The organism is Pelomonas sp. Root1237 (assembly GCF_001425055.1).
GTDB lineage: Bacteria > Pseudomonadota > Gammaproteobacteria > Burkholderiales > Burkholderiaceae_C > Pelomonas.
In genome coordinates this window covers 682,121-738,750 of record NZ_LMDK01000016.1, presented here as the reverse complement: position 1 = coordinate 738,750, position 56,630 = coordinate 682,121, and the positions used below count along the sequence as shown (strand labels likewise).

49 protein-coding genes (2 of these 49 running past the window's edge) are annotated in these 56,630 nt (G+C 68.0%); 25 read left to right on the top strand and 24 right to left on the bottom strand.

The window, feature by feature from the left end; all coding sequences use genetic code 11:
* Together ASC91_RS16170 and dxs are read left to right on the top strand one after the other, a co-directional pair.
* Positions 1-96 carry the end of a polyprenyl synthetase family protein gene (locus ASC91_RS16170; protein WP_056198553.1) on the top strand. 792 nt of this gene lie to the left of the window's left edge, so 96 of the gene's 888 nt are visible here — the last part of the coding sequence; its start codon lies beyond the left edge, outside the window; it ends in the stop codon at positions 94-96.
* Positions 97-107: 11 nt separating this feature from the next.
* On the top strand, positions 108-2,000 hold the full coding sequence (dxs, locus tag ASC91_RS16165) for a 1-deoxy-D-xylulose-5-phosphate synthase (protein WP_056198550.1): 1,893 nt from the start codon (positions 108-110) through the stop codon (positions 1,998-2,000).
* Here dxs and ASC91_RS16160 read toward each other — a convergent pair.
* Positions 1,951-2,856 (bottom strand): LysR family transcriptional regulator, encoded by a 906-nt coding sequence (locus ASC91_RS16160; RefSeq protein ID WP_056198546.1) that lies wholly within the window; start codon positions 2,854-2,856, stop codon positions 1,951-1,953. The genes dxs and ASC91_RS16160 overlap by 50 nt on opposite strands.
* Before the next feature lie 70 nt (positions 2,857-2,926).
* Here ASC91_RS16160 and lysA point away from each other — a divergent pair, with 70 nt between their 5' ends.
* The 5 genes from lysA to ASC91_RS16135 all read left to right on the top strand — a co-directional run bounded on the left by lysA (position 2,927) and on the right by ASC91_RS16135 (position 9,005).
* Complete coding sequence (gene lysA, locus ASC91_RS16155) at positions 2,927-4,162, top strand: diaminopimelate decarboxylase (protein ID WP_056198543.1); 1,236 nt, start codon at positions 2,927-2,929, stop codon at positions 4,160-4,162.
* A 48-nt stretch (positions 4,163-4,210) separates the two neighbouring features.
* Positions 4,211-5,341 carry an HD domain-containing phosphohydrolase gene (locus tag ASC91_RS16150; RefSeq protein WP_056198541.1) on the top strand — a complete coding sequence of 377 codons (1,131 nt, stop codon included), beginning with the start codon at positions 4,211-4,213 and terminating at the stop codon, positions 5,339-5,341.
* A 272-nt stretch (positions 5,342-5,613) separates the two neighbouring features.
* On the top strand, positions 5,614-6,177 hold the full coding sequence (gene ahpC, locus ASC91_RS16145) for an alkyl hydroperoxide reductase subunit C (protein ID WP_056198538.1): 564 nt from the start codon (positions 5,614-5,616) through the stop codon (positions 6,175-6,177).
* A 140-nt stretch (positions 6,178-6,317) separates the two neighbouring features.
* Positions 6,318-7,874: an alkyl hydroperoxide reductase subunit F gene (gene ahpF / locus ASC91_RS16140; RefSeq protein ID WP_056198534.1), complete on the top strand. Its 1,557-nt coding sequence runs from the start codon at positions 6,318-6,320 to the stop codon at positions 7,872-7,874.
* Between the two features lie 57 nt (positions 7,875-7,931).
* Positions 7,932-9,005, top strand: a complete 1,074-nt coding sequence (locus ASC91_RS16135; protein WP_056198531.1) for a hypothetical protein — start codon at positions 7,932-7,934, stop codon at positions 9,003-9,005.
* On the opposite strand, the gene rarD is transcribed toward ASC91_RS16135, so the two are convergent.
* A complete protein-coding gene (gene rarD / locus ASC91_RS16130) occupies positions 8,920-9,801 on the bottom strand; it encodes an EamA family transporter RarD (RefSeq protein ID WP_056198529.1) in 882 nt (293 codons plus the stop codon). The genes ASC91_RS16135 and rarD overlap by 86 nt on opposite strands.
* 89 nt (positions 9,802-9,890) lie before the next feature.
* Between rarD and ASC91_RS16125 the strand changes: the two genes are divergently transcribed.
* A complete protein-coding gene (locus tag ASC91_RS16125) occupies positions 9,891-10,160 on the top strand; it encodes a MoaD/ThiS family protein (protein ID WP_056198526.1) in 270 nt (89 codons plus the stop codon).
* 3 nt (positions 10,161-10,163) lie between these two features.
* Positions 10,164-11,234, top strand: coding sequence for a hypothetical protein (locus ASC91_RS16120; RefSeq protein ID WP_056198523.1), 1,071 nt, complete (start codon positions 10,164-10,166; stop codon positions 11,232-11,234).
* Here ASC91_RS16120 and ASC91_RS16115 read toward each other — a convergent pair whose 3' ends face one another.
* Entirely contained in the window at positions 11,235-12,101 is an 867-nt protein-coding gene (locus tag ASC91_RS16115; protein ID WP_056198521.1) for an ADP-polyphosphate phosphotransferase, read from the bottom strand.
* Between the two features lie 98 nt (positions 12,102-12,199).
* Between ASC91_RS16115 and ASC91_RS16110 the strand changes: the two genes are divergently transcribed.
* Positions 12,200-14,131 (top strand): CocE/NonD family hydrolase, encoded by a 1,932-nt coding sequence (locus tag ASC91_RS16110; RefSeq protein ID WP_056198518.1) that lies wholly within the window; start codon positions 12,200-12,202, stop codon positions 14,129-14,131.
* A 53-nt stretch (positions 14,132-14,184) separates the two neighbouring features.
* The gene (locus tag ASC91_RS16105; protein ID WP_056198513.1) at positions 14,185-14,931 is read left to right on the top strand and encodes an ABC transporter substrate-binding protein; all 747 of its coding nucleotides are present in this window, start codon (positions 14,185-14,187) and stop codon (positions 14,929-14,931) included.
* Between the two features lie 31 nt (positions 14,932-14,962).
* On the opposite strand, the gene ASC91_RS16100 is transcribed toward ASC91_RS16105, so the two are convergent.
* The 5 genes from ASC91_RS16100 to ASC91_RS16080 form a co-directional block, all read right to left on the bottom strand.
* Positions 14,963-15,961 carry a zinc-dependent alcohol dehydrogenase family protein gene (locus ASC91_RS16100; protein WP_056198511.1) on the bottom strand — a complete coding sequence of 333 codons (999 nt, stop codon included), beginning with the start codon at positions 15,959-15,961 and terminating at the stop codon, positions 14,963-14,965.
* A gap of 80 nt (positions 15,962-16,041) precedes the next feature.
* Positions 16,042-16,746: a pseudouridine synthase gene (locus ASC91_RS16095; protein ID WP_056198508.1), complete on the bottom strand. Its 705-nt coding sequence runs from the start codon at positions 16,744-16,746 to the stop codon at positions 16,042-16,044.
* A complete protein-coding gene (locus ASC91_RS16090; RefSeq protein WP_235532004.1) occupies positions 16,743-17,144 on the bottom strand; it encodes a YchJ family protein in 402 nt (133 codons plus the stop codon). Before ASC91_RS16090 ends, ASC91_RS16095 begins: the two co-directional genes overlap by 4 nt.
* On the bottom strand, positions 17,060-19,429 hold the full coding sequence (locus tag ASC91_RS16085) for a bifunctional diguanylate cyclase/phosphodiesterase (RefSeq protein WP_056198505.1): 2,370 nt from the start codon (positions 19,427-19,429) through the stop codon (positions 17,060-17,062). The genes ASC91_RS16090 and ASC91_RS16085 overlap by 85 nt, the downstream gene beginning before the upstream one ends.
* A 156-nt stretch (positions 19,430-19,585) precedes the next feature.
* A complete protein-coding gene (locus tag ASC91_RS16080; protein ID WP_056198502.1) occupies positions 19,586-20,530 on the bottom strand; it encodes a bifunctional helix-turn-helix transcriptional regulator/GNAT family N-acetyltransferase in 945 nt (314 codons plus the stop codon).
* 93 nt (positions 20,531-20,623) lie between these two features.
* Between ASC91_RS16080 and ASC91_RS16075 the strand changes: the two genes are divergently transcribed.
* Positions 20,624-20,884: a hypothetical protein gene (locus ASC91_RS16075; RefSeq protein WP_394326334.1), complete on the top strand. Its 261-nt coding sequence runs from the start codon at positions 20,624-20,626 to the stop codon at positions 20,882-20,884.
* 2 nt (positions 20,885-20,886) lie between these two features.
* Here the strand turns inward: ASC91_RS16075 and ASC91_RS16070 are convergent, their stop codons facing one another.
* Entirely contained in the window at positions 20,887-21,624 is a 738-nt protein-coding gene (locus ASC91_RS16070) for a YdiY family protein (RefSeq protein WP_056198495.1), read from the bottom strand.
* 105 nt (positions 21,625-21,729) lie between these two features.
* Between ASC91_RS16070 and ASC91_RS16065 the strand changes: the two genes are divergently transcribed.
* Complete coding sequence (locus ASC91_RS16065; RefSeq protein WP_056198492.1) at positions 21,730-24,117, top strand: UvrD-helicase domain-containing protein; 2,388 nt, start codon at positions 21,730-21,732, stop codon at positions 24,115-24,117.
* 145 nt (positions 24,118-24,262) lie between these two features.
* Here the strand turns inward: ASC91_RS16065 and ASC91_RS16060 are convergent, their stop codons facing one another.
* Positions 24,263-25,075: a class I SAM-dependent methyltransferase gene (locus tag ASC91_RS16060; RefSeq protein ID WP_056198489.1), complete on the bottom strand. Its 813-nt coding sequence runs from the start codon at positions 25,073-25,075 to the stop codon at positions 24,263-24,265.
* Between the two features lie 65 nt (positions 25,076-25,140).
* Between ASC91_RS16060 and ASC91_RS16055 the strand changes: the two genes are divergently transcribed.
* On the top strand, positions 25,141-25,563 hold the full coding sequence (locus tag ASC91_RS16055; RefSeq protein WP_056198486.1) for a PaaI family thioesterase: 423 nt from the start codon (positions 25,141-25,143) through the stop codon (positions 25,561-25,563).
* Positions 25,564-25,758: 195 nt separating this feature from the next.
* Here ASC91_RS16055 and ASC91_RS16050 read toward each other — a convergent pair whose 3' ends face one another.
* Positions 25,759-26,247: a hypothetical protein gene (locus ASC91_RS16050; protein WP_056198483.1), complete on the bottom strand. Its 489-nt coding sequence runs from the start codon at positions 26,245-26,247 to the stop codon at positions 25,759-25,761.
* A 228-nt stretch (positions 26,248-26,475) separates the two neighbouring features.
* Here ASC91_RS16050 and ASC91_RS16045 point away from each other — a divergent pair, with 228 nt between their 5' ends.
* Positions 26,476-26,880 (top strand): HPF/RaiA family ribosome-associated protein, encoded by a 405-nt coding sequence (locus tag ASC91_RS16045; protein ID WP_056198479.1) that lies wholly within the window; start codon positions 26,476-26,478, stop codon positions 26,878-26,880.
* 67 nt (positions 26,881-26,947) lie between these two features.
* Here ASC91_RS16045 and ASC91_RS16040 read toward each other — a convergent pair whose 3' ends face one another.
* The 4 genes from ASC91_RS16040 to ASC91_RS16025 all read right to left on the bottom strand — a co-directional run bounded on the left by ASC91_RS16040 (position 26,948) and on the right by ASC91_RS16025 (position 31,190).
* Positions 26,948-28,912 (bottom strand): PhoX family phosphatase, encoded by a 1,965-nt coding sequence (locus ASC91_RS16040; RefSeq protein WP_056199678.1) that lies wholly within the window; start codon positions 28,910-28,912, stop codon positions 26,948-26,950.
* Between the two features lie 127 nt (positions 28,913-29,039).
* Positions 29,040-29,858, bottom strand: coding sequence for a BPSS1780 family membrane protein (locus tag ASC91_RS16035; RefSeq protein WP_056198476.1), 819 nt, complete (start codon positions 29,856-29,858; stop codon positions 29,040-29,042).
* Between the two features lie 2 nt (positions 29,859-29,860).
* Positions 29,861-30,862 (bottom strand): homoserine kinase, encoded by a 1,002-nt coding sequence (locus tag ASC91_RS16030; protein WP_056198472.1) that lies wholly within the window; start codon positions 30,860-30,862, stop codon positions 29,861-29,863.
* Positions 30,863-30,896: 34 nt separating this feature from the next.
* The gene (locus ASC91_RS16025) at positions 30,897-31,190 is read right to left on the bottom strand and encodes a hypothetical protein (RefSeq protein WP_056198468.1); all 294 of its coding nucleotides are present in this window, start codon (positions 31,188-31,190) and stop codon (positions 30,897-30,899) included.
* Between the two features lie 42 nt (positions 31,191-31,232).
* Here ASC91_RS16025 and polA point away from each other — a divergent pair, with 42 nt between their 5' ends.
* The 4 genes from polA to ASC91_RS16005 all read left to right on the top strand — a co-directional run bounded on the left by polA (position 31,233) and on the right by ASC91_RS16005 (position 35,891).
* Positions 31,233-33,995: a DNA polymerase I gene (gene polA / locus ASC91_RS16020; protein ID WP_056198465.1), complete on the top strand. Its 2,763-nt coding sequence runs from the start codon at positions 31,233-31,235 to the stop codon at positions 33,993-33,995.
* Positions 33,996-34,077: 82 nt separating this feature from the next.
* Entirely contained in the window at positions 34,078-34,431 is a 354-nt protein-coding gene (locus tag ASC91_RS16015) for a type II toxin-antitoxin system prevent-host-death family antitoxin (protein ID WP_162247800.1), read from the top strand.
* Positions 34,432-34,603: 172 nt separating this feature from the next.
* Positions 34,604-35,224 (top strand): AAA family ATPase, encoded by a 621-nt coding sequence (locus tag ASC91_RS16010; protein ID WP_200955293.1) that lies wholly within the window; start codon positions 34,604-34,606, stop codon positions 35,222-35,224.
* A gap of 34 nt (positions 35,225-35,258) precedes the next feature.
* Positions 35,259-35,891, top strand: a complete 633-nt coding sequence (locus ASC91_RS16005; RefSeq protein ID WP_056198459.1) for a response regulator transcription factor — start codon at positions 35,259-35,261, stop codon at positions 35,889-35,891.
* 15 nt (positions 35,892-35,906) lie between these two features.
* Here the strand turns inward: ASC91_RS16005 and ASC91_RS16000 are convergent, their stop codons facing one another.
* The 4 genes from ASC91_RS16000 to xdhA all read right to left on the bottom strand — a co-directional run bounded on the left by ASC91_RS16000 (position 35,907) and on the right by xdhA (position 40,996).
* Positions 35,907-36,482, bottom strand: coding sequence for a hypothetical protein (locus tag ASC91_RS16000; RefSeq protein ID WP_157281658.1), 576 nt, complete (start codon positions 36,480-36,482; stop codon positions 35,907-35,909).
* 160 nt (positions 36,483-36,642) lie between these two features.
* Positions 36,643-37,215: a peptidoglycan recognition family protein gene (locus ASC91_RS15995; RefSeq protein ID WP_056198452.1), complete on the bottom strand. Its 573-nt coding sequence runs from the start codon at positions 37,213-37,215 to the stop codon at positions 36,643-36,645.
* Positions 37,212-39,530, bottom strand: coding sequence for a xanthine dehydrogenase molybdopterin binding subunit (xdhB, locus tag ASC91_RS15990; protein ID WP_056198450.1), 2,319 nt, complete (start codon positions 39,528-39,530; stop codon positions 37,212-37,214). Before xdhB ends, ASC91_RS15995 begins: the two co-directional genes overlap by 4 nt.
* Complete coding sequence (gene xdhA, locus ASC91_RS15985) at positions 39,527-40,996, bottom strand: xanthine dehydrogenase small subunit (RefSeq protein ID WP_056199672.1); 1,470 nt, start codon at positions 40,994-40,996, stop codon at positions 39,527-39,529. The genes xdhB and xdhA overlap by 4 nt, the downstream gene beginning before the upstream one ends.
* A gap of 39 nt (positions 40,997-41,035) precedes the next feature.
* Here xdhA and guaD point away from each other — a divergent pair, with 39 nt between their 5' ends.
* The 5 genes from guaD (at position 41,036) to ASC91_RS15960 (ending at position 47,600) form a co-directional block, all read left to right on the top strand.
* The gene (gene guaD / locus ASC91_RS15980; protein ID WP_056198448.1) at positions 41,036-42,343 is read left to right on the top strand and encodes a guanine deaminase; all 1,308 of its coding nucleotides are present in this window, start codon (positions 41,036-41,038) and stop codon (positions 42,341-42,343) included.
* 179 nt (positions 42,344-42,522) lie between these two features.
* Complete coding sequence (locus tag ASC91_RS15975) at positions 42,523-44,457, top strand: S9 family peptidase (RefSeq protein ID WP_056198445.1); 1,935 nt, start codon at positions 42,523-42,525, stop codon at positions 44,455-44,457.
* Positions 44,458-44,470: 13 nt separating this feature from the next.
* Positions 44,471-44,662, top strand: coding sequence for a hypothetical protein (locus tag ASC91_RS15970; protein WP_056198443.1), 192 nt, complete (start codon positions 44,471-44,473; stop codon positions 44,660-44,662).
* A 107-nt stretch (positions 44,663-44,769) separates the two neighbouring features.
* Positions 44,770-45,537 carry a winged helix-turn-helix domain-containing protein gene (locus ASC91_RS15965; protein ID WP_056198440.1) on the top strand — a complete coding sequence of 256 codons (768 nt, stop codon included), beginning with the start codon at positions 44,770-44,772 and terminating at the stop codon, positions 45,535-45,537.
* The gene (locus ASC91_RS15960) at positions 45,537-47,600 is read left to right on the top strand and encodes a PAS domain S-box protein (protein ID WP_056198438.1); all 2,064 of its coding nucleotides are present in this window, start codon (positions 45,537-45,539) and stop codon (positions 47,598-47,600) included. Before ASC91_RS15965 ends, ASC91_RS15960 begins: the two co-directional genes overlap by 1 nt.
* 142 nt (positions 47,601-47,742) lie before the next feature.
* On the opposite strand, the gene ASC91_RS15955 is transcribed toward ASC91_RS15960, so the two are convergent.
* Positions 47,743-51,108, bottom strand: a complete 3,366-nt coding sequence (locus ASC91_RS15955; protein WP_056198435.1) for a bifunctional diguanylate cyclase/phosphodiesterase — start codon at positions 51,106-51,108, stop codon at positions 47,743-47,745.
* A 47-nt stretch (positions 51,109-51,155) separates the two neighbouring features.
* Positions 51,156-51,935 carry a Crp/Fnr family transcriptional regulator gene (locus tag ASC91_RS15950; protein WP_056199669.1) on the bottom strand — a complete coding sequence of 260 codons (780 nt, stop codon included), beginning with the start codon at positions 51,933-51,935 and terminating at the stop codon, positions 51,156-51,158.
* A gap of 152 nt (positions 51,936-52,087) precedes the next feature.
* Here ASC91_RS15950 and ASC91_RS15945 point away from each other — a divergent pair, with 152 nt between their 5' ends.
* The gene (locus tag ASC91_RS15945) at positions 52,088-52,630 is read left to right on the top strand and encodes an ornithine carbamoyltransferase (RefSeq protein WP_157281656.1); all 543 of its coding nucleotides are present in this window, start codon (positions 52,088-52,090) and stop codon (positions 52,628-52,630) included.
* 21 nt (positions 52,631-52,651) lie between these two features.
* Here ASC91_RS15945 and ASC91_RS15940 read toward each other — a convergent pair whose 3' ends face one another.
* From ASC91_RS15940 to adhP, 3 genes are all read right to left on the bottom strand, one after another.
* Entirely contained in the window at positions 52,652-55,324 is a 2,673-nt protein-coding gene (locus ASC91_RS15940; RefSeq protein WP_056199666.1) for a bifunctional acetate--CoA ligase family protein/GNAT family N-acetyltransferase, read from the bottom strand.
* A gap of 72 nt (positions 55,325-55,396) precedes the next feature.
* Entirely contained in the window at positions 55,397-56,230 is an 834-nt protein-coding gene (locus ASC91_RS15935) for a universal stress protein (RefSeq protein ID WP_056198429.1), read from the bottom strand.
* A gap of 28 nt (positions 56,231-56,258) precedes the next feature.
* Positions 56,259-56,630: the 3' end of an alcohol dehydrogenase AdhP gene (gene adhP / locus ASC91_RS15930; protein WP_056198426.1), read on the bottom strand. It continues 651 nt past the right edge of the window; only the last 372 of its 1,023 coding nucleotides appear in the window; its start codon lies beyond the right edge, outside the window — the gene reads right to left on this strand; the stop codon is at positions 56,259-56,261.

The window sequence follows — 56,630 nt, the reverse complement described above, 5'->3', positions numbered from 1 at the left end:
CGCGCCGAGGCTAAGGCGGCCCTGGCCGCCAGCGGCCTGGCCGATGTGAGCCACCTCAGCCTGCTGGCCGACTCCGTTGTAGAGCGGGACAACTAAAGAGGACCGCCATGGAATACACGCTGCTCAAAGGCATCGACAGCCCGGCCGACCTGCGCCGCCTGCCGCGCACCGAACTGCGCAAGCTGGCCGACGAGGTGCGCGCCTTCGTGCTGGAGAGCGTCTCCAAGACTGGCGGCCACCTCGGCTCCAACCTTGGCACGGTCGAGCTGACCGTGGCCCTGCATTACGTGTTCAACACACCGGACGACCGGCTGGTGTGGGACGTGGGCCACCAGACCTATCCGCACAAGGTGCTGACCGGCCGGCGTGACCGCATGCCGGGCCTGCGCCAGATCGGTGGCATCAGCGGCTTCCCGCGCCGTGACGAGAGCGAGTACGACACCTTTGGCACCGGCCATTCGTCGACCAGCATCTCGGCGGCCCACGGCATGGCCATGGCCTTCAAGCTCAAGGGCGAAGACCGCCGCGCCGTGGCCATCATCGGCGATGGCTCGATGACGGCCGGCATGGCCTTCGAGGCGCTGAACAACGCCGGCGTGGCCCATGGCGGCCTGATGGGCGACCTGCTCGTCATCCTGAACGACAACGACATGTCCATCAGCCCGCCGGTCGGCGCGCTGAACAAATACCTCGCGCGCCTGATGAGCGGCAGCTTCTACGCCGCCGCCCGCGAAAGCGCCAAGAGCGTGCTGAAGAACACGCCGCTCTACGAGTTCGCGCGCAAGTTCGAGGAGCACACCAAGGGCATGGTCGTGCCAGGCACCATCTTCGAGGAATTCGGCTTCAACTACGTCGGCCCCATCGACGGCCACGACCTGGACTCGCTGATCCCGACACTCGAGAACCTGCGCGAGAAGAAGGGCCCGCAGTTCCTGCACATCGTCACCAAGAAGGGCGCCGGCTACAAGCTGGCCGAGAACGACCCGGTCAAGTACCACGCGGCCTCCGGCAAGTTCGACCCGGCGGTGGGCTTCGTCAAGCCGGCCACGCCGCCCAAGACGACCTTCACGCAGGTCTTTGGCGACTGGCTGTGCGACATGGCCGAAGCCGACCCGCGTCTGGTGGCCATCACGCCCGCGATGCGCGAGGGCTCGGGCATGGTCGAGTTCCACAAGCGCTTCCCGCAGCGCTATCACGACGTCGGCATCGCCGAGCAGCACTCGGTCACCTTCGCCGCGGGCCTGGCCTGCGAAGGCATCAAGCCGGTCGTCGCAATCTATTCGACCTTCCTGCAGCGCGCCTATGACCAACTGATCCATGACGTCGCCATCCAGAACCTGCCCGTGCTGTTCGCGCTGGACCGCGCCGGCCTGGTGGGCGCTGACGGCGCCACGCATGCCGGCAACTACGACATCGCCTACACGCGCTGCATCCCCAACATGGCCGTGCTGACGCCGGCCGATGAAGACGAATGCCGCCAGGCGCTGTATACCGGCTTCATGCACAACGGGCCGGTGACGGTGCGCTACCCGCGCGGCGCGGGCGTTGGCATCGTGCCTGTCAAGGCAATGACGGCCCAGGCCTGGGGCAAGGGTGAAGTGCGTCGGCAGGGCCAGCGCATCGCGATCCTGGCCTTTGGCACGCTGCTCTATCCCGCGTTGGAAGTGGCCGAGCGCCTGGACGCGACGGTCGCCAACATGCGCTTCGTCAAGCCGCTGGATGCTGAGCTTGTTGCCGAACTGGCGCGCACGCATGACGTCATCGTCACCGTCGAGGATGGCTGCATCATGGGCGGCGCCGGAAGCGCCATCGTCGAGGCGTTGAACGCCGCCGGCCTCGGCGTGCCGGTGCTGCAGCTCGGCCTGCCCGACGAGTTCGTCGAGCACGGCGACCCGGCCAAGCTGATGAGCCTGTGTGGCCTGGACGCCGCCGGCATCGAGGCCAGCATCGTCAAGCGCTTCGGGACGAAGCCGACGGTCGTGCGCGCCGTAGGGCGCTGAGCAAGGCATCGACCAGCGGTTGTGCTGGGCGGTGCAATGGGATCAGTGCGCTGACCCGGTAGGGAATCGACACCGACAGTGGCCGCACGACCAGGTCGGATCCCGCACAGGCCGCTGCCGTCAGCGGGTTCACGATGGCCACGCCCAGCCCGGTCCGCACCAGTTCGCAAACGGCCACGGCGCTGTGCGTCTGCACGCGCAAACGGCGCTGGATGCCCGCGGCATCGAAGCGCGCATCGATCTCGCGCCGATAGGGGTCGTCCTCGGCGAGGCTGATGAAGTGCTGGCCTGCGAAATCCTTCAACGCCAGCCGCTTGCGCGACGCTAGCGCGTGGTCGGCCGGCAGCACAGCCACTTCGTCCGCCTCCAGCACCGGCTCGACACGCACGCCGGGCAGGGGTGTCGCCTGCTCGGCCAAGCCGAGATCGAAGCGCTGCTCGCTGATCCAGGCGTCCAGAAGCGGTGGTTCGGCCGGCGTGATGGACACGCGTGCCGACGGGTTGGCAGCGAGCAGTTGCTGGAGCGCGGCCGGCAGCAGCGCGTGGCTCAGCGCTGGAAGACTCAGCAGACTCAATTCCGCATCCTCCGAGCGCCCCAGCGCCTCGGCCCGCTCGATGACGCGCGCCAGGCCCTGGAAGCTGCGCTCCACCTCGTCGAACAGCGCACGTGCCCTCGCCGTCGCCTTGAGCCGGCCGCGCTCGCGCTCGAACAGGGCATAGCCCAGGAGATGCTCGAGCCGGGCGAGGTCGCGGCTCAGGGTCGGTTGCGAGGTGTGCAGCAGCGCCGCGGCGCCGGTGACGCTGCCAGCGGTCATGACAGCGCGGAAGACTTCGATGTGGCGGTGCTGGATATCCATATCAGGACTGAATTGTCGCTGCACAAATTTCAATTTGATTGAATGGGTCGCCGCGGGCATGCTTCGATCCATGACAAAGCCCCTGCCTGCCGCCCTGAACCCCGCCCGCCTGCAAGCTCTCGCCGCCGGGCACGGCACGCCGCTGTGGGTCTATGACGCCGCCACCATCCGCGAGCGCGCCGCGTCGCTGAAGAGCTTCGACGTCGTGCGCTTTGCGCAGAAGGCCTGCTCCAACATCCACATCCTGAAGCTGCTGCGCGAGGCTGGCGTCAAGGTCGACTCGGTGTCGCGCGGCGAGATCCTGCGCGCGCTGGCGGCAGGCTACGAAGCTGGTGGTGACGAGATCGTCTTCACCGCCGACCTGTTGGACCACGCCACGCTGGCAACGGTTGTCGAGCACCGCATCCCTGTGAACGCCGGCTCCATCGACATGCTCGATCAGCTCGGCGCCGCTTCGCCCGGCCATGCTGTCTGGCTGCGCATCAACCCGGGCTTCGGCCATGGCCACAGCCACAAGACCAACACCGGCGGCGAGCACAGCAAGCACGGCATCTGGCATGCCGATCTGGGCGCCGCGCTGGCGGCCATCCGCCGCCATGGGCTCAAGCTGGTCGGCCTGCACATGCACATTGGTTCGGGCGTGGACTACGAGCATCTGGCCCAGGTCGGCCAGGCCATGGTCGGCCTGGTGCGCGAAACGGTCGCGGCCGGGCATGACCTGCACGCGATCTCGGCCGGCGGTGGCCTGTCGATTCCCTACCGCGATGGCGATGCGCGCATCGACGTGGCTCACTACTTCGGCCTGTGGGACGCCGCACGCCGCGAGGCCGAGGCGCTGGTGGGTCACGCGCTGAAGCTGGAGATCGAGCCTGGCCGCTACCTCGTCGCCGAAAGCGCCGTGCTTCTGGCCGAGGTGAGGGCAGTCAAGAACTCGGGCGCCAACCGCTTCGTCCTTGTCGACGCGGGCTTCAACGAGCTGATGCGCCCGGCCATGTACGGCGCCTTCCATGCCATGAGCCTGCTCGGCGCCAGCGGCCCCGAGCAGCCCACCGTCGTGGCCGGCCCGCTGTGCGAGTCCGGCGATGTGTTCACGCAAGGCCCCGGCGGCGAGGTGCTGACGCGCGACCTGCCTCTCGCCGTCGTCGGTGACCTGCTCGTCATCCACGACGCGGGTGCCTATGGCGCCTCCATGTCCAGCAACTACAACAGTCGGCCGCTGGCAGCCGAGGTGCTGGTCGACGGCGACAGCAGCCGCCTGATCCGCCGTCGCCAGACTGTCGAGGAGCTGCTGGCGCTGGAAACCTGAGCGTTTCTCCGCTGCGGCGGCGCGTGCAAGTCCGGAGATCATCCGGCCATGAAACTCGTCCCCATCCAGCAGGTTGCCGGTCACATCAAGGCCGGGGCGCCCCTGCCTTTCGGGGTGCGTGATGCCGAGGGCAAGCTGCTGCTGGCCAAGGGCCAGCCGGTGCCCAACGAGCAGATGCGCGAGGCGCTGCTGAACCGCGGCGTGTTCGTCGACATGGAGGAAGTGCGCGACGCCTCGGCGCGTAGCAGCGATGGCGGTGCGGGCAGCGAGGACTTCTTCGGCCGCTGGGAGGCGATGCAGACGCGGTTGTCCGTACTGCTGCGCACGCCGCAGGAAACCCTCTTCCTGCCGCGTGTCAAGGAATGCGCCGGCCAGCTGATCGCCTGGACCGAGCGTTTCCCTGACCAACTGCTCTTCGTCGTCATCCAGCACGACCACAGCCGCCACGAGGTCTACGGCCTGGCCCATTTGCTGCACACGGCCGCTGTCGCCGCGCTACTGGCGCGCCGCCTCTCATGGACGCCGGAGCGCCAGAAGAGCCTCGTTGGCGCCGCGCTGACGATGAATCTCTCCATCATCGACCTGCAGGGGCGCCTGGCCTCGCGCGGCGGCAAGCTGCTGCCGCCCCAGCGCGCTGCCATCGACCGCCATCCTGACGAAGCCGTGGCCTGGCTGCGCAACGCCGGCCTGGACGATGCGCAATGGCTGGCTGCGGTGGCCCAGCACCATGAGCAGCCGGGCGGCGGTGGCTATCCGCAAGGCTTGGCCGAGCCCGACGAGGCGGCCCAGCTGCTGCGCCTCGTCGACATCTTCCTGGCCAAGCTTGCCAGCCGCGGCGGCCGCGCAGGCATGCCGGCACCGCAGGCGGCCAAGTCGCTCTACACCGGCAGCAATGGCCATCCCTTTGCAGCGCTGCTGGTCAAGGAGGTCGGCATGTTCCCGCCCGGCACCCTGGTCAAGCTCGCCAGCGGCGAGATCGCGGTGGCGGTGCGCCGCGGTACATCAGGCAACACTCCCATCGTCAGCGCCGTTATGAATCGTCATGGGGATGCCTTAGGCTCTCCCGTCAGGCGTGACACGGCGGTGGCCGAGCATGCGATCACGGGTCTGGTGGCCGCGCAGGTACTGCGCGTGAAGCTCAGCCCGCACCAGCTCTACGACCGCCGCTACGAAGCCTGAAACGCTGCCCCTCGTCCAGACCAGTCCGGCTGGACGCGGGCTGGTCTGGTCGGTCCCCCGAGGGGACGGCGATGCTTGGCGGGTTGGCCGCCAAGCACATCGCCGGACCGGGCCGGCTTGGGAGCGGCCCGGCGCTCGGCCCGCCAGGCCGGGTGGGGCGGTGATCAATAGCCTGACTCAATAGCGCCGATTTGATAAATGTTTTCTACTGAAAACTCATCTTCGATATAGTTCTACCTATCCCATCAACCAGCGTCCTACGGAGCTTTCGAATGTCCCTGATCAACACCCAAGTCCAGCCTTTCAAGACCGAAGCCTTCCACAACGGCAAGTTCATCACCGTTAGCGACGAAACCCTGAAGGGCAAGTGGTCCGTGCTGATCTTCATGCCGGCCGCTTTCACGTTCAACTGCCCGACCGAAGTCGAAGACGCGGCCGACAGCTACGCCGAGTTCCAGAAGATGGGCGCCGAGGTCTACATCGTCACGACCGACACCCACTTCTCGCACAAGGTGTGGCACGAGACCTCGCCGGCCGTCGGCAAGGCCAAGTTCCCGCTGGTGGGCGACCCGACCCACACGCTGACCAATGCCTTCGGCGTGCACATCCCCGAAGAAGGCCTGGCACTGCGCGGCACCTTCGTCATCAACCCGGACGGCGTCATCAAGACCGCCGAGATCCACTCCAACGAGATCGCCCGTGACGTGTCGGAAACGCTGCGCAAGCTGAAGGCTGCCCAGTACACCGCCGCCCACCCCGGCCAGGTCTGCCCGGCCAAGTGGAAGGAAGGCGCTGCCACGATCGCCCCGAGCCTGGATCTCGTCGGCAAGATCTAAACAGCCATGCTGTTCGTCAGGAACCCGGGAGGGTTCCTGCCTTCTGCAGAACCAGACAGGTTCTGCTGAAAGGGCCTCCGGCATCGGGGACCCTTTCAGCAGTGGCCCGCCCCGCCACGCCTCACTGAAAGGACACCACCATGTTGGACGCCGCACTGAAGACCCAGCTCCAGGGCTACCTGGACCACGTCAAGATTCCCTTCGAGATCATTGCCTCGCTGGACAACTCCAAGTCCAGCGACGAGATGCGCGAGCTGCTCGAAGAGATCGCCGGCATGCACGACAAGATCACGCTGCGTACCGACGGTGTCGACACCCGCACGCCGTCATTCCTGCTGCGCCGCACCGGCACAGAGCAATCGCTGCGCTTTGCCGCCATCCCGCTGGGCCATGAGTTCACGTCGTTGGTGCTCGCGCTGCTCTGGACCGGCGGTCATCCCCCGAAGGTCGAGCAGGCGCAGATCGACGCCGTCAAGGCGCTGGACCTGGATCTCGACTTCGAGATCTACATGAGCCTGACCTGCCACAACTGCCCGGACGTCGTGCAGGCGCTGTCGCTGATGGCCATCGTCAACCCGCGCATCCGCACCACCGTCATCGACGGCGGCCTGTTCCAGAGCGAGGTCGAGGCGCGCGACATCATGGCCGTGCCGGCCGTGTGGCTGAACGGCCAGCCTTTTGCCTCGGGCCGCATGTCGCTCGAGGAGATCGTCGCCAAGCTCGATACCGGCGCCGCCGTGCGTGACGCCAAGAAGCTGGACGCCGAGGAGCCCTACGACATGCTCATCATCGGCGGCGGCCCGGCCGGCGCCGCAGCGGCCGTGTACGCGGCGCGCAAGGGCATCCGCACCGGCGTCGCAGCCGAGCGCTTCGGCGGCCAGGTCAACGACACGCTGGGCATCGAGAACTACATCTCCGTGTCGGTGACCGACGGCCCCAAGTTCGCCGCGGCGCTGGAAGGCCACGTCAAGGACTACCAGGTCGACATCCACAACCTGCAGCGCGCCGAGAAGCTGACGCCGGCTGCGCAACCCGGTGGCTTCGTCGAGGTCGAGCTGGCCAACGGCGCCAAGCTCAAGGGCAAGACGGTCATCCTGTCCACCGGCGCGCGCTGGCGCAACGTCGGCGTGCCCGGCGAGGCCGAGTACAAGAACAAGGGCGTGGCCTATTGCCCGCACTGCGACGGCCCGCTGTTCAAGGGCAAGCCGGTCGCGGTCATCGGCGGCGGCAACTCCGGCGTCGAGGCGGCCATCGACCTGGCCGGCATCGTCAAGCATGTGACGCTGGTCGAGTTCGGCGCCGAACTGCGCGCCGATGCGGTGTTGGTCAAGAAGCTCCAGAGCCTGCCCAACGTCACCATCATCGTGAACGCGCAGACAACCGAGTTCACGGGTGGCAGCAACGGCAAGCTCGACGGCCTGAACTACACCGACCGCATCAGCGGCGAGAGCAAGCGTGTCGAAGTGGAAGGCTGCTTCGTGCAGATCGGCCTGGTGCCCAACACCGAGTGGCTGCGCGGCACGCTGGAGCTCAGCAAGCACGGCGAGATCATCGTGGACGCCAAGGGCGCCACCTCGCTGCCCGGCGTGTTCGCCGCCGGTGATGTGACGACCGTGCCCTTCAAGCAGATCATCATCGCGGCCGGTGATGGTGCGAAGGCGGCGTTGGGTGCCTTCGACTTCCTGATGCGGAGCTGACGCCGGTCCGCCTAGACTGCCTCCCAGCGCCCGCCAAGCGGCGCACAGGGAGAGCAGATGAATCAGGCTTTGCTGATTGCGCAGTTGGCGCTGTGTTGTGTCGTGTTGCTGATGCTGGGCTGGCTGTTGCTGCACCAGCGGCGCACGAAGAAGCTGCAGGACGACCTGTTGGCCGAATGGCTGCCGCGCATGGCGCCTCAGCAGCGCTGGTTCCGCATCAATCTGGCGAGCCCCGATTTCTTCGCCCGGCGAATGCGGGTGCTCGGCTTCGAGGCCAAGGGCCTGTTGATCGATCAGGGCGAACAGCTTCGCGTCGTGGCCGTGCGATCCGACGGCGAGCGCCTGGAACGATGGGTGCCCAAGTCGCCCGGCACCGTCCGCTGGAGGGGCAATGTCGGCCTGCGTTCGGCCAACCTGCACTGGATAGAACTCGGCCAGGCGCCCGACTTTGTCATGGTCAGCGCGGATACGGGCATGAATGCGATGGCCTCGCGGGAGGCAACGGCCGACATCCTGCGCGCACTGTTGTCGCAGCAGCCGCTCGATGCGTCGGCGCTCACCGAATTCGCGCTGGAAAAGCATCCAGTGGCGCGCATTGCCGTCGTGGCCTTCTTGGTGCTGCTGCTGACGACGCTAGGTGACTACGCCTTCAGCGAACACCAGGTGTTGCGGTCGGAGCGCCTGATCGTGCTCAGCCTTGTGGCTGGCTTCGCAGGCTTGTTGATCTACCCGGTGTTCAAACAGCACAAGGTGCCCGGTCGGGAGACTCTCGTGCTGACCATGCTGCTGGTCGGCATGCTGGGTGCTGCCATGCCGCGTGCCGCCTTGCGGTTGGATCAATGGCTCTCGGGCGGCGCCGTCGCCACCTCGTACCGGCTCGTCCACGGCGGGTTGTTGCAGCCCGTGGAAGAAGGCCCGCCGCCGGTACGGCTGCGCGACATCCGCGCCTACTGGGACCAGTTCGAGCCTGGCTCCATCCACGAACTCGACATCGTGCACGGCCCGCTGGGCATCTGGCAGCTGGACCGCAGCCGCCTCAACGCCCTCACGCGGGAGTGGTATCGGCGCGAGGACGACGCCACGCCAGCCGCAAGCCATCCAGCGAGTACAGAGCCAACGCCGCCCAGATGAAGCCGAAGGCGATGAGGCGGCTCGCGTCCATGGGCTCGTGGAACAGGAACACCCCCAGCAGGAACTGCAGCGACGGCGACACGTACTGGACGACGCCCAGCGTGGCCAGCGGGAGGCGCCGTGCACCTGCCGCGAACAGCAGCAGGCTGCCGGCCGTCACGGGTCCGGTGCCGATCAGCCAGGCCCAGTCCACCGCCGTCTGTCCGGCCATGCTGCCGTCCTGCGACCACCAGATCAGCCCGGCCGCGGCCAGCGGCGCGAGGATCAGCGTCTCCAGCGTCAGGCCTTCGATGGCACCGAGGGCGGCCGTCTTGCGCATCAGGCCATAAAGGCCAAAGCTCACCGCCAGCACCAGGGCCACCCAGGGCAGCTTGCCGCCGGCCACCGTCAACCACACCACACCGAAGGCCGCCAGCCCCACCGCCAGCCATTGCACCGGGCGCGGGCGCTCGTGCAGCACGGCGAATCCCAGCGCCACATTGACCAGCGGGTTGATGAAGTAGCCCAGGCTGGCGTCGATGACATGGCCATGGCCGACGGCCCAGACATAGGTCAGCCAGTTGATGGCGATCAGTGTGGCTGACAGCGCAAAGCGCCGCCAGGTCGCCGCGCTGACGTCCTTCAGCCAGGACAGATTGCGCGTCACCAGCAGCACGACGGCCACGAAGGCCAGCGACCACAACGTGCGGTGGGCCACGATCTGCAGCGCGGGGATGGAAGCGATCTGGCGGAAGTAGAGCGGGAACAACCCCCAGCTCAGATAGGCGCCGAGGGCGAAGAGGACACCGGAATTCATCGGCCGCATTCTGTCCGTGCGGGTAAGCCCGGGGATATTTGAGGGATACGAGGTCGTCGAATTCGATGGCCGTCGTTCGTCGTGCATCCATGGCCCTTGTCGAATTCACCCCCCAACTGCGCCGCTTCGTGGACGCGCCTTCCTGCCAATGCGAGGCGTCCACGCTGGGCGAAGCCCTGCATGCCGCCTTTGCCGAGCAGCCGCGGCTGCGGGGCTACATCCTCGACGAGCAGGGCCATCTGCGCGTCAACGTGGTCGTCTTCATCGACGGCAAACGGGCGCGCGACCTGCGCGGCCTGAGCGACCCGCTGCGGTCGGACAGTCGCATCCATGTCCTGCAAGCACTCTCTGGAGGTTGAACCATGACTGACCGCGCCTGGGCCGCGACCCGCAAAGGCCTTTTCGAGCTGCGCCGCCGTGCCGGCACCTGGCATATCGAGAACCTCAGCTTCGTGGCCGACCCGATCACCATGCTGCTGCCGCCCGACGCCTCGGGCTTCATGCTGGCCGGCCTCAACCTGGGTCACTTCGGCGCCAAGCTGCAGGCCAGCGACGACGCCGGCAAGACATGGCGCGAGGTGTCGGCGCCGAGCTTCCCGGCGCAACCCGAAGGCGCCGAAGGGCCGGCCTGGAAACTGGAGCAGGTGTTTGCGCTGGAGCGCTCGGGCGACGCCATCTGGTGCGGCAGCATTCCCGGCGGCCTCTTCGTCAGCCGCGACCGCGGCGAGAGCTGGCAGCTCAGCGAGTCGCTGTGGCAGGACCCGCGCCGCCTGCAGTGGATGGGCGGCGGCAACCCGGCGCCGGCCCTGCATTCCATCTGCCCCCATCCGGCCAAGCCGGAGGAGTTGCTGGTGGGCGTGTCCTGCGGCGGCGCCTGGCGCACCACCGATGGCGGCAGCAGCTGGGGCCTGCGCGCCAAGGGCATGCGCGCCGACTTCATGCCGCCCGAGCTGGCCGGCGACGAGAACTCACAGGACCCGCACCTGATCACGCGCTGCCGCGATGTGCCCGACGTGCTCTGGTGCCAGCACCACTGCGGCATCTTTCGCAGCAGCGACAACGGCGCGACGTGGCAAGAGCTGCAGGCGCAGCCATCGAGCTTCGGCTTTGCGGTCGCCGCCCATCCGACCGACGGGCAGACGGCCTGGTTCGTGCCCGCCGTCAAGGACGAACGCCGCATCCCTGTCGATGGCGCCCTGTGCGTGACCCGCACGCGCGACGGCGGCAAGAGCTTTGACGTGTTGCGTGCCGGCCTGCCGCAGCAGCACTGCTACGACCTGATCTACCGCCACGGCCTGGCGGTCGACGACGCGGGCGAGCAGCTGATGATGGGCTCGACCACTGGCGGACTGTGGGCCAGCGGCGATGCCGGCGACAGCTGGCGGGCTGTGTCAGCCCATCTGCCGCCCGTCTACGCCGTCAAGTTCGGCTGATCACGCCTTCAGCCGCTTGCGGATCGCCGCCAGCTCGACGGCGTCGAGGGTGGGCTCGGGGTAGCTCATCTTCAGCGCCGTGAGCGTGTCGACAATGACCTGGGACACGATCAGGCGTGCGTTGCGCTTGTCGTCCGCCGGCACCACATGCCAGGGCGCCTCCTTGCTGCTGGTCGCGCCCAGCATCTCGCCATAGGCCTGCATGTACTTGGGCCAGAGCTCGCGCTCGGCCATGTCGTCGGCGGTGAACTTCCAGTTCTTGGCCGGGTCCTGCAGCCGCGCCAGGAAGCGCTGGCGCTGCTCCTCCTTGGACAGGTGCAGGAAGAACTTCAGCACCCGCGTGCCGTTGCGGTGCAGGTGCTGCTCCAGGTTGTTGATGGAGGCATAGCGATCCGACCAGATCGCCGGCGCACGCGTCGTCTCCTTGGGCAGGGACTGGGCCTTCAGGATCTCCGGGTGCACGCGCACGATCAACACCTCCTCGTAGTAGGAGCGGTTGAAGATGCCGATGCGCCCGCGCTCGGGCAGGCACTGCGTGGTGCGCCACAGGAAGTCGTGATCCAGCTCCTGGGCGCTGGGGTGCTTGAAGCTGAACACCTGGCAGCCCTGCGGGTTCACGCCCGACATCACATGCTTGATGACGCCGTCCTTGCCCGCCGCGTCCATGGCCTGGAAGACCAGCAGCAGCGAGTAGCGGTTGTGCGCATACAGCAGGTTCTGCAACTCGCTGAGCCGCTCGACCTGGGCGCCCAGCCGCTGTTCGTAGTCGCCCTTGTCGCTGTACAGCGGGTCGACGGCCGTGGCCCAGTGCTTGAGCTTGACCTTCTGGCCCGACGCGGCCCGGTAGGTGTTCGTGTCAATCTTCATGGCGGAGCCTCCCGCAGCTGGCGATCCGCCAGCCTAACGCCGCCGTCCATCCGGTCGGTGTCAGACTTCGCCCCTCCTTCAACCCGCCGTTGCCGACGATGCTGCTGTTGCGCGCCTCCTTCCTGTTGCTGCTGGGCCTGACCGGCCTGGCGGTCCAAGCCGCCGACGAGGAGAACAAGCCGCCGGCCTACGAGCCGCGCGAGCACTACACCAAGTACGAGTACCGCGTGCCGGTGCGCGACGGCAGGAAGCTCTTCACCGCCGTCTATGTGCCCAAGGACCAGAGCCGGCGTTACCCCTTCCTGATGGTGCGCACGCCTTATGGCTGCGGGCCCTACGGCGTGGACCGCGATGGCATCAAGGGCCTCGCGCCGAACGAGGAGTTCCTGAAGGCCGGCTACATCTTTGTCTGCCAGGACGTGCGCGGCCGCAACATGTCGGAAGGCGAGTTCATCGAGATGACGCCGCACAAGCCCGTCAAGAAGAGCGTGGCTGACGTCGATGAAAGCTCTGACACCCACGACAGCGTGCAGTGGCTGCTGGACCGCATTTCCGGCAACAACGGCCGCGTCGGCCTCTGGGGCGTGTCCTACCCGGGCTTCTACACCTCGGCATCCATCATCGACTCTCATCCGGCCATCAAGGCCGCGTCGCCGCAGGCGCCCATTGCCGACCTCTTCAAGGGCGACGACAGCTATCACGGTGGGGCCTTCATGCTGGCGGCCAACTTCGGCTTCTACACCGGCTTCAAGCCGCAGCAGGCACCGGTGCCGCCGCCCAAGCAATGGCTGCAGTTCGACTGGGGCACGCTGGACGGCTACGAGTTCTACCTGCAGCACGGTAACCTCGAGGCGCTGACGCAGCGGCTGGCCAAGGACGGCGGCCCCAACCCCTACTTCGACGTGCAGATCGAGCATGACCGCTACGACGAGTTCTGGAAGTCCCGCGCCATCACACCCCATCTGAAGAACATCCGCGCCGCCGTGTTGACGGTGGGCGGCTGGTTCGACGCCGAGGACCTGGCCGGCCCGCTGGCCACCTTCCGCGCGATCGCTGGGCAGAGCCCTGCCACCGACAACCGCCTCGTCATGGGCCCCTGGGTGCATGGCGGCTGGGTCGGCGCGCCGGGGCGGCAGCTGGGCCGCGTGCAGTTCCAGCAGCCCACCGCCGAGCAGTTCCAGAAGGAGGTGCTGCTGCCCTTCTTCGAGCAGCATCTGCGAGAGGTCGCACCCAAGGCACCCATTGCGAAGGCCACCGTCTTCGAGACCGGCACCAACGTCTGGCGCCGCTACGACGCCTGGCCGCCCAGGCAAGCGCAGGCCCGCACCCTCTACTTCGCACCCGGCGGCAAGCTCAGCTTTGCGCCGCCCGACGCGACCGAGCCCGCTTTCGATGCCTGGGTCAGTGACCCCAACAAGCCCGTGCCCTACATCGGCTATGCGAGCTTGGGCGTGCCGCAGGAATACATGGTCAGCGACCAGCGCTTTGCGGCCACCCGGCCGGACGTGCTGACCTTCCGCAGCGACGTGCTGGAGGAGGACATCACCATCGTCGGCCCCATCGTCGCGCGCCTGTTCGCCTCGACGACGGGCAGCGACGCCGACTGGGTCGTCAAGCTCATCGACGTCTACCCCGCCGAACTGGAGGAGGAGGCCGCGAAGAAGCGCAAGCCGCGCACCGAGGACGTCGAACCGCCCGAGGCACCGCTCGGTGGCTACCAGCAGCTGGTGCGCGGCGACCCGTTGCGCGGGCGCTTTCGCAACAGCTTCGAGGCGCCCGAGGCCATGGTGCCGGGCCGCGTCGAAGAGCTGCGCGTTGGGCTGCAGGACATCAACCACAGCTTTCGCCGCGGCCACCGCATCATGGTGCAGGTTCAGAGCAGCTGGTTCCCGCTCATCGATCGCAACCCGCAGACCTTCGTGCCCATCCGCAGCGCGAAGCCCGAGGACTTCCAGGCCGCGACGCAGAAGCTCTACCGCTGGCGCGGCCAGGCCTCGGGGCTGGACATCAGGGTGCTGGAGCCGCACTGATGCCACCGTGCGAGGCTATCCTCAGTCGATAGCCGCCAAGGACCAGAGCCGAGATGTTCCGACGACTGCTGCTTGCGCTGATGCTGTTCACGCCGCTGCTGGCCCAGGCGGCCTGCACGCGGCCGTTGCGCGTGCCCTTTGAGGACTGGCGGCCCTATTCCTTCATGGCCGACGGCCATCACACCGGCCTGGAGACCGAGTTGCTGGCCGCCGTGGCCAAGGAGGCCGGCTGCCGTGTCAGCTATGTGCGCGAAGTGCCGCGCAACCGCCGCCTGCCCATGCTGCTCGCCGGCCAACTCGATGTGCTGATCGCTGCGACGCCGCGCGCTGACGCCGCCTGGTACACGCGGCCCTATCGCGACGAGGTGCTGGGCGTGTTCATGCGTGCCGACGAGGCTCGCATGGACGTGCATTCGCTGGATGAACTGCTGCGCGCCAACCTGCGCCTCGTTACCCACCGCGGGCCGGCCCTGGTGCCCATCATCAACGACTTCAAGGCCCATGGCCTGCTGACCTGGTTCGAGGAGTACGCCAAGGGCGTGCAGCTGATGCAGATCGGCCGCGGCGACGTGCTGCTCGGCGACAGCGTCGCCATCGCCTTTGCCGCGCGTGCCGCCGACGTGCCTCTCATCGAGCTGCCCATCCACCTGCTGCGCGACCCCGTCACCTACAAGCTCAGCCGCAAGTCGCTGACCGAGGCCGATCTGCGCGCCTTCAACCAGGCCATCCAACGCCTGGAGTCGCGTGGTGAGCTGCAGCGCATCCGCGCGCGCTGGCTGGGCTCGGTGCCCAGGCGCTAGAGGACGGTGTCCGCCGTGGCTCAGTGGGAACTCAATGCCTGGGCACGACAAGGATCTTGCCGTCGCGCTCGCCGGTTGCGGCCGCGGCAATCGCCTCCTTGATTTGCTCGACGGGATAGGTCGCGTGGATGCGCGCCTTCAGCTGGCCGGTGGCGATCAGCTTGGTCAGCTCGCCATAAAGCGCCATCTGCGCCTCGCGCGATGCGACGCGGAACCACTTGGCCAGCCAGAAGCCCCGCAGCGTCAGGTCGTTGAAGACGAAAGACTGCGGCGACACCACGCAAGGCTCGCCGCTCATCAGCCCGTAATTGACGACGGTGCCGCCCTCGGCGACGCAACTCGCCAGCCGGTTGGTCGCCTTGCCGCCGACGGCGTCGATGCCCAGGCGGATAGGCGCGCCCGACACGGCCTCCTTGACGCGCTTGGCCAGGTCGTCGCCATCCACCAGCACCACATCGCCGCCATCCGCCTTCACGACCGCTGCCGCGCCCTCGCGCCGCACGATATTGACGGTGCGCAGCCCGCGCAGCTTGGCGAGCTGTGTGAGATAGCCGCCCACGCCCGAGTTGGCGACGTTCTGGATGACCCAGTCGCCGGGCTGCAGCGTGACGAACTCCGACAGCATCAGCGAGGCCGTGGCCGGATTGACGGTCAGCATGGACAACTGCTGCGCATCGGCGCCAGCGGGCAGGGGCACCAGGCGCTTGGCGTCGGCGACGAGATGGCTGGCCCAGGTGCCGCTGCCGGCGGGCAGCAGAACCGTCTGGCCCGCACTTAGATGAGTCACACCCTCGCCGACGGCCACAACGCGGCCCACGCCCTCGCTGCCGCCCACTGCCGGCAGCGGCGGCAGGATGCCGTAGCCACCGGTCAGCATCAGCACGTCCGACGGGTTGATGGGTGCGGCCAGCACGGCAACCAGAACCTGGCCCGCGCCGGGCGCGGGCGGCTCGAAGGGCAGGGCCCCGATGACGTCCTGCGGCACCGGCCCGCGTTGTTCGTATTGCGCCTTGATGCCCTGGATCGTCATGCCGGTCTCCTGCTATTGGATGGAACGGTCGATTCTGAGCCCGCCCGGGGCGTCGTGGCATCGCCGACGCGACAGGGGCCTCAACCTGTCCAGTCCCTGTCAATGCCGGGCCAGGTGGCGCCCGGCTGTGCCAGCAGTTGCAGAGGCGATCCAGTGACCGGGTGAACCAGAGTCAGCTCGCGCGCATGCAGCCACAGCCGCTGTGTGCCCAGGAATGCTGCGACAGCTCGATTGAGCGGCCCCTTGCCATGCGTCGCATCGCCGAGGATGGGATGGGCGATGTGCTTCAGATGGCGGCGGATCTGGTGGCGGCGGCCTTGCAACGGTTCGGCTTCGAGCAGGGCGACGCGGGTGGTGGGGAAGCGCGGGTCGGTGGCCAGTGCCCACTCGATGCGCTCCAGCACGCGCCAGCGGGTCTGCGCCGCCAGCATCGTCTGCCCCGCCGACGGCTGCTCAGGGTCGCGCGCCAGCGGATGGTCGATGAGGCCAGCGTCTTCCTGCGGCCAGCCACGTGCAAGCGCGAGGTAGCTCTTTTGCATCAGCCCCTGCTCGAACATCGCGCCGAGCAGCGAAGCAACCTCTGTTGACAGCGCAAACAGCAGCACGCCCGAGGTGCCGCGGTCCAGGCGATGCACGGGCCAGACGGTGCGGCCGAGCTGGTCGCGCAGCAGCTGCAGCGCGGCCTCATCCTCGTGGGCCGCGAGCTGGGTGCGGTGCACCAGCAGGCCGGCCGGCTTGTCGATGGCGACCAGGTGCTCGTCCTGATAAAGCAGGGTCAGAGTCAATTTTTAAGGTCGCCGCTCAGTTCGCCGTCCAGATAGAACCACTCACCGTTCTCGCGCACGAAGCGGCTGACTTCATGCAGCCGATGCGCCCGGCCGCCGAGCTTGCTGCGTGCGACGAACTCGACGCTGCCGTGGTCGGCGTCCGGCATCGCGGCACGCTTCACGTCCAGACCCAGCCATTTCAGCCCAGGCTCGGGCGCCTCCAACTCGGCAGGGCGCGTGCTTGCATGCCAGCTCGCCAGCAGATAGTCGCGCAGGTCCAGCACGAAGGCCGAGTAGCGCGAGCGCATCAGCGCCTCGGGCGTGGCTGCGGTCAGGCCCTGGCCAGCCTCAAAGGCCTTGTGCAGGGCGCCGCAGCAGTGGGCATAGGCGGCACGGCGACCGCAGGGGCAGGGCATGGAGGTTTCCATGCCGGCACTCTAGCGGGGGTATCAGCGGCCGAGCGGCCGTCGAGAAAAGACTCGATGAGCCTTGGCAAAGGCAGGGGCCGGCCGAGCAGATAGCCCTGGCCAAAGGCGCAGCCGCATTGGCCCAGCACTTCGAGCTGGTCTGCGCTCTCGATGCCCTCGGCAATGACCTCGAGCTGCAGGTGCCGGCCGAGGTCGACGATCGTCTGGGCAATGGCGCGGTCACGCTCGCCCGTGGCCAGGTCGCGCACGAAGCTGCGGTCGATCTTCAGCGAGCTGATGGGCAGGCTTTTCAGCATGGCCAGCGACGAATGGCCCATGCCGAAGTCGTCCAGCGAGATCTCGAAGCCGATCTCGCGCAGCTGGTGCATGACGCGCCTGACCTGCTCGGGCTGGCGCATCAGCATGCCCTCGGTGAGTTCCAGCACCACCTGCGAGGCCGGCACTTCGAGCCCGGTCGATATGGCGCCGAGCATCTCGGGCAGGGCGCTGCTCGTGAACTCGGACGCCGCCATGTTGACGTGGACCTTGAGCTTCTGCAGTGCACTGCCCTTGAGAGAGGCCAGGTCGCGCAGGGCCTGGCCCAGCACCCAGCGGCCGATGTCGACGATGAGGTCGCTCTGCTCGGCGATCGGAATGAACACGTCCGGCGGCACCGTTGTGCCATCGGGCTTGTGCCAGCGGATCAGCGCCTCCACGCCATGCAGCGCGCCGGTGGCGATGTCGACGATGGGCTGGTAGACCAGACGCAGCTGCCCGGTCTGCAGCGCCTCGTGCAGCTCGGTCTCGATGGACAGGCGCTGCGCCAGCTTGGCGCGCTGCTGGGCCAAGGTGTCGGGGCTGCTGGTCGAGAAGACATTGCTGCCGTTGCGGCCGTTCTGCTTGACGCGGTACATGGCCGCGTCGGCGCTGCGCAGCAGCTCGGGGCCGGTCTGGCCGTTCTCGGGAAAGCGGCTGACGCCAATGCTGGCCGACACGGTCAGCGCCACACCCTCGTAGCTGATGGGGCGGCTGGCGGCGGCAAGCACGGCATCGGCCAGGGCCGCCAGCGCCTGCTCGTCGCCGCTGTCAGGCACCAGCACCGCAAACTCGTCGCCGCCCAGGCGGCCGACGCGGGCCGGCGGCGGCGCCAGCTCGCGCAGCCGCTGCGCAAATGCCTGCAGCACCGCATTGCCGGCCTCGTGCCCGAAGGCGTCGTTGATGGGCTTGAAACGGTCGAGGTCGATGAACATCAGCGCGAAGCGCCGGCCCTTGCGGTGGCTCAACGCGCAATGGCGGTTCAGCTGGGCGTAGAAGTGGGCGCGGTTGTCCAGCTCGGTCATCTCGTCGATCTGGGCCAGGCGGTGGATGACGGCCTCGGTCTCCAGGCGTTGGGCGGTCTGGGCGATCAGCGCGCCGATGGTGGCCGAGACCTTGGGCAGCTGCGCCTCGGGCTGGCGGGCCAGGCTGCTGTAGAACTCCAGCACGCCGGGGCGGTGGCGTTCGCCGTTGTCCGACACATAGGTGACCGGGAACACATAGCCCGACCACAGCCCGCACATCTGCGCGCTGCCACGGCGCAGGAAGCGCGGGTCGGTGCTCATGTCCTCCACCCACTCGGCGCTGCCCGTGGCCCAGACACGGCCGACCAGGCCCTCGCCCGGCGCCATCTTCAGTGTCGAGCTCACCGCGCTGAATTGTTCGAGCCGGGCGTCGGGTTGGTGCCAGAAGTGCCGGCAATGCAGGCGGCCGCCGCCGTCCTCCATGTTCCAGTAGGCGCCCCACTCCCAGCCGAGGTTGCGGCAGATCAGCTGGATGACGTTGCTGATCGCATCCTCCAGCGTGTGGGTGCCGATCAGGTATTCCGTCAACGCATAGCCCAGGCGCTCGCGCACGGCCGCGTGGGTGAGGGCGGTCACGTCCTGCAGCAGGCCATGGCGCCAGCGCGGCCGCGCCGGGTCAGTGGGCAGTGGCGTCACGCGCAGCCAGCGCAGGCCACGGGCCAGGCCGATGACGCGGATGTCCAGTGGGTGCTGGGGCTGGGCGCCGGTCCAGAGCCGGATCAATTCCGGCAGATCGTCCTCGACGACATGGCCCAGGCAGACGCCCAGGCCGCTGGCCGAACGGGTCGGCATCTCCAGGTATTCGGCCGCCGTGGGTGACAGATGGGTGACGCCGGTCTGCGGGTCGTACCACCATTGACCGAAGCCGGCGGCCTGCTCGAGGTGCTGCGGGCAAGCGGCGGCAGGTGCGGGGAGGTGTCGCGGCGGCCCGAACTGCGTGGATGCGGCCGGCATGCTGACTTCCCGATTGCTTGTCATGGGCGGTCACAGCGCAAATCGCATGCCAGCACGGGACCGGTCCGGAATGCGCAGAACCGCACAGCGGCGGCGGAGGCCGCTGTCGGGAGCCCCGCAAGTGTGCAACGGCCCGCACAGGGCTGGTGCGAGGCGCTAGAGGGTCAGCTCCCAGCTCTCGCTGATGACGTCCTGGCCAAAGCTGTTCAAGGGCTCGCTGTGCGCCAGCCGGTAGCCCTCGGCCGCGTAGATGGCGCGGGCGGCGGTCAATGCGCTCTGCGTCCACAGCTCGATGCGCTTGTAGCCGGCGGCGCGGGCGAAGTCGCTGCACTGGCGAACCAGGCGCTTGCCCAGGCCGAGGCCCCGTGCGTGGGGCTCCAGCAGCAGCAGGCGCAGCTTGGCGACGCCGGGGCGCGGCTTGCCGGTGGCCCCATCTTGAGATTCATCGCGTGCCTGCACGAGCATCACGCAGCCCAGGCGCTCGGTGCCGCGCGCGGCGATCCAGCAGGCCTCGCGTTGGGGCTGGAAGCGGTCGACGAAGTCGGCGCAGATGCGCGCCACCAGCGCCTCGAAGCGCACGTCCAGGCCGTACTCGGCGGCGTAGAAAGCGCCATGCCGCTCGACGATCCAGCCCAGGTCGCCTGGTTGGGGGGAGCGCAGCTCAACGGCTGCCGTGGCGTCGGGCTCCAGCACGGCCTGGATGCGCGACATCGAGCCCAGCAGCGCGTGGCGTTGTGTTGCCGACAGCGGCGCGAGCATGGCCTGGGCCTTGGCCGTGCCCTCGCGGTCCAGCGGCACGAAGGCGCGCTTGCCGGCGGGGCTGAGCTTGAGCAGCGTCTGGCGGCCGTCGTTGGGATGGGCTTGGCTGGCCAGCAGGCCGCGGTTCTTCAATCCGCGCAGCAGCCGGCTCATATAGCCAGCGTCCAGCTGCAGGCTCTTGCTGAGCGCCGAGGCGCTGATCGGCGCGTGATGCGCCAGTTCCCACATCAGCCGGGCCTCCGGCAGCGTGAAGTCGCTGTCCAGCTTCGGCGCCAGCACGCCGATGCGGCGCGTATAGAAGCGATTGAAGGCGCGGACGTCCAGGGCTTGATCGGCGGTCATGGGCCATCATCTTCAAAATACTTGCTTTTGGCAATCAATTGCCGAGCCGCTACGCTGCGGCCTTCAACGCAGACGGAGACGCGCTTGGGCATCGTGGTGTATTGGCTGGAAGGTGAGGGCGAAGAGGCGACCCCGGTCTGCCAGTTCTTCAGCAGCAAGGAGCTGACCCAGGCCCTGGCCTGGGCCGAGGACCGGCGCAGGGCAGGGCATCGCCACGTCAGCATCTCAACCGAGCTGGATGAAAGCGTGGGCCGGCCGGGCGTGGCCGCGGTCGAAGGCGGGCGAACGCCGGACGGCGAGACCTATGAATGGTCCAAGGCCGGGCGGGCCGGCAAGGTGCGCAAAGGCCGTTGAGGTCAAAACTTGTAGCCGAAGCCCACGGTCAGCAGGTTGTCCGTCTTCTTGGTGCCCGCGGGCACGTGGCCGGTGTAGCGGCTGGACAGGCCGGCGTTGAGCGTCCAGCCGGCGATGATCTGCGTGGCCAGCCCGGCGTCGAAGGTGGCGCGGTTGCCGAGGTCGCCGCCGCCGGGGTAGTAGACGAGGCGTTGCTTCAACGTGGTCGTTTCGCTGATCTTGTGGCTGGACTCTTCGCCGAACAGCACTTGCGCGCCATTGGCCTCGCTGCCGTCCGTCAGGCGGGTGGCGGTGTAGCCGAGACCGCTGAAGACATCCCAGCTGTTGGCATCGTCCTTCACCAGGTGGTAGCCCGCGCCGCCGTTGAGGCTGTAGCGGTCGCGCACGCCGCCGGCCTTGTTGGTCTCGCCTTCCGCGCCGCCGAAGGAGAACCACTGCGGGCCGAGGTTGAAGTCGTAGCGGCCGCCCAGGCGCAACAGGTCGGCGGTGGTGGTGTCGACGCCCGCGTTCTTGTTACGGCCGTAGTTGGCGATGCCGTAGAGGCTGAGCTTGTCTTCGGCCGTCGCGACGCTGGCATCCGCATTGGCGGCCAGCGTGCGGCTGCTGCTGTTGCCGCTGGCCAGTGCGCCGGAGACGCTGAGCCCGCCGTGCCATTTGCCGTCGGGCGTGTCTTGGGCCAGCGTGGCCTGCGAGGCGAGGGTGAGGGCGATGGTGCCGAGGGCGAGAGTGAGACGTGGCATTCCGAAAGTGCTTTAGGGGAAAACCAGAAGTATCCCCAACGACCCCGCACGGTCAGCGGCGGGCGCCGGCCAGGCTGTAACGAGGGGCTTCCCTAGAATGCCGGGATGACTTCTTCCCCTGTCGACGCTGTGGTCGACGCTGCTTCCAGCCCCCTGCTGCGCAACCTCAACCCCGAACAACTCGCCGCAGTGACCGCGGCGCCGGAACCCGCGCTGATCCTGGCCGGTGCCGGCTCGGGCAAGACCCGTGTGCTGACGACCCGCATCGCCTGGCTGCTGCAGACCGGCCAGGTCAGCCCGGGCGGCATCATGGCCGTGACGTTCACGAACAAGGCCGCCAAGGAGATGCTGACGCGTCTCTCGACCATGCTGCCCTTCAATGTGCGCGGCATGTGGATAGGCACCTTCCACGGCCTGTGCAACCGCTTCCTGCGTGCGCACTGGAAGCTGGCCAATCTGCCCCAGGCCTTCCAGATCCTGGACGCCAGCGACACGACCTCGGCCGTCAAGCGTGTCATCAAGGCGATGAAGCTCGACGAGGAGCGCTTTGTGCCCAAGCAGGTCGGCTGGTTCATTGCCGGCCGCAAGGAAGACGCCCAGCGCCCCGGCGACGTGGAGCAGCGTGACGAGCAGACCAAGACCCTCGTCGAGATCTACGCCAACTACGAGGACCAGTGCCAGCGCGAGGGCGTGGTTGACTTCGCCGAGCTGATGCTGCGCAGCTATGAACTGCTGCGCGACAACGCCTCGGTGCGCGAGCACTATCAGCACCGCTTTCGCCACATCCTGGTCGACGAGTTCCAGGACACCAACAAGCTGCAGTACGCCTGGCTGAAGATGTTCGCGCCGCCGGGCTTGGGCAACGGCCAGAGCATCCTGGCGGTGGGCGACGACGACCAGAGCATCTATGCCTTTCGCGGTGCCCGCGTCGGCAACATGGCCGATTTCGAACGCGAGTACCGCGTCAGACGAGTCATCAAGCTGGAGCAGAACTACCGCAGCTTCGGCCACATCCTGGACGCCGCCAACGAGCTGATCAGCCGCAACAGCCAGCGCCTGGGCAAGACGCTGCGCACCGACGCCGGCCTGGGCGACCCGATTCGCGTGCAGGAGTCGCCGAGCGACTTCGCCGAGGCGCAGTGGGTCATCGAGGAGATCCAGAGCCTGCACCGCGGCGGCATGGACCGGCAGGAGATTGCCATCCTCTACCGCAGCAATGCGCAGTCGCGGGTCATCGAGTCGGCGTTGTTCAACTCGGGCATCCCGTATCGCGTCTATGGCGGCCTGCGCTTCTTCGAGCGCGCCGAGGTCAAGCATGCGCTGGCCTATCTGCGCCTGCTGGAGAACCCGAGCGACGACACGAGCTTCCTGCGCGTCGTGAACTTCCCGACCCGCGGCATCGGCGCCAAGACGCTGGAGAACCTGCAGGACGCCGCCAAGGCCAGCGGCCGCAGCCTCTACCAGAGCGTGGGCGCCATCACCGGCAAGGGCGGCGCCAATCTGGTCGCCTTCACCAACCTGATCGACTCGACGCGCAACCTGACGCAAGGCATGACGCTGCGCGAGATCATCGAGCAGGTGCTGGAGACCTCGGGCCTGCTGGACTTCTACCGCACCGACAAGGACGGCGCCGAGCGGCTGGAGAACCTGGACGAACTGATCAACGCCGCCGAGGCCTTCGTCATGCAGGAGGGCTTCGGCAAGAACGCCGTCGGCCTGCCGGTGGACGAAGTGGCTCCGAGCGTGCAGTCCACGGGCACGCCGGGCTCGGTGCCCGATGCCGAGACGGGCGAGATCATGTCGCCGCTGGTGGCCTTCCTGACGCATGCCTCGCTGGAGGCCGGTGACAACCAGGCCCAGGCGGGGCAGGACGCCGTGCAGCTGATGACGGTGCACTCGGCCAAGGGCCTGGAGTTCGACGCTGTCTTCATCACGGGCCTGGAAGAAGGGCTGTTCCCGCACGAGAACTCCATGTCCGACCATGACGGGTTGGAGGAAGAGCGCCGCCTCATGTACGTGGCCATCACGCGGGCGCGCAAGAAGCTCTCACTGAGTTTCTGCCAGACGCGCATGCTGCACGGACAGACGCGTTATCACATCAAGAGCCGTTTCTTCGACGAGCTGCCCGAGGAGGCGCTGAAGTGGCTGACGCCGCGCAACCAGGGCTTCGGCTCGGGCTTTGCGCGCGAGTACCAACAGGCCTGGCAGCGCGGCAGCGGCCTCAAGGGCATGGTGGGTGCGGGCAATGTGCCCAATCGTGGAGAAAGGGCCGCCTGGGTCGAGCCGCCTGTGCCGGCCAGCATGAAGCAGAAGGTGTCCGAGGAGCATGGCGGCCTGCGCGTGGGCAAGGGTGTCTTCCACAACAAGTTCGGCGAAGGCGTGCTGCTGACGCTGGAAGGCTCGGGCACGGATGCGCGGGCGCAGGTCAACTTCGGCCGGCATGGCACGAAATGGCTGGCTCTTTCAGTTGCGAAGCTCACCCCGATTGAGTAGGCCCCTCGTCCAGCCGCACCCCGCTGAACGCGGGTGCGGCTGACCGGCCCCCCGAGGGGGGCGGCGATGCTCGCGGCATCGAGCCGCGACCACATCGCCAGTGCGGGCCGGCTTGGGAGCGGCCCGGCGCTCGGCCCGAAAGTGTTCAATGCCCCACGATGACCACGTGGGCCTGCATGCGCGAGTCGATGGCGCCGACACCGAAGCGGTCGGCGATGGCGCGGGCCGCGAGGGCCGTCATCTCGGGCAAGCGACCTGGCGCGCGCTTCTCGATCTCGGCGCGCAACGGCGTGCCCTGGCAGAAGCCCAGAGCGGGCTGGGAAGGTGACTCCGCGCAGGCGCGCAGCGGCAGCGTGACGAAGTCCGCCTCGTGCTCGAAGCCGGCGTCGCTGAGCTCCTGGCGCAGCGCGTGGATGTCGTGGCAGCCGTGCGGCGCGCGCGCGAGGAAGCGCGGCGGGTCGTCCGGGAAGGCCTGGGCCAGGGCCTGCGTGATCGTCTCGGCCAGCTCGTTGCTGTCGAGGTGATCCCAGACGTTGAAGAGGAACACGCCGTCGGCCCTGAGCACGCGGCGGATCTCGGCAAAGGCGCGTGGCCGGTCGGCGAAGAGGCTGACGCCGAACTGGCAGGCGACGAGGTCGAAGCTCTCGTCGGCAAAGGGCAGCTGCGCCGCATCTGCCAACCGCCACTCGACGGGCCTGTCGGTGCCCCGGGTGGCGGCCATGTCCAGCATGGTGGCGTTGAGTTCGCTGGCCACAATGTCGACGTTGTCGGGCAGCTCCCCGACGAGATGGCGCGTCAGCACGCCGGTGCCGGCGCTGATCTCCAGCAACCGCCCCGGGCGCAACGCAGCTGCCCGCGCGGCCAGGTCCTCGGCATAGGGATCGAAGAGCATGGGCACCAGATAGTGCTCATGGAGTTGGGGGATGGAGCCAGTGAAGCCCCGGTCGGCGAGGTTCATGCGAGTCATTCTGATGGCGGTGCTAGGCTGGCGGCCGGTTCCCTCGCAATTGCTTGCAAAACGCCATGTCTGAACACCGCCCCTCACATGCGGAGCTGGTGGCCTTTCTGAAGGCCGAGTTCCCGCAGAACCGCTGCACGCTGGAGGAGGTGGACGAGGACGGCAGCGTCGTTGTCGCCCACCCGGTGGGCGAGCGCGAGCTGCGCCCCGGCAACACGGTGTCCGGCCCGGTCATGATGACCTTGGCCGACGTAGCCCTGTATCTGGGCATCCTGGCGCGCATCGGCATCGTGCCGCTGGCGGTGACGACGAATCTGTCGATCAACTTCCTGCGCAAGCCGCGCGCCGACCGACGTGTCGTCGCGCGCTGCCGGCTGATGAAGCTGGGCAAGTCGCTGGCCGTGGGCGAGGTGTGGATCTTCTCGGAGGGCGAGGACGAGCCGGTGGCTCATGCGACGGGCACCTACGCGATTCCGCGGGAGCGTTGAGGGTCATTCTCGGAAGCGGACCGGGGCCTAACGGGATGCAATGCAGCCTGTTGGCCGACCCGCGTATTGGATTGCTCGCCATCAAGCCGTTGCTGAAGTGGGTGGCGGCCAAGTGAGCCTGCCAAAAGCAGCCGCTCAACATTTGAGCTGAGGGGGACTCACCGGCGAGGAGTTTGGGCCGCGAGACCATCATTCTCAGGTCTTCAGATATGGCCAAACCTTTGTAAGTAGCCACCAGACCCCTGATGCGATAAGGGAGGCAAGAACGCCAAAGACGAAGCCAAGTGCACGCTCCTTCGCGATCTGAGATTTGGACGGCACTCCAGCGAGACGCTGGAACGTCTCGACGTCTGAACTCGCGACCTGGCGAACGAGTTCGAGTTCACGCTTGGCAGCGTCGTGCTCAGCTTGGGTCTGCCCCAATCGTTCGAGGGCGGACTCCAAGTCCACCTTGTTTGAGTTTGCTGCAGCCTTGAGTTCATCGATCGCGCTTAGCGCCTCCGCCTGATTGGTCCGAGCAGCGTCAATCTTCGCAATGCGTTCGTCGATCGTCTGTCGGGGCGTTTCCTCGAAGACGATGTCCGCGTATGGAAGTCCGTTCTTCGTGCCAATGCGCAGTACTGGCTTCGACAAGACGTCACTGAGTGTCTTGATGAATGCGGCGACGAGATAGGGTAGTTCCATGAGGCCTGACGTGTTGTCGCTGGATCGTTAATGATTCTTGCCCAAAATTTGAGCACGCAATCGTGGTGTCGAACTGCCTGCGAACGGACGCTCACGGGCGTAGGGCGTAACCGGCAGCTGCCGACCACCACCTTCAGCCACCTCGCAAGGGGCACCGAAGCGTCGCACGGCACGCCGCTTGCCCCCTCTTCTCCAAGCGCGCGACTTCCGTACGCCGAAAGGAATGCAATGCAGGTGCAAATCGAGACCGACAACCACGTAGAGGGCCGTGAGAAGCTGATCGAGCATGTCGAGGGCGTGATCCGCGGCGCGGTCGACCACTACAAGGGCCAGGTGACGCATGTGGAGGCACATCTGGGCGACATGAACAGCGGTGAGAAATCGGGCCCCGACGACATGCGCTGCCTGCTGGAGGCGCGCGTGGTGGGGCTGAAGAACATCGCAGTCAAGCACCAGGCCGAAAGCATGCACCAGGCCATCGAGGGCGCGGCCGACAAGTTGACGAGGGCCCTCGAATCGGCGCTGGGCAAGCAGCAAGACCGCCAGCGGCGCCATGCGGGCACCGGTGAGCTGAGTGCCGACGTGGCCCGCGAGTTCGGCGAGGGCGTTCAGCCTGCAGCCGAGCCATGGTGACCCACGAGAAAGGGCTGCTCACGCAGCCCTTGTGTGACACGCCCTGCGGCGCGTGTCGAACCGGCAATCAGCCGATCTTGGCCAGCTTCACGCTGGTGACGGCGCCCGTCAGATAGCCCACCTGGGCACCGAAGCGGTCCTTGTAGTTGGCGCGCACCAGCGGGTCCAGCGTGGCCTTGACCACGTTGTGCAGCGGCACGCCCCAGTCGCCGGGATGCTGGAAGTTGCTGGTGATGTAGGTCCAGCCGTTCAAGTCGTCCACCACGCCCAGGCCGGTCGCTTCGGCGCCCGAAGGCATTGACACGAGGCGGGTCAGCGTCTTGGTGTCGACGTTGTAGGCCCAGACGAAGTTGTTGACGTGGTAGCTGCTGTCCTCGCCGATGAAGAGGGTGCGCAGCTTCTCCGAGAACTTCAGGTTGTCGGGCGCGCCGATCTTGTCGGGATTGGCGAGGTTGCCCAGCGCATCCGCCGTGGCGAGGTCTTCGCCGATCAGCAGGGTCTTGGTCAGCGAAGGTACCCAGTCGCTGGTGATGGCACCGCCTGCCGTGTCCTTCTGGCCCGTGCTCAGCGTGTGGGCCAGCACGCCGCCGGCGTTCAGGGCCTTGTCGATGGTGATGTTGGCGGCCTCGTTCCAGGCCGCGTTGCCGCGCACCATGGAGCTCTGCATGTTCTGCAGCGCCGAGTAGGCGATCTTGTCCTTGGCGTTGACGGTCGTGCCTTCCATCTTGGTGAAGGCCATGGAGCCGCCCTTGAGCGCGGCGTAGCGGTGGGTCTCGAGGAAGGCGGCGGCCTTGTCCATGCCGGCCTTCACGCGCACCCACTGCACCTTGCCGCCGAGCCAGATCTTGGTGAAGCTGGCGTCCAGCGGGTCGGTGGTGGCCACGTCCATGATGTCGGTGGCCTTGAGCGTGTCGGCCAAGGCCTTGATCTCGGCGCTGGTGGCCGAGCCGAGCTTGATCCAGCTGATGGGCGCGCCGGCGGCGGCCGTGTCCAGCGAGAAGCCGGCGCCGAACTTGGCCACAAACAGCGAGCCGGCGGAGAGGTCCTTCTCCTTGTCGGCCACGAACATGAAGAAGCCGCCATTGGTCGCGTCGTCGCCCATGATGGCGGTGCGGTTGTCGGGCATGACCTGGATCAGCTCATGCGAGATACGGCCAAGACAGTAGTGCTTCTTGATGGTGCCGCTGCCGTCGGGGTTGACGGTGACCTCCGGCAGGTGGCCGTAGTGGTAGGGGTTGGCCTGGGTCTCGCTGCCGAACAGGTTCTTGCTGTAGGCCTTGAACTGGGCGTTGCTGGCGATGGTGAAGGCGTCGGGCTCGTATTCCTCGCTGGACAGGTGGGTGCCCCAGGGCGACAGGCTGGCGCCGCAGGTAATCCACAGGCCCATGGCGGGCGCGGTATCGACGTTGTGGTACTTCACGAGCGACAGCTTGCCCGTGGCGGGGTCCTGGTCCAGCGTCAGCACGGCGATGGGCGAGGGCAGCTTGCCGTACATGTCGGTCTTGCCGTCCTGCGCCCAGGTCGTGTATTCGAACTGCACGACGGCGAAGACGGCGTTGCCCTTGATGCCGGCAACGCTGGCGTTGTCGAGCTTGAGCAGCGAGGTGCCGTCGGGCGAATCGCTGAAGAACTGGCGGTTCTTGTCGGCCACCGTCGTGTCCATGATGGGCTTGCCGGCGAAGTCGACATAACCGCCAGCCAGAAGGGTGCCGCCCTTGCCGTCGGGGACGAGGTCGCCGGTCGTGAAGAAGGGGGCATACGACAGCGAGAAGCCCTGGGTACTGTCGTCGCTGAACTTGACCATCAGCGTCGAGTTGACGAGGGTCCTGGCCATGTCGGCCGGGGTGGCGAGGCTGGGGGCAGCCATCGCGACGAAGCTGGCGGACGCGAAGCTGGGAGCGGGCGTGTTGTCGTCACCGCTGCCACCGCCGCAGCCGGTCAACAGGCCGGCGACAGCGGTGCCACCGAGGGGGAGCATCAGGGGGACGCCCATGTACTTCAGGGCGTGGCGACGATTCAGGGTCTGGGACATTTGGCGGCTGCTGTTCAGGGACTGCACAGCCAGGCCCGCACACGCAGTGCGCCGGCCTGGCACGAGCCGCGCAATGTAGGGAGCTTGCATGTCCGCCGCGTGAAAACGCGGCCGGCCCAGCGAGGGGTCAGCCCTTCGAGTCGTCGAGCAGGTTCGGCGGCGCGCCGAACATGAAGCAGTCGACAAAGCTGAAGTACAGCGAGGCGTAGAACACCGCCGCCAGCACCAGGAAGCAGGCCACCGAGGCCACCGGCGCGAACTGCAGCAGGCCGAGCAGGCCGAAGACCACGCTGATGACGCCGCTGCAGGCAAACATCAGCGCCGCCCACAGCAGGGCGTTCAGCGCGAAAGCGCCCTTGTTGCGCCACAGCGCCAGCGTGCTGGAGAACAGCGACTGGGCGGCGCTCTGCCCACCCCAATGCACCAGGGCCGGTGCATGCCAGTAGGGGATCGACAGTGCGGTCATGCCGACCGCGCGGACCATGAAGCCCCAGATCAGCCGCGGGTCGGCCGCGATGGCGGCGATCGCGTCGGCGTTCGCGTCGCGCTTCATCAACTCCATCAGCTCGTGGGTGACCTCGCCGTCGATCTGGTCGGCCAGCAGCAGGATCAGCAGCATGACCAGCGCAAAGCCCGCGCACAGCACGAACTGGTGGCGGCGCCGTTCAGGCGTCAGCCGGAAGGGGGCGATGAAGACGTCCACATGGGGCATCTTGCGCTGCAGCGCCAGGTGCGTGGCCAGCATGAAGCCCAGCGAACAGACCGGAATGGCCATCAGGCCCAGCATGGGGCCGACGAAGGGCAGCGCGCTCAGCAGCATGGAAACCAGCAGCGCCAGGCCGAGCAGGCCCGAGAAGGCCAGTGGCTGGCGCCTGAAGATCTTGAAACCATGGCGTATCCAGAGCCGCCCGTTGCCGGCCGGCACCTGCTGCAAGTGCAGTTGCATCGTCATTCGCCGACCCCGCCGTGCAGTGCGTGCCAGGGCTTGGCGATGCGCTCGCGCAGCACGCGCTCGAAGTGGCGTGGGTCGTGGGCCTTGAGCAGCGAGGCCTCACGCGGCAAGTGCAGGTCAAAGAGGCGCGACACCCAGAAGCGCAGTGCCGCCGCGCGCAGCAGGGCCGGCAGCAGGCGATGCTCGGCGCCGGACAACGGCCGCTCGCTCTCGTAGGCGGCGACGAACACGGCGGCGCGCTCCTCGATGAGGCGGCCGTCGGTCAGGTCGATGCACCAGTCGTTCAGGCAGACGGCGAGGTCGAACAGCCAGGTGTCGACGCCGGCGAAGTAGAAGTCGAAGAAGCCCGTCAGGCGCTCGCGGCCGGGGCCTTCGCCGGGCTCGAACATGACGTTGTCGCGGAACAGGTCGGCGTGGATGGGGCCGCGCGCGAGCTGGGCATAGTCCTGCGACGCGGCGAGCTGTTCCTGGTAGGCCAGCTCGCTTTGCAGCAGCTCGGCTTCGGGGCCGCTCAGAAAGGGCAGGAGCTGCGGCACCACCTCGCGCCACCAGGCCAGGCCGCGCAGATTGGGCTGGTGCAGCGGGAAATCCTGGCCCGCCAGGTGCATGCGCGCCAGCGTGGCACCCACTTGGCTGCAATGGAAGGCGTCGGGTGCCAGCTGGTGGCCGCCATGCAGGCGGTCGACGATGGCCGCGGGCTTGCCCGCCACCTCGAAGAGGATCTCGCCGGCGGCGTCCGCGTGCGGTTCAGGGACCGGCACGCCGCGCTGGGCCAGGTGCTGCATCAGACGCAGGTAGAAGGGCAGTTGCTCGGCCGTCAGGCGCTCGAACAGCGTCAGGACATAGTGGCCACTTTGATTGGCATCCTGGCAATCGACGAAGTAGTTCGTGTTCTCGATGCCCGCGCCGATGCCGCGCAGCGAGCTGAGTTGCCCGAGGGCGAGATGGTCTAGCAGGGCTTGCGCCTGCGCCGGGCTGACTTCGGTGAAAACGGCCATGGGTCCAGAAAGCGACCCCGAGGGCCGCTTGCGATCAGAATTTGAGAACTCGCCAGACCCGCGCGCCCGAGCCGCTCTTGGGCATGCCCGTGCCCGTGCCGCCGGCCGATTCGCGGCCGGCGTCGTTGACGACGATTTCGTAGTCCGGGGCCTTGGTCAGCTTGTTCTTGACCGTGACCTTCTTGGCCTCGCCGCGCACCTTCAGCTCCTCGATGCGGACCTGGTCGTCCTCGGCCACGGTGCGCTCGACCTTGGGTTCTGGCGGCGGGTCAGCGAGGGCGCCGCCACACAGGGCAGCGAGCAGCAGGGGTACGGCAAGGCGCAACATGCTGCCGATTCTAGGTGGCGGGCTGCCGGACAATCCGTCGCCATGAGTAAACCCATCCTGCTGCTGGTCGACGGCTCCAGCTATCTGTATCGCGCCTTCCATGCCATGCCCGACCTGCGCGGCCCCGAGGGCCAGCCCACCGGGGCGGTGCGTGGCATGGTGGCCATGCTGAAAAAACTGCAGAGCGACATCGGCGCGGCCCACGCCGTCTGCGTGTTCGATGCGCCGGGCAAGACCTTCCGCGACGACTGGTATCCCGAATACAAGGCCCAACGCTCGCCCATGCCGCCTGAGCTGCGCGCGCAGATCGAGCCCATCCACGAGGTCGTCAAGCTGCTGGGCTGGCCCACGCTGACGGTGCCGAACGTGGAGGCCGACGACGTCATCGGCACGCTGTGCTGCATTGCGGCCCAGGAGGGCCATCGCGTCATCGTGTCGACCGGCGACAAAGACCTGGCCCAGCTGGTCAACGCCGACGTCGAGCTCATCAACACGATGAGCAACGAGAGACTGGACGAGGCCGGCGTGCTGGAGAAGTTCGGCGTGCCGCCCAATCGCATCATCGACTACCTGACGCTGATGGGCGACACCGTGGACAACGTGCCGGGCGTGACCGGCGTCGGCCCCAAGACCGCGGCGAAGTGGGTGTCCGAATACGGCTCGCTGGACGGCGTCATCGCCGCTGCGCCCACGGTCAAGGGCAAGGCCGGCGAGAACCTGCGCGCCGCGCTGGACTGGCTGCCCATGGGTCGCAAGCTGGTCACCGTGAAGCTGGATTGCGAGCTCGCCGAGCATGTGCCGGGCTGGCCCAAGCTGGAGGAGCTGGCTTTCCGCGAGCCGGACAAGGCGCGTTTGGGCGAGTTCTACGTGCGCAACGGCTTCAAGGCCTGGCTGGAAGAACTGACCGGCACCGCGGTGGTGGCCAAGCCCAAGGCGGCACCGGTGGCCAACCCGGGCCTGTTCGACGAACCGGAACCGCCCGCCGGCGCGGCCGAGGTTGCCCGCCAGTACGAAACCGTCCTGAGTTTCGAGCAGTTGGAAGCCTGGCTCATCCGCCTGCACGCCGCACCGCTGTGCGCGCTGGACACGGAGACCGACTCGCTGGACCCGATGGCCGCCCGCATCGTCGGCATCTCCTTCGCCGACAAGCCCGGCGAAGCGGCCTACATCCCGCTGGCCCACAGCGGCCCGGACGCGCCCGAGCAGCTGCCGCTGGACGCCGTGCTGGCGCGGCTCAAGCCCTGGCTGGAAGACGCATCGGCCAAGAAGATCGGCCAGAACCTGAAGTACGACCGCCATGTGCTGCTCAACCATGGCGTCAACCTGGCCGGCGTACAGCACGACACGCTGCTGCAGAGCTATGTGCTGGAAGCTCACAAGACCCACAACCTGGAAGCGCTCGCCGAGCGCCACCTGGGCCGCAAGGGCCTGAGCTACGAGGACCTGTGCGGCAAGGGCGCGCACCAGATCCCGTTCGCGCAGGTCGACGTGGCCAAGGCCACGACCTACTCAGGTGAAGACTCCGAGATGTGCCTGCACCTGCACAGCGTGCTGTGGCCGCAGATCGAGGCCGACGCTGGCATGACGCACATCTACCGCGACATCGAGATGCCCACGGCCGACCTGCTCGCGCGGGTGGAGCGCAACGGCGTGCTGATCGATTCAGAACGGCTGAAGCTGCAAAGCCATGAGATCGGCCAACGCCTGGTGCTGCTGGAGCAGCAGTGCTACGAGATCGCCGGCCAGCCCTTCAACATCGGCTCACCGAAGCAGATCGGCGACATCCTGTTCACCAAGCTGGGCCTGCCGGTCGTGAAGAAGACCGCCACCGGCGCGCCATCCACCGACGAAGAGGTATTGACCGAACTCGCCGCCGACTTTCCTCTGCCGGCCAAGATCCTCGAATACCGCGGCCTGTCCAAGCTCAAGAGCACCTACACCGACAAGCTGCCGCTGCAGATCAACGCCCACACCGGCCGCGTGCACACCAACTACGCCCAGGCCGTGGCCGTGACCGGGCGGCTGTCCAGCAACGAGCCCAATCTGCAGAACATTCCCATCCGCACGGCGGAAGGCCGGCGCGTGCGCGAGGCCTTCGTCGCGCCCGAGGGCTACAGAATCGTCAGCGCCGACTACTCGCAGATCGAGTTGCGCATCATGGCCCACATCAGCGAGGACCCGGGGCTGCTGCGCGCCTTCCAGGAAGGGCAGGACGTGCACAAGGCGACGGCCAGCGAGGTGTTCGGCGTCGCGCTGGGCGAGGTCTCCAGCGAGCAGCGTCGCTATGCCAAGACCATCAACTTCGGTCTCATCTACGGCATGGGCGCCTTCGGCCTGGCCTCGGCCCTGGGCATCGAGCAGAAAGCGGCCAAGGACTACATCGAGCGCTATTTCACCCGCTTTGCCGGCGTCAAGAAGTACATGGACGAGACCAAGGCGAGCGCAGCCGAACTCGGCTATGTGTCGACGCTGTTCGGCCGGCGCATCTACCTGCCCGAGATCCGCGGCGGCAATGGCCCGCGCCGCGCCGGTGCCGAGCGCCAGGCCATCAACGCGCCCATGCAGGGCACGGCGGCCGACCTGATCAAGCTGGCCATGCTGGCCGTGCAGGCGGAACTGGACAGTGCCGGCAAGCAGTCCAGGATCATCATGCAGGTGCACGACGAACTGGTTTTCGAGGTGCCCGAGGTCGAACTGGACTGGATGCGCACCGAGGTGCCACGCCTGATGGCCGGCGTGGCCGAGTTCAAGGTGCCGCTGCTGGCCGAGGTGGGTGTTGGCGCGAACTGGGAAGAAGCGCACTGATTTTCGGCCTCCCGCAATCCCCTAAATTTCCTATTTTTCCCAAAATAGGCAAAATGCGGCCATGCCAGTCGGGAGCCTCATCATGTCTGCAGTCCTCGAACAAGCCCTGGCCGACCAGCTGCCCAGCGTGTCGGCCACCCAGCTCGTGGCGGGTATCCAGAAAGTCGGCCGCACGGTCGCGGCCCATGGCGCGGTGCTGATCACCAAGCATGACCAGCCCGCCTTCGTGCTGATGTCGGTCGAGCGCTACCGCGAAATGCAGCGTGCCGCCGAGCCCGATCTGGGTGCATTAGGCGGCGAGTTCGACGCGATGCTGGCGCGCATGCAGGACCAGGGCGAGGCGCTGGCCGATGCCTTCGCGATGACACCCGAGGCCATCGGCGCCGTGGCCGTGAAGGCCGCCAAGCCACGCAAACCCGTTCGCAAGGCCGCCTGAATGAGACGGCCCCTCGCCCAGTTTGGCCTCGCTGGACGCGGGCCAACCTGGTCGGTCCCCCGCGGGGACGGCGATGCTTGCCGGATTGACCGGCAAGCACATCGCCTGACGGGCCGGCTTGGGAGCGGCCCGGCGCTCGGCCCGGTGCCTGTGTCCGGAACGGACTGCTGAATTGCCGGCACGCCTCTACGTGCTCGCTGGCGTCAATGGCGCTGGCAAGAGTTCCCTCGGCGGCGCGGCCATCCAGGCCAGCGGGGCCGAGTTCTTCAATCCCGACATCGCCGCCGCGCGCTTGCGTGAGCAGCAGCCCAGCCTGTCCGCCGAACAGGCCAATGGCCTGGCCTGGACGCTGGGCCGACGCGGCCTGGAGAAGGCGCTGGCCGAAAGCCTGACCTATGCCTTCGAGACGACGCTGGGCGGCACCAGCATGACCCAGTTGCTGCTGGACGGCGCACGGGGTGGTGCCCAGGTGCATGTCTGGTACGCCGGCCTTGCCACGCCTGAACTGCACCTGCGCCGCATCCAGGCACGCGTGGCCGCGGGTGGGCACGACATTCCCGAGGCCAAGGTGCGCGAGCGCTTTGACGCCAGCCGCGGCAATCTCGTCAAGCTGATGCCTCACCTGGCCAGCCTGCGCCTTTATGACAACAGCTTCGAGGCCGACCCGCGCGCCGGCCGCCGGCCCCAGCCCGTGCTGCTGTTGCAGATGCAGTTGGGCCGGGTCGTTGCCCATGCACCGCTGCGCAGCGTGCCCGCCTGGGCCAAACCCCTGCTCGCCGCGGCCCTGCGTTGAATATCATGCCGCCGCGGTTCAACGAGGAGGGGTGATGAAGGTTTTGCTGGTCGATGCTTTTCCGATGGTGCGCGCCGCGCTCACCGGCCTGATCGAGCAGCATTTCGCCGGGGCGCAGGTGCAGGGCGTGGACACTGTCGCCGCCGCGCGCGACGCGCTGGGCCAGGCCATCCCCCGGCTCGTGCTGCTGGACCTGCGCATCGATGGCGGCTTCGAGCTGCTGCAGCAGATCCACGGCGAGCACCTGCTGCTGCCGGTCGTCGTCATCTCCGGCAGCGACGACACCGAGGAGGCCCTGCAGGCTCTGGGTGCCGGCGCCATGGGCTATGTGCCCGAACGCAGCGACCTGAATACCTTGGTCCAGGCCCTGCACCTGGTGCTGGCCGGTGGCACCTATGTGCCGCCGCTCAAGCGTGCGGCTGAACCCGTTGCAGCCACACCGGCCTCGGCTGGCCCCGCGCCGGGCGACTGGGCGGAGCTGCCGCTGACGCCGCGCCAGAAGCATGTGCTGCATCTGCTCACGCAAGGCCTGTCCAACAAGCTGATCGCCCGCGAGCTGGGTGTCAGCGTGGACACCGTGAAGGACCATGTGGCCGCGGTGCTGAGGGCGCTGGGCGTGAACTCGCGCACCCAGGCGGTGGTGGTCGCGACGCAACGCGCGCGTTGACGATGGACGCCGCGGTCAGCGGTATATCACCAGCGCTCCGGTCCGATCAGCGATTCGTGGCGAGAAACCCCGGTCGATCAGGACACAGGCCGCAGCGTCGCGATAGGCCCGGGGGCGGTCTGCAGGCGAGCCGTCGAGCAAGCTCTGAAGCGTTCCCTGGCCGCCGAATCCTGTTGCAAGTTCAGCGTCGCTGTAGGGCGCCAATCGTTGCTGCATCACCTCAAGGTCGGCGTCGGCGTAGCTGATGACCAGGTTGGCCAGGGCCTCCGGTTTGGTGAATTCGAAACGCCGCTCCTTGTTGGTCAGCGCGAGCCTTAGCGTTTCCGCGTATGCGCCGACCGGCAGGCCGTGCTCAAGTCCCAAGGCGCCGAGAAGAGAGTAGGCGTTGATGCAGCGCGTACGAGCCTCCGACGTCCGCTTGTCCACCACGGTGATCTGCACATAGGGTGGCGAACTGGAAATGACGATGGTGTCGGTGTTGCCAGCGACCACGCCGTAAGCCGCGTTGAAACTTTCCTGCGATTGCCGCAGGGGCGACGCGGTGCTGCAGCCTGCCGCCAGCAGTGCAGCGGTCAAAAGCAATGGTTTCATGACGTCGTCCTCTCCCGTTTCGGCTTTTTGTGCGCCGATTGAAGCACGCCCCAGCGGCGCCACCCCGTCAGCGCACGTCGCATGTGCTGCACCTGCTGACGGCACGCGACGTCAGCTCGCGCACTCAGCCGTCGTGGTGGCCACGCAGAAAACCCGCTGATCAGAGGCGCTTGCCCACCTCGGCCTTGAACCAGCCGGATTCCAGGTAGGCGTACAGATTCTTGCCCGGGCAGACGGTCTGCCGGCTGTAGTCCTTGTGGCTGGCGATGGCGTCCAGGCCGAGGTGGTGTTGGCGGACCAGCCACGCGGTCAGCTCGACGGCGGCGTTGAGCTGGGCCGGCGTGGGCTGCTGCTCCTCGAAGTTGCCCACCAGCATGACGAGGGCGTGGCCGCGCGGGTCGTATTCGGTGTTGGTGTCGCCGGCCTGGGCCAGCGGCCGCGCCGCGTAGATGCGGCCGTCGGGCGCGATGACGTAGTGGTAGGGGATGTCCGCCCAGCGCTTGGTCAGGCGCGACCACTGCTGCAGCCGGCGCAAGTAGGCCTCGACGTCGGCGCCGTCCTTCCAGATCTCGCCCTGGTGGTGGATCGTGATGTGCGTGATCTGCTGCGGCGCTGCCGTGGATGTGGCTGCACTGCCGCCCCAGCTGTCGACGCTGACGATGTCGGGCGCCGGCGGTGCAGTGGCGCAACTGCCGAGCGCCAGCAGGACGGTGAGGGCGGCGACGAGCTTCAACGGACGGCGTCGATCGCGTTGAGCACCGCCTCGGCCGTGGCCGGCGCCTGCAGCGGCGGATCGCAATTCTCTGGGCCGCAGGCGGCGCAGGCGTCCTTGATGGCCAGCAGGGCCGCAAAACCCAGCAGCAGCGGCGGCTCGCCGACGGCCTTGCTGCGGTGGATGGTTTCGCTGGCATTGGCCACGCCGAACAGCTCCACACGCAGTTCCGGCGGGCAATCGTTGGCGGTCGGGATCTTGTAGGTGCTGGGCGCGTGCGTGGTCAGCAAACCCGTCGTGGGGTGCCAGACCAGCTCCTCCGTCGTCAGCCAGCCCATGCCCTGGATGAAGCCGCCCTCGATCTGGCCGATGTCGATGGCCGGGTTCAGGCTCTGGCCCACGTCGTGCAAGATGTCGGCGCGCGTGATGCGGCTTTCGCCGGTCAGTGTGTCCACCAACGCCTCACAGACGGCGCCGCCCCAGGCGTAGTAATAGAAAGGGTGGCCCTGCAGCTTGCTGCGGTCCCAGTGCAGGCCGGGCGTGGCGTAGAAGCCGTCGCTCCACAGCTGCACGCGCTTCAGGTAGGCCGCGGCGACGAGTTCGCCAAAGGGCAGGCTTTGGCCGCCGCCGCTGACCTGGCCGCCATCAAAGGCGACCAGCTCGGCGGCGCAGCCAAAGCGCTCGGCGGCGAAGGCGGCCAGCCGCCCCTTGATCTTGCGCGCGGCATCCTGCGCGGCCTTGCCGTTCAGGTCGCTGCCGGTGGATGCGGCCGTGGCGGAGGTGTTGGCGACCTTGCTCGTGTCGGTGGCCGAGCAGCGCACGCTGGCCAACGGCAGGCCCAACTCATGCGCGACGACCTGGGCCACCTTGGTGTTCAGGCCCTGGCCCATTTCCGTGCCGCCGTGGTTCACCAGCACCGAGCCGTCGGTGTAGACATGCACCAGTGCGCCGGCCTGGTTCAGGTGGGCCACGTTGAAGGAGATGCCGAACTTGACCGGCGTGAAGGCCAGGCCCTTTTTCAGCACCGGGCTGGCGGCGTTGAAGGCGGCGATCTCGGCGCGGCGTTCGGCGTAGCGGCTGCTGGCAAGCAGCTGCGCCGTCAGCGGTTGGGCGTGCAGTTCCTCGACCTGCTGGCCATAGGGCGTCATGTCCTGGCCGGCGGTGTAGAAATTGCGCTGGCGCACCTCGGCCGGGTCCAATCCGAGCTGGCGGGCGACACCGTCCAGGATCATCTCGATGGCGATGGCCCCCTGCGGTCCGCCAAAGCCTCGGAAGGCCGTGTTGCTCTGCGTGTTGGTCTTGGCGCAGTAGCCATGCATCGCAACATGCGGCAGCCAGTAGGCGTTGTCGAAATGGCAGAGCGCGCGGGCCATCACGGGGGCGGAAAGGTCGGCGCTGTGCCCGGCGTTGGCGATCAGATCGATGTCGACGGCAAGGATGCGGCCGTCGGCGTCGAAGCCGACATCCCATCGGTAGTCGAAGCCATGACGGCGTCCCGTGACGAGGAAATCGTCGTCGCGGTCCACGCGGAGCTTCACGGGTTTCTTCAGCTTCAGCGCAGCGATGGACGCGACGCAGGCGAAGAGAGCGGATTGGCTCTCCTTGCCGCCAAAGCCGCCACCCATGCGCCGGCATTGCACGACGACACGATGCGCATGCCAGCCCAGGCAATGCGCCACGAGCTGCTGCATCTCGCTCGGGTGTTGGGTCGAGCAGTGCACGAGCAAGGCGTCGCCGCCCTCCTGCGGCACGGCCAGGCTGATCTGGCCTTCCAGATAGAACTGCTCCTGGCCGCCCAGGCTCCAGCTGCCCTGCAGCCGGTGTGGCGCGCTGGCGAGCTGTTCGGCCGGCTCGCCTCGCGTCAGGTGCGCGGGCGCCAGCACGTACTGGCCGGCGGCATGCGCTTGCAGTGCCGTCAGCAGCGGCGGCAGCGGCTCGGCCTGGATGACCTGTCTGGCCAGCCCCGCCGCGCGGCGCGCCAGTTCGCGGTGGGTCGCGATGACGGCGAACACCGGCTGGCCCACATAGCGCAGCTCGTCCGCCGCCAGGATGGGGTCGTCATGCAGCAATGGGCCGCAGTTGTTCTCGCCGGCAATGTCGGCCGCGCTGAGCACTGCGACGACGCCGGGCATGCGGCGGATGCGTTCGAGGTCGACGCCCAGCAGCTTGCCATGCGCGATGGGCGACAGGCCGAGCGCCGCATGCAGCGTGCCGGCGGGCTCGGGCAGGTCGTCGATGTAGGGTGCCGCACCGCTGACGTGCAGGTGCGCCGACTCGTGCGGCAGCGACTTGCCGACGACCGGCTGCAACTCAATCAAGGCTTCAGGCTTGTTCATGCCGGCACCTCCTGCATCGACGGCCAGACGCCGACCGGCACAGCGCCGACGGTTTCCAGCCACAGCTTGATGAAAAGGTTCTGCGCCACCTTGAGCCGGTAGTCAGCGCTGGCGCGCATGTCGGTCATGGGCTTGAAGTCCTGCGGCAGCGCGGCGGCTGCAGCCTTGGCAGTGGCTTCGCTCCAGGGCTGGCCGACGACGGCGGCTTCCGCCGCGGCGGCGCGCTTGACGATGGCGGCCATGCCACCGAACGCGAAGCGCGCCTCCTGCACGGCGCCGGCATCCAGCCTGATCGCCAGCACGGCGCAGACGGCCGAGATGTCGCTGTCATGGCGCTTGGCGATCTTGTGCGCGCTGAAGCGCCAGTCGGGCGAGGGCAGGGGGACATGCAGTGCCTCGACGAATTCGCCGGGCTGCAGGTCCTTCTTCATGTAGTCGAGATAGAAGTCCTGCAGTTTGAGGCGGCGCTGCTGCGAGCCGCGGCGCAGGATGATGTCGGCGCCCAGGGCGATCAGGGCCGGCGCACCGTCGCCGATGGGCGAGCCATTGGCGATGTTGCCGCCCAGCGTGCCGGCATGGCGCACCGGCGGCGACGCGAAGCGCAGCCACAGCTCGCGCAGGCGGGGCACGGCGGCGGTCAGCGCGGCCCAGCTGTCTTCCAGCGAAGCGGCGGCACCGATCCACAGGCCGGTACCGTCGTTGCGGATCTCGCGCAGCGCCGCGACACGGCCGGTGTAGATGACGTCCCCCAGGTCGCGGAACTGCTTGTTCACCCACAGGCCCACGTCGGTCGACCCGGCCAGCAGCGTCGCCTGCGGATAGGTCTCGCGCAGCAGGGCCAGGTCGTGGATGCTTTGCGGTGCATGGAAGCGGGCGCCGGCGTGGCCATAGTCCAGCGGCTCGTCGGCGGCCAGGGTCTGCAGAGCCTGAGCGATGGGCGCACGGTCCAGGCAGCGGGCGGGCGCGTCGAACATCTGTTCGCCGGCATCCAGGATGGGCCGGTAGCCCGTGCAGCGGCAGAGGTTGCCGGCCAGCGCATCGGCCAGTTGCTGGCGGGTGGGCTTGGTGCCGGCGGCTTGGTGGGTTTCATAACAAGCCGTCAGGCTCATGACGAAGCCGGGGGTGCAGAAGCCGCACTGGGAGCCATGGCAGTCCACCATGGCCTGCTGGGCGGGGTTGAGCCGCTGCGGGCCGCCCAGGTCTTCCACCGTCAGCAGCGCGCGGCCGTCGAGCGTCGGCAGGAATTGGGTGCAGGCGTTGACGTTGCGCAGTTCCAGCTGGCCGTCGGCACCCAGCTCGCCCTGGATGACGGTGCAGGCGCCACAGTCGCCCTCGGCACAGCCTTCCTTGGTGCCGGTGCAGCCGGCATGCTCGCGCAGGTATTGCAGCACGGTGGTCGTCGGGCGCAGGTTCTGGACCTCGACGACCTCGCCGCGGTGGAAAAAACGGATGGGTCGGGTATTCATGCTGGCCTCGATTGTCGAGCGTTGCCTCAGAATTGCCATATGAGTTTTACTAACCAGGAAAAATTCGTCGACAGTCCACGCCGATGGGCCCTGCGGGGCGATCTGCTGGATTTCACGGCTGCACCACGCTGGGGCGACACCGAGCCACCGGCGGTGCGCTTTGACCGCGACCACTGGCTGCTGATCGAGGACGGCCGCATCGTCGGGAGGCAGGCCGCCGAGCCGGATGCCGGTTGGGCGCGCAAGGACCATGCCGGCAAGCTGGTGCTGCCGGGGTTCATCGACACCCACGTCCACTGCCCGCAGCTGGAGGTCATCGGCTCCTACGGCACCGAGCTGCTGGACTGGCTCAAGCGCTACACCTTCCCGAGCGAATGCGCCTTTGCCGACCCGGCGCGCAGCCGCGCAGGGGCCGAGGTCTTCCTGGATGCGCTGCTGGCCAGTGGCACGACCTCGGCCGTCGTCTTCCCGACCGTGCACAAGGTATCGGCCGAGGCCCTGTTCGACAGCGCCGCGGCACGCGGCATGCGCCTCATCACCGGCAAGGTGTTGATGGACCGCCACGCGCCGGACGGGCTGCGGGACGACGTCGTTCAGGCCGAGAAGGATTGCGTCGACCTCATCGCCCGCTTCCATGGCCGCGACCGCCTGGCGTACGCCGTGACGGTGCGCTTTGCGCCGACCAGCACGCCCGAGCAGCTGGCGATGGCCGGCGCGCTGTGCCGCGCCGATGCCAGCCTCTATATGCAGACCCACGTCGCCGAGAACCGCGCCGAGGTCGCCTGGGTGGCGGAGCTGTTCCCGGATGCGCGCAGCTACCTGGATGTGTATGAGCGCGTCGGCCTCGTGCACGAGCGCTCGGTGCTGGCCCATGGCATTTATCTGGACCCGCACGACCGCGTCGTCATCGCTGACCGTGGCGCCCAGGTGGCGCATTGCCCGTCGAGCAATCTATTCCTGGGCAGCGGCCTGTTCGACTGGCCGGGTGCGGCCTTCAACATCAGCCTGGCCTCGGACGTGGGCGGCGGCACGTCTTTGAGCCTGCCGCGCAACATGCTGGACGCCTACAAGATCCAGGCCCTGCGCGGCGAGCGCATGACCGCCTGGGTGGCCCTGCATGCCGCCACGCGGGGCGCGGCCGAGGCGCTGCAGCTGGGTGACGAGATCGGCGGCCTGTCGGTGGGGCAGACGGCCGACATCTGCGTGTGGGACTGGGCGCAAGGCCCGGTCGCCGAGGCGCGCGACGCGGTGGCGCGCGAGCTGCACGAGCGTGTCTTTGCGTGGATGACGCTGGCCGACGAGCGCAACCTCGCGGCCTGCTATGTCGCGGGCCATCAACGCATTTGATGGTGCCCCCAGGGCTGGCCTGAAGCCCGCCCGCCCCCCGAGGGGGTCAAGGCGACTCGGGAACGGCCCAGCGTCGCCTTGAACCGCCTGTCCCCCGATTCCGCCGCTTCGTCACAACCCTGATGGGGGACGGCGGGGCGGCTGGCTAGAGTCTGCCCACTCATTTCAACGGAGACTCCATGAGCCGACCCCTGCTGTCCCTCGTCGCTTCCCTGGCCTTGCTGGCTGGCGCGTCCCAGGCCGCTGTTGCCGCCGACAAGCCGGCCGCTGTCGCCAAGGCGCCCAAGCCCGCCAAGCGCTACACCATCGAGCAGTTCATGGCCACCGTGAACATCGGTGGCGCCAGCTTCTCGGCCGACGAGAGCCGCATCCTCTTCCACAGCAACGAGACGGGCATCTTCAACGTCTATGCGATGCCGGTGGGCGGCGGCAAGCCGGTCCAGCTGACGAATTCCAAGACCGACAGTCACTACGCCGTGGGCTTCTTCCCGGGCGATGACCGCTTCCTCTACACCCGCGACCAGGCCGGCAACGAGCTCAACCATCTCTATGTGCGTGAGCTCGACGGCAGCGAGAAGGACCTGACGCCGGGCGACAAGCTCAAGGCTTCGTTCGCCGGCTGGAGCGGCGACGACACGGCCTTCTACGTGACGACCAACGAGCGCGATCCGCGCTTCTTCGACCTCTACCGTTTGGATGCCAAGACCTACGCCCGCACGCTGGTCTTCAAGAACGAGGCCGGCTGGGAGTTGAGCGACATCAGCCGCGACGGCCGCTGGCTGGCGGTGGGCAAGATCAACACGACGGCCGACTCCGACGTGCACCTGGTCGACCTGAAGAGTGGCGAGGTCAAGCACATCACCAAGCACCAGGGCGTGGCCAACTACACGCCGCAGGACTTCACGCCCGACAGCCGCGAGCTGCTGATGACCAGCAACGACGGCGGCGAGTTCACCCGCGTCATCGGCTACGACCTGGCCAGCGGCGCGACCCGCGAGATCGAGAAGGCCGATTGGGACGTGGACTACACGGCCTTCTCCAAGGACGGCCGCTACCGCATCACCGGCATCAATGCCGACGCCAGCATCGCGCTGCGCCTGTACCGCGACGGAAAGCCGATGGCGCTGCCCCAGCTACCCGGCGGCGACGTGCGCGGCGTGACCTTCTCCCGCAGCGGCAAGCGCATGGCCTTCTACGTGAACGGCGACCGCTCGCCCAACAACCTGTTCGTCGCCGAGGTCGGCTCCAACGCCGCGCCGAAGCAGCTGACGCAGAGCCTGTCCAAGGACATCGACCCGGCCGAGCTGGTGGACGCCTCTATCGCCCGCTTCAAGAGCTTCGACGGCATGGTCGTCCCGTCGGTCTACATGCTGCCCAAGGAAGCCTCGCCAACCCACAAGGTGCCGGCCATCGTCTGGGTGCATGGCGGCCCCGGCGGCCAGACCAAGCGCGGCTACTCGGCGCTGATGCAGTACTTTGTCAACAACGGCTATGCGGTGCTGGGCATCAACAACCGCGGCAGCTCGGGCTATGGCAAGAGCTTCTTCACGGCTGACGACGGCAAGCATGGCCGCGAGCCGCTGTGGGACTGCATCGAGGCCAAGACCTTCCTGGCCGGCACCGGCGTCATCGACCCCGAGCGAATCGGCATCGTCGGCGGCAGCTATGGCGGCTATATGGTGCTGTCGGCCATGGCCTTCCGCCCCGAGGCCTTCAAGGTGGGCATCGACATCTTCGGCGTCGCCAACTGGATCCGCACGCTGGAAAGCATTCCGCCCTATTGGGAGAGCTTCCGCCTGGCGCTTTACCAGGAGGTGGGCGACCCGGTGAAGGACCGTGAGCGCCTGATGGCCACGTCACCGCTGTTCCACGCCAGCGAGATCAGGAAGCCGCTGATGGTCATCCAGGGCGCCAACGACCCGCGCGTCATCAAGCCCGAGAGCGACGACATCGTCGCGGCGGTCAAGAAGAACAATGTGCCGGTGGACTATCTCGTGTTCGACGACGAGGGGCATGGCTTCTCCAAGAAGAAGAACACGCTGGAGGCCAACCGCCGCATGGTCGAGTTCTTGGATAAATACCTGAAGCCCGGCATCAGTCAGCCGGTCAAGTAAGAAGGAGTCCGCGATGTTCAGCTTCCTGCTCTGGTGCATCTTGTTCGTGATCTGCTGGCCGCTGGCCATCCTGGCGCTGCTGCTGTGGCCGCTGGTCTGGCTGATCACGCTGCCCTTCAGGTTGCTGGGCATCGCCGTCGACGGCGCCTTCGGGCTGCTGCGTGCCATCGTCATGCTGCCTGCGCGCGTGCTGAGCGGGCGCTAGCCGGGCGAGGGGTCGCGGGGCGCCAGCGGCCTTGCACAATGATTTCGGGGCACCGATCGGTGCCAGAATCCTTGCCATCCCCATAACGCTTCAGGTGCGCCGACGCTGTGACGCTTCAGCATATTGCCGTTGTCGATGACGAAACAGCGATCACCGAGCTGCTCGGCCGCTATCTGCCTGGGCACGGCTTTCGCACGACGCAATTGCATTCGGGCCGTGCGCTGATGGAGCTGATGGCCAGCGATCCGCCCGAGCTGGTGCTGCTGGATCTGGGCCTGCCCGGAGAGGACGGCTTCGCCATCGCACGGCAGCTGCGCGAGCACTGGCGCTGCGGCCTGGTCATCATCACCGGCCGCGGGGACTCGGTCGACAAGGTCGTGGGCCTGGAAGTTGGCGCCGATGACTACGTCACCAAGCCTTTCGACCTGCGCGAGCTGGTCGCGCGCATCAAGGCCGTGTTGCGGCGCATGGAGCCGCACCCGTTGGCCTCCGGCCAGCCGGCCAGCGGGCAGGCGCCCCGGCAGGTGGCCAGTGCCTCGGGTGGCGAGCACCTGACATTTCTCGGCTGGCAGCTCGACCTGGGCGCCCGGCGCCTTGACGATCCGAACGGCGCAGAGGTGCGGCTCACCAGCGGCGAGTTCTCCCTCCTCGCGGCCCTGGCCCAGCATGCGGGTCGCGTGCTGTCCCGCGACTTTCTGCTTGAACAGACGCGGGGCCGCGAAGCTGCGCCCTTTGACCGCACGATCGACGTGCAGATCGGACGCCTGCGCAAGAAGCTGGAAGTCGATGCGGAGAATCCACAGATCATCAAGTCGGTCCGCGGCGCCGGCTACATCTTCGTTCCGCCCATCGGCTCCGCACGGGCGAAAACCTGATGGTTGGAACGCCTCCCGCCAACCAGCCGACGCCGCAGCCCGTCGATGACCTGACCGTCTACCGCTCGCTGTTTTCCGCCTATCCGGACGCCCTGCTGCTGGTGGACGCCGCAGGCCTGATCGCCCGAGCCAACCCCGCGGCGGCGGCGCTGCTGGGGTACTCGATGGAGGAGCTCGTCGGCACGAGCGTGGACGAACTGGTGCCCGACAGCATTCGCCCTCGCCACGCGTCATACCGGCAGGCCTACGGTCACGCGCCGCGCGCTCGGCCGATGGGCACGCAGATGGAGCTGGTAGCCCGGCGGCGCGACGGCAGCGAGGTGATGGTGGAAATCGCGCTGAGCCCTTTGCAAGACCACGGCCTGCCCTTCGTGGTTGCCGCGATCCGCGGCATCGGTGGCTATCCGCGCGTCAAACAGGCGTTGCAGCGGGCGCGCTATAGCGAGCATCTGGCGCAGCTGGGCCGCCTGGCCGTCGACGCACGCGATCCGCAGCAGCTGTTGCAGCAGGTACCGGCCATCGCCGCCGAGGCGCTGGAAGTCGAGATGGCGCTGGTGTTCCTGCTGGAAAGCAACCGGCTTGAACTGCGCGTCGCCGGGGGCGTGGGCCTGATCGCCGGCGAGTCGCTGGGTTGCATCGTGCCCAATCGCGGCGACACGCCGCTGGGCGTCGTGCTGAGCCAGGGGCAATCGGTCGTGATCGAGGATTTCCGCGCAGAACAACGCTATGCGGTGCCCCCCGACTATCTCGCGGCAGGGTTGGTCAGCGCATTGGCGGTGCCGCTGCTGGACCGCGGCCGCGTCATTGGCGCCTTGAAGGTTCGTTCCCGCCAGTCGAAGCGGTTCGGCGACGATGAACAGCGCTTCCTTGAGTCACTGGCCAATCTGCTGGTCACCTGCCTGCAGCGGGCGCAGACCGAGGAGGCGCTGAGCCATGCCCAGCGCCTCGAAAGTGTTGGCCAGCTGACGGGCGGCATTGCCCACGACTTCAACAACCTGCTGACCGTCATCCAAGGCAATCTGCAGGTGCTGGAGGAGCTGCCGGCACTGGCGCAGGACGGTGGCGCCCTGCAACTGGTGAGCGCCGCGATGCGCGCATCCAAGCGCGGCGCGGAGCTGACCGGCAAGCTGCTGGCCTTCTCGCGCCGCCAGGTGCTGCAGCCCAGCGCGGTCGACGTGCATGGCCTGCTGCACCCGCTGTCGGACATGCTGCGTCGCACATTGGACCAACGCATCCGCATCAGCGTCGATGTCGCGCCGGACTGCCCCCTGGCGCTGGCCGACGCGGGCCAGTTGGAAGCTGCCCTGCTCAACATCGCGATCAATGCGCGCGACGCGATGCTCGACGGCGGCGATCTGCGTTTTTCCGCGGCGGCCGCGGGCATGCTGCCGACGGGCCTGCAGGACGAGCTCGGCGAAGGCCGGTTCGTCCGCATCGCCGTCACCGACACCGGCACAGGCATGCCTGAGGCCGTCAAGGAGCGTGCCTTCGAGCCCTTCTTCACGACCAAACAGGCCGGCCGCGGCACGGGCCTGGGGCTGAGTGCCGTCTATGGCTTCGTCAAGCAGTCGCAGGGCGCCGTCGCGCTGGACAGCACGGCCGGCCTTGGCACGACGATCAGCCTGTATCTGCCGGTGCCACACGATGCCCAGACGGGGGCCCAGGACGGCGACCACGTCGGGCACACGGTGCCCGCGGGGCTGAAAGTGCTGGTGGTCGAAGACGACGCCGAGGTGCGCGCCGTGGCGCAGCACTTCCTGGCCAGCCTGGGTTGCGTGTTCAGCGTCTGTTCCAGTGCCGAGCAGGCGCTGCAACTGCTGACGCCTGAAGCCGATTTCGACCTGCTGCTCACCGACATTGCATTGGGCGCCGGCATGCGCGGCACCGAGCTCGCCCGCATCGCGCAGCAGCGGCTGCCGCAGCTGGCCATCCTGTTGATGTCGGGCTTCTCCGCCGAACTGCTGGATGCCGACCGCGAGTCCCCGGCGGACTGGGAACTGCTGCCCAAGCCCTACAGCCGCGGCCAGCTGGCGCAGGCGATGGCCCGCGTGCTGTTGGCCTAGGTCGCGCGCAGCCGAGCGGCGCGCCGCAGGCCGACGGCGTCGGGCTGACCCGGCGCAGCGGCTCCCGCTCCGCCGGCCGCCAGCTGCGGCTGTCTGGGTAAAGGTAAAGGCGGGCGCCAGGGGCACGAAGAGGTGTGGTGTTTCAAGGCACGCTCGCCGCGATTGCTTCGGTGGCCAACAGGTGCTGCAGCGATTCGGCCGGTGCCGGGCGGCCGAAGTGATACCCCTGCATCTCGTCGCAGCCGCGCTCGCACAGGTAGTCGCGTTGCTGTGCGGTTTCGACGCCCTCGGCCACCACGCGCAGATGCAGCCGGTGAGCCAGTGCAATCACGGCATCGACCAGGGCCGCGCCGTCGGGCTGCTCGCCGATGCGGCGCGTGAAAGATTGGTCGATTTTCAGCGAGTCGATCGGGAACTGCTGCAGGTAGGCCAGGCTGGAGTAACCGGTGCCAAAGTCGTCCAGCGACAGCTTGACCCCGAGGGCCTTGATCCGCTTGAGCATGCCGATCGCGGCGCCAGGCTCGGTGATCAGCATGCCTTCGGTGATCTCGATCTCCAGCCACTGCGCGTCGACCTGGTGGCGCTGCAGCGCGCGGGCCACCACCTGGTCCAGGTCACCTGCGGCGAACTGCCGCGCCGCGACGTTGACCGCCACGCGCACGATGGGTCGGCCGGCGTCCATCCAGGCGCGGATCTGGCGGCATGCTGCGTCGATGACCCAGCCGCCGATGGCCAGGATCAGGCTGCTCTGCTCGGCCACCGGGATGAACTGGCTCGGTGGTACCAGTCCGATGCTGCTGCGCTGCCAGCGCAACAGGGCCTCGGCGCCGACGACTTCGCCGCTGCTGGCAGCCACCTTGGGCTGGTAGTGCAGCAGCAGCTCGTCGCGTTCGATGGCGCGGCTCAGTGCGGCTTCCAGGTCCAGCTTGGTCCGGGCCTCGGCATTCATGTCATCCGTATAGAAGCAGAACTGGTTGCGGCCCAATTCCTTGGCGCGATTCATCGCCGCATCCGCGTCACGCAGCAACTCGACCGCGGTGGGGTTGCCTTCGTCGGGGAACATGCTGATGCCGATGCTGGCCGTCAGGTAGGCATCCTGCCCACACGACAGCGCCATCGGCGCGGCGATGGTCGCCAGCAGGCCGCGCGCGAGCACGGCAACGCTGGTGCTGTCCATGTTGGCTTCGAGGATGACCAGGAACTCATCGCCGCCGAGCCGGCCCAGGAAGTCCTCATGGCGCAGGCGCGCCTGCAGGCGCGCGGCCACACAGACCAGCAATTCGTCGCCGGCCGGGTGCCCCAGGCCGTCGTTGACCGTCTTGAAGCCATCGAGATCGATGACCAGCAGCGCCGCGCGGCTCTCGCGCCGGTGCGAGCGGGCCAGCGCATCTTCGAGCCGCCTCTGCAGTTGAACGCGGTTGGGCAGGCGTGTCAGTGGGTCGTTGTGGACCAGCCAGTCGGTCTGGGCCTCGCTGTGCTTGAGGCGGCTGATGTCGGTGAACACGCCGACGTAGTGCGTGACCGTCGCGTCGTCGTCGCGCACCGCGCTGATGGTCAGCCATTCCGGATAGACCTCGCCGCCCTTGCGGCGGTTCCAGATCTCACCCTGCCAGTGCCCGCTGGCATCGAGCGCGGCCCACATCCTCTGATAGAACTCCGCGTCGTGCCGGCCGGACTTCAGCAGCTTCAGGCTGGCGCCGATGGCCTCTTGCGCGTTGTAGCCGGTGATGGTCGTGAACGAGTGGTTGATCGACTGGATGCGGCCCCGTGAGTCGGTGATGATGACGCCGTCGCGGATGTCCTCGAAGACCGTGGCCCACTGGCGCATGCGCTGCTGCATGTCGTGGCGCTCGGTGATGTCGCTGGAGACGCTGTAGATGCCCAGCGTGCGGCCTTCGTCATCGATCAGCTTGCCCTTGGTGCAGGCGTAGATGCGGTCGCCGTCCGGCATCGTCAGGCGCGTCTGGACGCAGACTGGCTTGTCGGCCCGCAGTGCAGCCGCGTCGTCTTTGAGCAGCTGGCGCACCTGCTCGGCTGGGAACAGGCCCGTGGAATCGAAGCCGATCAGTTGCTCCGAACTGCGCCCCAGCGCCCGGCACAGCGCGCGGTTCACGAACAGGTAGCGGCCCTCGAGATCCTTGGCGAAGATGACGTCGGTCGAACAGTTGGCGATCGCCTCGGCGATCTTCCAGGCCCGCGCCTCGTCCTGGCTTGCCACCGCCATGCGTGCGGCTGCCTGCAGTTCGCGCCGCTTCAGCGCAGCGCAGGTGAAGGCGCCCGCGGCCAGCACGGCCAGCAAGTTCACCAGAGCCAGCGTCGTCGCATCGGCGATGCTGCCGCCCAGCAGCGCATCGCGCGGCGCCTGGATGGCGACATACCAGCCGGAGTTGCGAATCCGGGCCGCCACCGCGGCCTGGGCAACTTCGCCGCGATCCAGGCCGTCCATGAGCGAACCGGCCAGCGACGGATCGCCGGACAAGGCGGTCAGCGCCGCGCGGGAGGAGTTGCGCGGAGGGACGAACGGGGTGTCGGAGCCGTCGATGCGCAAGGCCAGCAGATCCCGTGCGGCGGGGCGGAAGAACAGCGTCTCGGGAGCGTCACTGGCGGAGCCCGGAGTCAGCTGCGGCAGCAGCGTGAGGCGCGGCGCTGTGCGCAGCAGCAAGACGGTCCCGGGCCGGCCGTCCGCGCTGGGCAGTGGCACGAAGAGGTCGAACTGCAGGCTGGCGGGGTCGCCCACCTCGGCCCGGAAGTCGCCGCCAGACACCCGCCCGCCTTGCAGGGCCGAACGCACGCCATGCGACATGGCCGCATCGACATGCCGCGGGGCGCCGTCCGGCGCCAGCAGCAGCCGGGCGTGTTCGTCGAACAGCAATGCGTCGGCGTAGTGCGTGGAAGTCAGCAGCAACAGCAGTTCCTTCCTCATCTCTGCCGCCAATGCCTCATCGGGGCTGCGGCGCCAGCGCAGCAGGCTGGTGCGCAACTGGGGGTCGGTGGCAAGCCGGCGTGCGTCCTCCGTGCGCCGCTCGATCCAGCCCTGGACGATCTCGGCTTTCAGCTCGGCTTCGCGGCGCAACTGCGCAACCTGCTGTTCATGCGACATGTGAGTCGATCTGGCATAGCCCAGCAGGCTTGCCAGCACGATGGCGGCTGACAGCAGGGCGAACACCCAGAGCACGCTGACCGGTCCGCCCTGACGCGCCGGTCCGGTCGCCTCGCCCTCGGCTTGCCGGCTGGGGGTGATCACATAGATCAGCGCGCTGGTCGCCAGCACGAAGGCGATGCCCTTGCCCTGGCCAACGGCGGACAGCGTGGCGATGTCGGGCGCCAGCTTTTCCAGCAGTCCATCAGACAGCAGGATCCAGGCAAGGCCAAAGGCCGCGTAAGCCGCGGCCATGGTCAGCGGAGCGGTCGGCGCCAGCCGGCGCCGCCAGAGGTCGAAGTGCCGGCCGAAGCCCCCGCTGGCGAAGCGAAGAGGCGGTGCGACGGCGTCCTGATGCGGTGAATTCATTTTTTTCTCCCTGGATCGATGCGCGGCCGCCGAGGCCGACGCGCCGCCTAGTGCAGACCGGCAGGAGCGGCCTGCCCACCGATGAAGGCGGCCAGGGCGGGGAAGTCGGGAATGCAGATGTCGCGCCGGCTCTTCTCGTGAAAGGCGATGAGCCGCGCTCGCGCGAGCCTGGACAGCACGCGGCTGACGGTCTCCAGCGTCAGGCCGAGGTAGTTGCCGATCTCGGCGCGCGTCAGGCGCAGGCTGATCTGGTCGGTCCTGAGGCCGCGCGCGGCCAGGGAATCGGCCCAGTTGTGCAGAAAGGTCACCACGCGCGCGGCGGCCGGCAGCGCGCACAGGGCCGTCAGCGCCTCGCGTTCGCGCATGATTTCGTCGCTCATGGCCTCGTGCACGGTGGCCATCAGGCGGGGATGGTCGGCGCAGGCCTTCAGCAGTGCGTCGTAGCGCAGCGTCCAGACCTCGGCGGTGTCCATCGCAATGGCTTCGCAGGCGTAGCTGCCCTTGGCGATGGCGCTGAAGCCGAGCCAGTCGCCGCGGAACTTCAGCCCGACGACCTGCTCGTGGCCCTCGGCCGACGGGCTGATCAGCTTGAAGCAGCCGGAGTTCAGCACGTGCAGCTGCTCGAACCGCTCGCCCGGCCGGTACAGCACATCGCCGGCATGGACGATGCGGCGCCTGGGCGCCAGCACGGCCTCCAGCAGCTTCAGCTCGTCAGCGATGCGCTGCCCCTTGGTCGGCGCGGCGCTGGCATGGATCGCGCCGTTGGCGGCGAAAGCGGTGCTGCAACGCACGGCAGGGTGCGGGGTATGCGAGGGACTGGCGTGCATGAGGGTCTCCATTGGGGCTGCTCGAAGAAATCGATGCTAGGCAGGCCCCGCCAATGACGTGTCAACACGCGACATCGCTGGGTAGCGGTGCGTAAACACTGCGTGAACCGTTGGTGACGGAGCCTCTCAACACCGAGCCGGACTCTGCCGGCTTGACCTTGGTCAATGGCCGCGCAGTTGGCGTCGATACGCTGCCACTCATGTGTTCCGAGGCTCGCCAAGGCGCCGCTGGCGCCACTTCTTCCTACCCCGTCGACGCCGCTGCCGTGCTGCGGCAGGCGAGGGTGCTCTTGAGGCTGCAGGCCTCGGAGATGAAGCCGTTGACGGGCAGGCGGCTGGCGCTGATGTCGCCGCACCCGGAGGACGACGAGGGGAGCGAATTCGCGCAGGCGGCGACGGCGCTCGGTGCCCATGTGTCCTTTGTCCAGCCCGGGCTTGACGAGCACAGCAGCCCATGGCGGGTCGATGCAACGGCACGCATGCTGAGCCGTCTCTACGACGCGGTTGAATGTCAGCACCTGCCCGCCGCCCTGACAGGGCGCCTGGCCCGCAGCGCCGACATTCCTGTGTTCGCCGGGCTGGCGACCGCCGGCCATCCCACGGCCGTGCTCGCACAGGCACTGGACGGCGACGTCGCGTGGGCCATCAAGCGGCGCAAGATCCTGCAGGCGGCGCTGGTTATCAGCCTGGCTTGAGGAGCTGCGCTTGGTCCGTCGTCATGAGCCGTTGCAGCCCGAGGCTCGGCTGACGAGGACGATCTCCGACGGCTGGGCACCGCCCGGCCTGACGTCAAAACCCATGCGTTTGAGCAGGTTCAGCATCGCCCGGTTCTCGCGCAGCACGTGGCCGACGACGCGCTGCGTGCCGCGCGAGGCGGCGTAGTCGAGCAGGGCCTGCATCAGCAGGCGGCCGAGGCCCCGGCGCTGCAGGTCGCTGCGCACCAGCAGGCCGAACTCCGCCTCGACGTTGTCGGGATCGCGCACGAGACGGGCCACGCCGAGCGTGCGGGGGCCGCCAGCGGCCTGCTCATCGACGATGACGAGCGCCATCTCGCGCTCGTAGTCGATCTGCGTCATCCGGGCGAGGTCGTCATGCGTCAGCGCGTGCGGCGCCTGGAAGAAGCGCATGCGCAGGTCTTCGGGGCTGCAGGCCTGCAGGAACTCGCGATGCAAGGCCTCGTCCTCGGGCCGGATCGGTCGCATCAGCAGCGTGCTGCCTTGGCAGTGCAGAGTTCGCACCAGCTCTGCCGGGTAGGGGCGCACGGCGAAGCGCGCCATGCCGGAGGGTGCCGACGCCGACAGGCGCACGCGGGCATCCAGCGCGAGCACGCCGTGCTCGTCGGCCAGCAGCGGGTTGATGTCCAGCTCGGCCATTTCGGGCAGATCGGCCAGCATCTGCCCGACGGCGGTCAGCGCGTCGCACAAGGCGTCGATGTGGGCCGGCGGCCGCCCGCGATAGCCGGCCAGCAGCCGGGCCACCCGGGTGCGGTCGATCAGCTCGCGTGCCAGCGCGCGGTTCAACGGCGGCAGCGCCACGGCGCGGTCGCCCAGCACTTCCACCGCGATGCCGCCCTGGCCGAACAGCAGCACCGGGCCGAAGATCTGATCCACGTGCGCGCCGACGATGAGCTCCTGGGCGCGGGGCCGTTGCACCATGGCCTGCACGCTGAATCCCTCGATGTGGGCTTCCGGACGCGTGGCTTGCAGATGATCGAGCATCTCCTGTGCGGCCAGGCGCACGGCGGCTTCGCCGCGCAGGTCCAGGCGCACGCCACCGGCGTCCGACTTGTGCAGGATGGCCGGGGACACCACCTTCAGCACCACCGGCCCGTCGATGCGCTGGGCGGCCTCGGCGGCGGCCTGTGGCGAGGCTTCGGCGCGCAACGTCGGCACGACCGCGATGCCATAGGCAGCCAGCAGTGCCTTGGCATCGATCTCGTCCAGCCATTCACGGCCAGCGCCCAGCGCGGCGTCGATGATGGCGCGCGCCCGTGCCAGGTCCGGCTTGCCGTTCGCGCCGGCGCTTGGCGTTTGGCGTAGTGCCGTCTGGTTGCGCCGGTAGGTCTGCATCAGCGAGAACGCGCGCACGGCCTCCTCGGGCGTCTCGTAGCCCGCGATGCCGGCCTCTTCGAAAGCGCTGCGCGCCGGCGCCACCGTGTCACCGCCCAGCCAGCAGCTCAGCACACGGCCCCGGTGCTCGGCGATCAGTGGGGCGCATGCCCGGGCGATGGCTTCACTGGAGACGATGGCCGTCGGTGCGTGCACGAACAGCACCGCGCCCGCCTCGGGGGCGTCGAACAGGGCCTTGAGCGTGTCCACGTAGCGCTGCGCGGGCGCGTCGCCAATGATGTCGATCGGGTTGCCGTGCGACCAGTTGGCCGGCAGCACGGCGTTGAGCCGCTTCATCAGCGCCTCGCCCGGGCGCGCCAGCGTCACGCCCAGCGGCGCGGCGGCGTCGGCCACCATCACGCCCGCGCCGCCGCCATTGGTCATGACCATCAGCTCGCGGCTGTGGTTGTCACGAAAGCGCGCGAGCGTCTGCGCGGCGATGAAGAGATCCTTCAGCGTGTCCACGCGCAGCATGCCGGCGCGGCGGATGGCGGCGTCGAAGACGATGTCCTCGCCCGCCAGCGCGCCCGTGTGTGAGGCGGCGGCCTTCATGCCGGCCGGCGCGCGGCCGGCCTTGACGACGATGACGGGCTTGATGCGGGCCGCGGCACGCGCTGCCGACATGAACTTGCGTGGCGATGTGATGGATTCGATGTAGAGCAGGATGGCGCGCGTATGCCGGTCCGTGGCCAGATGGTCCAGCAGGTCGGCGAAGTCGACGTCGGCGTGCTCGCCCAGCGAGACGAGGTGCGAGAAGCCGATGCGCTCGGCGTTGGCCCAATCCAGCAGGGCCGTCAGCAATGCGCCCGACTGGGACACCAGCGCCAGCTCGCCGGGCAGCGCTTTCGCCTGGGTGAAGCTGGCGTTCAGCCCGAGGTGCGGGCTCAGCAGGCCGATGCAGTTGGGCCCCAGCAGGCGCAGCGTGTGCGGCCGGGCGGCGTCCAGCGCCGCCTGCTTCTGCGCTGGTGTGAGGCCCGCCGTCACGATGATGGCGGCCCGAGTGCCGCGCACACCCAGCTGCCCGACCAGCGGCGCGATGGTGTCCGGTGGCGTGCACAGCACGGCCAGGTCCGGCGTGAACGGCAGCTCGGCGACGCCGGCAAAGCAGGGCTGGCCGTCCAGCCTGTCCAGCCGCGGGTTCACGGCCGCCATCGGGCCCTTGAAGCCGCCGCTCAGCAGGTTGCGCCAGACGGTGGTGCCGACGCGGCCGGGCTTGTCGGAGGCGCCGAAGACGGCTACCGAGTCGGGCGTGAGCAGGCGATCGAGATGGCGCTGGGTCATGAGCGCATCCTCGCCACCGCCCGCAGCCCGGCCCTTGCGCTGGATCAAGCCAGCGCGGGATGCTGCGGGGGATCAATGCGACATCAGCACCGGCACGGTCATCGATGCCAGCAGCCTGCGGGAGACACCCCCGAACAGCCGCTCCGCCCAGCGGGCGTGGCCATAGGCACCCATGACGATCAGGTCCGCCCCGGTGTCGGATGCCGCATTCAGCAGAGCGTCGCCGATGGGCAGTGCCGTCACTTCCTCGCGCACGATGGCATCGACGCCCTGCAGCGCCAGCCATTGGCGCTGGCAGGCGAGGCGCGCGGCCGGGGCTTCACCTTCGGCGTCTCGGCGCCAGTGCATCAGCCAGACGTTGTCGGCGCGGCGCAGCAGCGGCAGCGCGTCCGTCATCGCCCGCACCGACTCGCGGCTGCCGTCCCAGGCCAGCAGCACGCGACGCGTGCGCAGGGGTTCGCGATGCGTGTAGGGGATCATCAGGACCGGACGCACGCAGCGCAGCAGCACCTGTTCCAGCGCGGCCGCGTGCTGGCGATGGTCGGGCAGCGACGGGTCGGGTTGGCTCATGATGAGCAGGTCCGTGCATTGCGAATGCCGTGCCAGCGATTGCGCCGCGGGCGTCTGGTCGGCGAGCGCCTCGAATGAGGGCAGCCCGGCAGCGCCGCAGCGTTGGTGGAAGTTTTGCGCGAGGGCCTGGGCCTGTGCGAGCAGGGTCGCGCAGGCGCCACTGACGTAGTCGTCCATCGCGGCGGCAGCCTGCAGCGCCTGCAGCTCGACCGTGGCGCTGGGCGCCAGGCCGATCAGGTGGGCTTCGAACTCCCTGGCCAGCGCGATGGCAATGCTGACGCGCGTCGGGTTGGCCGGGGTCGCGTCCAGGGCAACCAGCAGGCTGCGATAGCTCATGGGATTCGTCTCCTTGGGAAGGCAAAAGTCAGGCAAAGCTCAACACGGCCCGGCCATCGATGCGCCCCGTGCGCAGGTCGTCGAAGATGCGGTTGATATCGTCCAGCCGGTGCATGGTGGTGCTGGCGTGCACGACACCGTCCGCGGCGAACTGCAGCGCTTCGTTCAGGTCCTGGCGCGTGCCGACGATGGAGCCGCGCACGGTCTTGGCATTGAGAACGACGTCGAAGATCGGCAGCGCGAAGTCGCCGGGTGGCAGGCCGACCATGGACATGGTGCCGCGCTTGCGCAGCATGCCCAGCGCCTGGCTGAAGGACTGGCGCGAGACGGCGGTCACGAGGGCGCCGTGCACACCGCCCAGTTCGCGCTGCAGTGCGGCGGCCGGGTCTTCATCGGCAGC

Bases quoted from the DNA above. Each gene is read 5' to 3' on its own strand.
- ASC91_RS15955 (WP_056198435.1), bottom strand. From the start codon at position 51,108: ATGAATTCACCGCATCAGGACGCCGTCGCACCGCCTCTTCGCTTCGCC.
- ASC91_RS15935 (WP_056198429.1), bottom strand. From the start codon at position 56,230: ATGAGCTATCGCAGCCTGCTGGTTGCCCTGGACGCGACCCCGGCCAAC.
- ASC91_RS15970 (WP_056198443.1), top strand. From the start codon at position 44,471: ATGTTCAGCTTCCTGCTCTGGTGCATCTTGTTCGTGATCTGCTGGCCG.
- ASC91_RS16040 (WP_056199678.1), bottom strand. From the start codon at position 28,912: ATGTCCCAGACCCTGAATCGTCGCCACGCCCTGAAGTACATGGGCGTC.
- ASC91_RS16015 (WP_162247800.1), top strand. From the start codon at position 34,078: ATGTCTGCAGTCCTCGAACAAGCCCTGGCCGACCAGCTGCCCAGCGTG.
- ASC91_RS16025 (WP_056198468.1), bottom strand. From the start codon at position 31,190: ATGTTGCGCCTTGCCGTACCCCTGCTGCTCGCTGCCCTGTGTGGCGGC.
- rarD (WP_056198529.1), bottom strand. From the start codon at position 9,801: ATGAATTCCGGTGTCCTCTTCGCCCTCGGCGCCTATCTGAGCTGGGGG.
- lysA (WP_056198543.1), top strand. From the start codon at position 2,927: ATGACAAAGCCCCTGCCTGCCGCCCTGAACCCCGCCCGCCTGCAAGCT.
- ASC91_RS16065 (WP_056198492.1), top strand. From the start codon at position 21,730: ATGACTTCTTCCCCTGTCGACGCTGTGGTCGACGCTGCTTCCAGCCCC.
- dxs (WP_056198550.1), top strand. From the start codon at position 108: ATGGAATACACGCTGCTCAAAGGCATCGACAGCCCGGCCGACCTGCGC.
- xdhA (WP_056199672.1), bottom strand. From the start codon at position 40,996: ATGAATACCCGACCCATCCGTTTTTTCCACCGCGGCGAGGTCGTCGAG.
- ASC91_RS16110 (WP_056198518.1), top strand. From the start codon at position 12,200: ATGCTGCTGTTGCGCGCCTCCTTCCTGTTGCTGCTGGGCCTGACCGGC.
- ASC91_RS16100 (WP_056198511.1), bottom strand. From the start codon at position 15,961: ATGACGATCCAGGGCATCAAGGCGCAATACGAACAACGCGGGCCGGTG.
- ahpC (WP_056198538.1), top strand. From the start codon at position 5,614: ATGTCCCTGATCAACACCCAAGTCCAGCCTTTCAAGACCGAAGCCTTC.
- ASC91_RS16060 (WP_056198489.1), bottom strand. From the start codon at position 25,075: ATGAACCTCGCCGACCGGGGCTTCACTGGCTCCATCCCCCAACTCCAT.
- ASC91_RS15960 (WP_056198438.1), top strand. From the start codon at position 45,537: ATGGTTGGAACGCCTCCCGCCAACCAGCCGACGCCGCAGCCCGTCGAT.
- polA (WP_056198465.1), top strand. From the start codon at position 31,233: ATGAGTAAACCCATCCTGCTGCTGGTCGACGGCTCCAGCTATCTGTAT.
- xdhB (WP_056198450.1), bottom strand. From the start codon at position 39,530: ATGAACAAGCCTGAAGCCTTGATTGAGTTGCAGCCGGTCGTCGGCAAG.
- ASC91_RS16005 (WP_056198459.1), top strand. From the start codon at position 35,259: ATGAAGGTTTTGCTGGTCGATGCTTTTCCGATGGTGCGCGCCGCGCTC.
- ASC91_RS16045 (WP_056198479.1), top strand. From the start codon at position 26,476: ATGCAGGTGCAAATCGAGACCGACAACCACGTAGAGGGCCGTGAGAAG.
- ASC91_RS16090 (WP_235532004.1), bottom strand. From the start codon at position 17,144: ATGCCCTGCCCCTGCGGTCGCCGTGCCGCCTATGCCCACTGCTGCGGC.
- ASC91_RS16085 (WP_056198505.1), bottom strand. From the start codon at position 19,429: ATGCCGGCCGCATCCACGCAGTTCGGGCCGCCGCGACACCTCCCCGCA.
- ASC91_RS15940 (WP_056199666.1), bottom strand. From the start codon at position 55,324: ATGACCCAGCGCCATCTCGATCGCCTGCTCACGCCCGACTCGGTAGCC.
- ASC91_RS16125 (WP_056198526.1), top strand. From the start codon at position 9,891: ATGGCCCTTGTCGAATTCACCCCCCAACTGCGCCGCTTCGTGGACGCG.
- ASC91_RS16115 (WP_056198521.1), bottom strand. From the start codon at position 12,101: ATGAAGATTGACACGAACACCTACCGGGCCGCGTCGGGCCAGAAGGTC.
- ASC91_RS15975 (WP_056198445.1), top strand. From the start codon at position 42,523: ATGAGCCGACCCCTGCTGTCCCTCGTCGCTTCCCTGGCCTTGCTGGCT.
- ASC91_RS16050 (WP_056198483.1), bottom strand. From the start codon at position 26,247: ATGGAACTACCCTATCTCGTCGCCGCATTCATCAAGACACTCAGTGAC.
- ASC91_RS15950 (WP_056199669.1), bottom strand. From the start codon at position 51,935: ATGCACGCCAGTCCCTCGCATACCCCGCACCCTGCCGTGCGTTGCAGC.
- ASC91_RS16080 (WP_056198502.1), bottom strand. From the start codon at position 20,530: ATGACCGCCGATCAAGCCCTGGACGTCCGCGCCTTCAATCGCTTCTAT.
- ASC91_RS16160 (WP_056198546.1), bottom strand. From the start codon at position 2,856: ATGGATATCCAGCACCGCCACATCGAAGTCTTCCGCGCTGTCATGACC.
- ASC91_RS16000 (WP_157281658.1), bottom strand. From the start codon at position 36,482: ATGAAACCATTGCTTTTGACCGCTGCACTGCTGGCGGCAGGCTGCAGC.
- ASC91_RS16105 (WP_056198513.1), top strand. From the start codon at position 14,185: ATGTTCCGACGACTGCTGCTTGCGCTGATGCTGTTCACGCCGCTGCTG.
- guaD (WP_056198448.1), top strand. From the start codon at position 41,036: ATGAGTTTTACTAACCAGGAAAAATTCGTCGACAGTCCACGCCGATGG.
- ahpF (WP_056198534.1), top strand. From the start codon at position 6,318: ATGTTGGACGCCGCACTGAAGACCCAGCTCCAGGGCTACCTGGACCAC.
- ASC91_RS16035 (WP_056198476.1), bottom strand. From the start codon at position 29,858: ATGCAACTGCACTTGCAGCAGGTGCCGGCCGGCAACGGGCGGCTCTGG.
- ASC91_RS16120 (WP_056198523.1), top strand. From the start codon at position 10,164: ATGACTGACCGCGCCTGGGCCGCGACCCGCAAAGGCCTTTTCGAGCTG.
- ASC91_RS16150 (WP_056198541.1), top strand. From the start codon at position 4,211: ATGAAACTCGTCCCCATCCAGCAGGTTGCCGGTCACATCAAGGCCGGG.
- ASC91_RS16070 (WP_056198495.1), bottom strand. From the start codon at position 21,624: ATGCCACGTCTCACTCTCGCCCTCGGCACCATCGCCCTCACCCTCGCC.
- ASC91_RS16055 (WP_056198486.1), top strand. From the start codon at position 25,141: ATGTCTGAACACCGCCCCTCACATGCGGAGCTGGTGGCCTTTCTGAAG.
- ASC91_RS16135 (WP_056198531.1), top strand. From the start codon at position 7,932: ATGAATCAGGCTTTGCTGATTGCGCAGTTGGCGCTGTGTTGTGTCGTG.
- ASC91_RS16030 (WP_056198472.1), bottom strand. From the start codon at position 30,862: ATGGCCGTTTTCACCGAAGTCAGCCCGGCGCAGGCGCAAGCCCTGCTA.